Raw genomic sequence first — 40,888 nt, 5'->3', positions numbered from 1 at the left:
CCGAACCCGGAAGCTAAGCCCTCCAGCGCCGATGGTACTGCACTCGGGAGGGTGTGGGAGAGTAGGACACCGCCGGACAATCTTCCAGTTCAGGGCCACCCCTTTCGGGGTGGCCCTGAACTGCTTTCCGGCCAACAGCCTGCGAATCATGGCCTCTGGCACCTCTGCCGAGGCCCCGGGGCCGGTCGGATCCGTCCGGGATCCTCCCAGCCACCTGGTGACGGCACACACAGACCGCACGTCCCACCATGCCCGAACGATCCGGTGGGACAAAATCGACCCATGACGCATGATCCAGTTTCGGTGGTCCGGGAGTTTCTGCAGGTCGTCCGCTCGGGAGCCGATCCCGGACAAGCCGACCGGCTGATGGCGCCCGCAGTGATCGCGCACCAGGTGCAGGCTGAGGACGCGGCGACGATCACGCGGACTCCGCAGGAGTACGCCGAGCATGTCGAGGAGATACTCACGTCCTACGGGCCGTTCCGTCTGGAGATCGACGAGTTGTTCGGCGCCGGCGACAAGGTGTACGCGCGTTGGACCCAGAACGGAGTGCACGTCGGGAACGTCGACGGACTGCCGCCTACAGGCCGGCCGGTCATTCAGGTGACCAGCTGTGTGTACCGGGTCGCCGACGGCAAGATCGCGGAGTACTGGATCCAGATCGACCGGTGGGGACTGCGCGCGCAACTCGTTGCCTGACGCCTGGCGGCCGCACACCACAGCGACACCGCCGTGCCGCCGGGCGCCAGCATCTGACGACTATGCCGGGCCCCGGGCTTTCGGAGACACGGGCGGGCCCCGGGGCTTTGGAGACACCGGCCGAGGCCGAGCGGTGACAGCACCGTCGGGCGGCCCGTGGCCGGAGGCGGAACAGCTCCGAAGGGCCGGGTGAGCCGCAGACCGTGCTCAGTGCGGGGAGCGACGGGAACCGGCGAGCCGCAGCGCGTTGCAGACGTCGGCGACGCCCTTGACGTCCCAGGCGATCTCGCCGGCCACCCGCCGGGTGTCCGGGCCGGCCACGATGCCCGCGAGGATGACGACGCGATTCTGCACGGTCACCACGATCTGCTGGCGACGGGTGGACCAGTCGCTGCTCAACCGCTGGGCGACCAGCGCCGCCAGCCGGCCGTCCTCGTCGTCCGGCACGGGTCCCGGCGGCTCGGGGCGGAACCCGCCCTCGTCCGGGTACGGCCAGGGGATGAGCATGGTGCTTCCTTTCGATGCTCTGCGGGCCCCGAATACGCCCGGGCCCGGCGTCGGGTCAGCGGGACAGGGCGTCGGTCACTGTCGGAAGGCCGCACGGATCCGGCCCGGCGGCGACGGACGTCAGCCCAACGGACTCCCCGGCCTCGCCCGGGGACAACCGCCGGACGGCCTCCTCCGGGCTCGCGAAGATCGGGAACAGACCGTCGAGCCGCATGGTGTGCAACACGGTGCGGATGAAGCGGGACGGAGCGGCCAGGCAGAGCACCGCGCCACGGTCCCGGGCGTCGCGGTGGGCCCGGACGAGCAGCCCGAGCCCGTCGGCGTCGATGAGGTGGACGCGGGTCAGGTCGACCACCACGTGTCCGCAGACGTCCACGGTCTGCCGCAGGGCGGCCCGCAGTTCGTCGGCCGTGTCGACGTCGGTATCTCCGGCGGTCGTGACGACCGCGACGTCGTCGAGGTGGTCGACGCCCAGCGCCCCGCCGGCGGTCCGACCGTCCTGACTGGCGGTGCCGCCCCCGACGCCGGGGTCGAAGAGGCTGCACCGGGGACAGCGGTGCGGGCCCGTGGCGAACGGCGAGCCGCTCCAGCCGTGCTCGGCGACCAGGGTCCAGACGACCTCGGCGTCGGGCAGGACACACGCGGTTCCCGTGGTCGTGTCCCCACAGGTGTCGCAGATCAACGTCATGAGGTGCTCGTCCGGTACGACGGTCATGGTGTCTTCCTCCACGGAAGGTCGGGCCGTGCCACGCGCCGGCCCACGACCGGCGGCGTCGGGGTGGGGTCCGGGTCCGGCCGCGTCCCCCGCGGCGCTACGGCAGAGCGCCGGGGACCGGCCGTGGCCACCACGAGGGCGACGCCGAGGACGGCCGAGCCGGCCGGCACGCCGATGCTCCACGGGCCGGACGTACCGATGTCGAGGCCGGCGATGCGGGCCAGGATGACGCCGAGCAGGGCGGTGACGACCCCCGCCACCAGGACCAGCCAGACCGGCACCTCCCGGCGGCACGGGGCGACCCGCCAGCCGAGCGCGGCGACGAGGAGGCCGACGGCGAGTGCGGTGACGAGACCGGCGACGGTCATCTGCTCCCTCCTCCGGGACCGGTCGGCTGCTCCGCTCCGTGCTTGGGCCGGTCGGCCGACGGCAGCCGCCCGCTGGTGTCGCCCACCACCCTCGGTGTCGCCCGTGGCGCGGGCCACGCGGTTGTATGACAGTTGCGTGACAAAATCGCCGAACGCCGGACACGGTTGGGTGGCCGCCGTCGCCTTGGGGATGATGCCGGTATGACGGACGTGCTGGTGATCGAGGACGACGACCGGATCCGTCTGGCGTTGCTGCTCGCGCTGGAGGACGAGGGCTACCGCGTCCGGGGCGCGGCCACCGCCGAGGAGGGGCTGCTGATGCAGCGTCGGGAGCCGGCCGACAACGTGCTGGTCGACCTGATGCTGCCGGGCCTGGACGGATTCGAGTGCATCCGGCGGATGCGCCGCGAGGACGACGTGCCGATCGTGGTGGTCAGCGCCCGCGACGACACCCACGACATCGTCGCGGCACTGGAGGCCGGGGCAGACGACTACCTGGTCAAGCCGGTAGCGATCAAGGAACTGTCGGCGCGGCTGCGTGCCCTGCGTCGTCGGGCCCGGGCGGCGACCGACCCCGTGCCGGTGCTCACGTTCGGGCAGTTGGAGATCAGCCCGGACGCCGGGGAGGTGCGCCTCGCGGGCCGGCCGGTGCCGGTCACCCGCACCGAGTTCCGGTTGCTGTGCGAGCTGGCCGAGCACGCCGGTCGGGTGCTGTCGCGCCACCAGTTGCTGCAACGGGTCTGGGGCTACGACACCGGCGACGAGCGGCTCGTCGACGTGCACGTGGGGCGGCTGCGGCAGAAGATCGAGGACGATCCGGGCAGCCCCCGGCACCTGGTCACCCTGCGCGGCCTCGGCTACAAGCTGACCCGGTGAGGCGGCTCGGACTGCGGGCCCGGGTGTCCGCCGGGTTCGCCGTCGGCGCGTTGCTGCTGTCCGCGTCCATGGCGCTGGTCTCGTACGAGCTGACCAGGCGGTCCCTGCTCGAGGAGCGGGAGCGTACCGCCGTGCGGGCGGCGTACTTCGACGCGGCGGTGGTGCGTACCGGCCTGGACACGGAGGCGCCCGACGTGGTGGAGGTGCTGCGCTCCCTCGACACCGGCGGCAACCGCCGCCCGCTGCTGCACCGCGGGGACGACTGGTACGCCCGCACGGCCGACGCCGGCCTCACCGCCGCCATCCCGGCCGACCTGCAACAGCTCGTCCACGCCGGGAAACCGGCCGTGCAGCGGGTCCGGGTCAACGGCCAGCCCACCCTGCTCGTCGGCCTGCCGCTGGCCCCGTCCGCCAGCTACTACGAGCTGACCTCGCTGCGCGAACTCGACCAGACCCTGCGGGTCCTGGCGCTCGCGCTGACCGCCGTGGCCATCGTGGTCGCCGGATCGGGTGCCGCCCTGGGCTGGTACGCCACCCGGCACAGCCTGCGGCCGCTGACGGCGGTGGCCGACGCCGCGCAGGAGATCGCGGCGGGCAACTTCTCGGCCCGGCTCGCGGCGACCACCGATCCGGACCTGACCCGGCTCTCCACGTCCTTCAACCACATGGTCGACCAGCTCTCCCAGCGCATCGAACGGGACCGCCGCTTCGCCGCCGACGTCAGCCACGAGCTGCGCTCGCCGTTGCAGACCCTGTCGGCGGCGGCCAGCGTCCTGGCCCGACGCCGGGAACACATCGACGACCGTACGGCCACCGCCGCCGGGCTGGTGGCCGACGAGATCACCCGGTTCCAGCAGTTGGTCAACGATCTCCTCCAACTCGCCCGTAGCGACCGGCCGATCGACCGCGCGCCGGTCGACGTGGCGGCCCTGGCCCGCCGCACCTGCCAGGCGCGCGGGCTGGCGGACACGCTCGTACGCACCGACCGGGATGCCGCTCCGACCTGGCTGGTCGACGAACGCCGAGTCGAGCAGATCCTGGCCAACCTGGTCGACAACGCGCTGCGCCACGGCGGCGGACCGGTGGCCGTGCGGCTGTCGCAGCGCAGCGGGACGGGCGTCGTCGAGGTCGACGACGCGGGGCCGGGCGTGCCTTCCGACGACCGGGAGATCATCTTCGACCGCTTCGTCCGTGGCCGCGCCGCGCACTCGCGTGCCGACGGCGACGGCACCGGCCTCGGACTGGCCATCGTCGCGGAACACGCCGCCGCGCACCGGGGGCGTGCCAGCGCGGGCGACCGCCCCGGCGGCGGCGCCCGCTTCCGGGTCGAGCTGCCCGGGGCGCTGCCGTGACCGGCCACGGGTCCGCGCGTCCGCCATTCGGTGCGAGCGACCGTGCGCCCGCGTGTACCCCGCCCGCGGCACGGCGATTGGGTAGTAGGTGGCGCGGTGTGGGCGGCGCGCTCGTCGTCCTCGGGCTGCTCGGCGGCTGCGGCGTCCCGACCGAGGACGCCCCGCGCGCCGTGGCGCCCCCACCCGGGCCGTTCCCCTCGCCCGGGGCGGTCGTCGGAACGCCGACCCCCACGCTGACGGCGGGACGGACGACGGAGGTGCTCTGCTTCGTGCGGGACGACCGGCTGGTTCGCGTCGAGCGCCGCGTGGACGGCACGCCCACCGTCGACGCCCAGCTCCAGCACCTGCTGGCCGGGCCGACCCCCGCCGAGCGCGACACCGGCCTCACGACGGCCCTGCCCGGGGCCGTGCCGGTGGCCGCCGCCCGGCCGCGGGGCACCGACGTCGACGTGGATCTCGGCGGGGCCGGCGACGAGACAGGGCGCAGCGACGAGGTCCTCGCCTTCGGGCAGATCGTCTGCACCCTGACCGCCCGATCCGACGTCGACACCGTGGCCTTCTTCCGGGGTGGGGCCCCGCTGGGGGTGCCGCGCGCCGACGGGTCGCTGTCCCGGCGGCCCCTCGCCGCCGACGACTACGCCGGCCTCGTGGAACCCCGCTGACGGTCCGCCATGGGTGGCCCGGCCAGGGCGTCGGCGGCCAGCCCCGGCCAGCGGGACGGTCTGGACGATCAGCCCGACCGTCGGGACCGTTCGAACTGTGGGCATCGTGCCGCCGTGTCATGATCGATGCCTTCCGACAGGAACTACGGGTCATGCCGCTGTTCGGTTCGCCCCGGATGCGGGTGAGGGGGAGTCGGTGACCGGTGAGGCGCGCGCCTTCTGGCTTCGTACGCCCGGCGAGGGCGAGATCCGGTCGGTGCCGCTGGCCGTCCCCGGTCCGGGCGAGGTGCTCGTCCGCAGCCGGTACTCCGGCGTCAGTCGGGGCACGGAGACGCTGGTCTTCGCCGGCCGCGTCCCCGCCGACCAGCACGCGGCGATGCGCGCCCCGTTCCAGGAGGGTGACTTCCCGGGGCCGGTGAAGTACGGCTACCTCAACGTGGGAGTGGTCGAGCAGGGCCCGGCCGAGCTGCGCGGCCGGACCGTGTTCTGCCTGCACCCGCACCAGAGCGCGTACGTCGTCCCGGCCGGTGCGGTGGTGCCCGTGCCGGACGCGGTGCCGCCCGCCCGCGCGGTGCTCGCCGGGACCGTGGAGACGGCGGTGAACGCGCTCTGGGACGCCGCGCCCCTGGTCGGCGACCGGGTGAGCGTGGTCGGCGGCGGCATGGTCGGCTGCTGCGTGGCGGCGCTGCTCGCCCGCTTCCCGGGCGTACGCGTGGAACTGGTCGACACCGACCCGGCCCGGGCGGAGGTCGCCGCCGCGCTCGGGGTCGGCTTCGCCCCGCCGCAGGGGGCGGCCGGCGGGCGGGACCTCGTGGTGCACGCCAGCGCCACCGCCGCAGGCCTGCAACGCTCGCTGGAGCTGCTCCGGCCGGAGGGCACGGTGGTCGAGCTGAGCTGGTACGGCGACCGCACCGTCGCGCTGGCGCTGGGTGGGGCGTTCCACTCCGGCCGGTTGACCGTCCGCGCCAGCCAGGTGGGCACCGTCGCGCCGGCCCGACGGGGCAGCCGCGACTTCGCCGACCGGATGCGGCTGGCCCTGGAGCTGCTGGCCGATCCCGCCTTCGACGCGCTGCTCACCGGCGAGTCCCGCTTCGCGGAGCTGCCCGACGTGCTGGCCCGGCTGACCGCCGGCAGCCTCCCCGCACTGTGCCACCTCATCACCTACGAGGGAGAGTGATTCGTGTTCAGCGTGACCGTGCGCGACCACATGATGATCGCCCACAGCTTCCGGGGCGAGGTGTTCGGCCCGGCGCAGCGCCTGCACGGGGCGACCTTCGTCGTGGATGCCACCTTCCGCCGTCCCGACCTCGACGGCGACGGTGTGGTGGTCGACATCGGGCTCGCCGCCGCGCAGCTCAGGACGGTGCTCGGGGAGCTGACCTACCGCAACCTCGACGACGACCCGGCCTTCACCGGGGTGAACACCACCACCGAGGTGCTGGCCCGGGCCGTCGCCGACCGCCTTGCCGAGCGGGTGCGCGCCGGCGACCTCGGCGCGGGCGCCCACGCCCTGGCCGGCATCACCGTCACGCTGCACGAGTCGCACGTCGCCTGGGCCAGCTACGAACGGTCCCTCTGAAGCCGTGATGGCCGGAGACCTGGCGAGTCCGACACCCGCCCACGGCGGCCCGGCGACGGCGTACGTCGTGCTGCCGAACGACATCGACGACCCGGCCACGCCGAGCGGCGGCAACGGCTACGACCGCCGGCTCTGCCGGGGCCTGTCGGCGGCCGGCTGGACGATCCGCGAGCACGTCGTGCCCGGCGACTGGCCCCGCCCCGACCGGGCGGCCCGCGCCGCGCTCGCCGGGGTCCTCGCGGCGCTGCCCGACGGGGCGCCGGTCCTGCTCGACGGGCTGGTCGCCTCGCCCGTGCCGGAGGTGCTGACCCCGCACGCCCGGCGGCTGCGCCTCGTCGTCGTCGTGCACCTGCCGCTGGAGCACGACGACGAGGGCGCCGCCCTGGCCGCCGCCGTCGCGGTGGTCGCCACCAGCGAGTGGACCCGGCGGCGGCTGCTCGACCGGTACGCGCTGCCGCCCGGCCGGGTGCACGTCGCCCGGCCGGGCGTGGACCCGGCCCCGCCCGCACCCGGGTCGCCGGCCGGTGGGAACCTGCTGTGCGTCGCCGCCGTCGTCCCGCACAAGGGGCACGACGTGCTGGTGGAGGCCCTGGCGGCAGTCGCCGGCCTGCCCTGGAGCTGCGTCTGCGTGGGACCGTTGACCCGGGACCGGGGCTTCGTCGCGGGGCTGCGTCGGCAGTTGACCGGGCACGGCCTCGCCGACCGGGTGCGCCTGGTGGGCCCGTGCACCGGGGCGGCCCTGGACGCCGAGTACGCCGCCGCCGACCTGCTGGTGCTGGCCTCCCGCCGGGAGACGTACGGCATGGTGGTCACCGAGGCCCTCGCGCGGGGCGTGCCGGTGCTGGCCACGGCGGCCGGCGGGCTGCCCGAAGCCCTGGGCCGCGCCCCGGACGGCACGGCACCCGGGCTGCTCGTGCCGCCCGACGACCCGGCGGCGCTGGCCGGCGCGCTGCGGCGCTGGCTCGCCGAGCCCGACCTGCGCCGGTTCCTGCGGCGGGCGGCACGCGGGCGGCGGCGCACGCTCGACGACTGGACGGTCGCGGCGACCGTCGCGGGCGCGGTGCTGGCCGGGGCGGTGGCGGCGTGACCGGACACCCCTGCCGCCGCACCCTCGACCTCCCCTTCGTCCCGTGACCGAGCGCCCGTACGTGCTGCTCAGCTGTGCGACGTCGATCGACGGCTACCTCGACGACGCCAGCGGGCAGCGGCTGCTGCTGTCCAACGAGGCCGACCTGGACCGGGTCGACGAGGTCCGGGCGGGCTGCGACGCGATCCTGGTGGGCGCGGGCACGATCCGGCGGGACGACCCGCGCCTGGTGGTCCGCTCCGCGCGGCGTCGCGCCGAACGCGTCGCCCGGGGCCGGCCCGCCTCGCCGGCCAAGGTGACGGTGACCGGCTGCGGCGACCTGGATCCGACAGCCCGCTTCTTCACCACGGGCGACGCCGACCGGATCGTCTACTGTGCGACGTCGGCGGCGGCCAGGACCGGCGAGCGGCTGGCCGGCCGGGCCACCGTGGTGGACGCGGGCGAGCCCGTGGACCCGGCGTGGGCGCTGGCGGACCTCGCCGGCCGCGGGGTGGAGCGGCTGATGGTGGAGGGCGGGGCGAGCGTGCTCGGACAGTTCCTCACCGCCGGCCTCGCCGACGAGCTGCACCTGGTGGTGGCCCCGTTCTTCGTCGGTGACCGGCGGGCGCCCCGGTTCGTCGGCGACGGGACCTTTCCCTGGCACCCCGGCCGCCGGGCCCGGGTGGCGGAGAGCCGCCAGATCGGCGACGTCGTGCTGGTCCGCTACGCGCTGTCGGAGCGCTGCGACGCGGGCTGAGCGCGCGAGGCTCCCCGGGTGGTCGCCCGCCCGGGGAACGTCCCGCCCGAGTCAGGACCGGCGGGCCTCGAACGTCTCCCGGTCGAGGAAGAGCAGCCGGGCCCGCTTGCCGTCGAGGTCGATCAGCGGCCCGGCCACGAAGCCGGTGCGCAGGAGCCGGTTCACCGCCTTCTCGTTGCGGGCGTCCGGCTCCATCACGACGCGCCGGTGTCGCGGGTCGGCGAAGACGAAGGCGAGGAACACGCCCAACAGGGTGCCCGTGAAGCCCCGTTCGGCCACGTCGGGCGGGCCGATCAGCAGGTGGGCGCCGTGGTCGCCGGGTTGGACCTGGTAGCACTCGCCGACCGGGTCGGCGGACGGCTCGTACGTCTGGAACAGCGCGACCGGCGTGCCGTCGCGGTGCGTCAGCCAGGCGTGGTGGGTGGGCAGCGAGTCGAGGTAGCGGTAGATTTCCTCGACCCGCTCCCGGCCGGCGTCGCGCATGCCCCAGAACTGGGCGCGTTCCTGGCTGACCCAGGCGTGGATCAGGTCGATGTCGGTGTCGGGGTCGACGGGGCGGATCGTCACGTGGCCGAAGCCGTCGACGTCCTGTCGGTAGGTGCTGGCGAGATCACGCATCGCATGCCACGGTACTTGTGATGCCGGTCGATGCGCGAGTGGGTCGGCCTCCGGCGCGCGGCCGGCCGGCCGGCGGCGCCCGCGCCCGTCACCCGCCGGCGACGGCGACCGTCGGGGCGCTCGCGGTGGCCCGGCGGCGGGCGGCGGGAACCACCAGGGGAGTGCCGGTCTCCGGATCGTCGATCACGCGGCAGGGCAGCCCGAAGACCTTCTCGACCAACTCGGCGGTGACCACCTCCCGGGGCGGTCCGGCGGCGACCACCCGCCCCTCGCGCATCGCGATCAGGTGCGACGCGTAGCGGGCGGCGTGGTTGAGGTCGTGCAGCACCGCCACCAGCGTGCGGCCCTGCTCCTCGTGCAGCCGGGCGCAGAGGTCGAGGATCTCGATCTGGTGGGCGATGTCCAGGTAGGTGGTCGGCTCGTCGAGCAGCAGCAGGGGCGTCTGCTGGGCCAGGGCCATCGCGATCCACACCCGCTGCCGCTGCCCGCCGGAGAGCTCGTCGACGGGCCGGTCGGCCAGGTCGGCGACCCCGGTGGCGGCCATCGACTCGGTGACCACCCGCTCGTCCTCGCGCGACCACTGCCGCAGCAGCCCCTGGTGCGGGTACCGGCCGCGGGCGACGAGTTCGGCGACGCCGATGCCGTCCGGCGCGACGGACGACTGCGGCAGCAGGCCGAGGGTGCGCGCCACGCCCCGGGCCGGCAGCCGGTGGATGTCCTCCCCGTCGAGCAGCACCGCCCCGGCGGCCGGCTTCAGCAGCCGGGACAGGGCCCGCAGCAGGGTCGACTTGCCGCAGGCGTTGGGGCCGATGATGACCGTGAAGGAACGGTCGGGCACGGCGACGCTCAGGTCCTCCGCGATGGTCCGCCGCTCGTAGGCGAGGGTCATCGCGGTGCCACTCAGCCGGGACTGCATGCTCGGTGCTCCGTTCTCGTCGTGGGCGGCCCGCAGGCCGGGCCCGGTCACAGCCGGCCGGCCCGGCGCTCGGTGGCCAGCAGCCAGACCAGGTAGGCGCCGCCGAGCACGCCCGTCACCACGCCGACCGGCAGTTGGTGTCCGGGGAACGCCCGCAGCGCGAGCTGGTCGGCGGCGACGAGGAGCAGTGCCCCGACGGCCGCCGAGGGCAGCAGGTTCGGCCCCGGTGCCCGGGTCAGCCGCCGCGCCAGGTGCGGGGCGGTGAGGGCCACGAAGTTCACCGGCCCGGCGGCGGCCGCCGCGAGGGAGACCAGCAGGACCGCCGCCGCCAGCACGACCAGCCGCAGCCGCTCCACGCGTACGCCGAGGGCGGCGGCGGTGTCGTCGCCCATCTCGACCAGCCGCATCGCCGGCCCGTACCCGGCCAGCATGAGGGGCACCAGCACCGCCAGCGCGAGCAGCACCGGCAGGGCGTTCGACCAGCCGCGCCCGTCGAGGCTGCCGGTGAGCCAGAGCACGGCGCGGGCGGCGTCCATCAGCGGGGCCCGGGTGAGCAACCACCCGTTGACCCCGGTGAGGATCGCCATGGTGCCGATGCCGACCAGGATCAGCCGGTACCCGTGCACGCCACGCCGCCAGGACAGCGCGTAGACCAGCGCGCCGGTGACGAGCCCGCCGAGGACCGCGGACGAGGCCAGCGCCAGGCTGCTGCCGCCGACCACCACCACGACGAGCGCCCCGGTCGCCGCGCCCTGGGTGAAGCCGAGCATGTCGGGGCTGCCCAGCGGGTTGCGGACCAGCGACTGGAACACCGCGCCGGCCAGCGCCAGCGCGGCGCCGACGCAGAGCGCGGTGACCACCCGGGGCAGCCGCAGCTCGGTGACGATGAACTCCTCGGCCGGGGTGCCCCGGCCGGTGAGGGCGCGCAGCACGTCGGCGGGGCTCATCGGGTAGTCGCCGCTGCCGATGGCGAGCACGCTCAGCGCCAGGGCCAGCAGCGCGCAGGTGACGCCGACGGCGATGGCGCGGGGGCGCAGCCGCAGGGACAGGCCGCCGGGGGTACGTAGGGTGATCACGGGTGGGCCACCCGCCCGCGCAGCACCAGCCAGAGGAAGAGCGGCCCGCCCGCGACGGCGGTCACGAGCCCGACCTGGAGCTCGCCCGGCCGGCTCAGCACCCGCCCCAGCACGTCGGCGCCGAGCAGCAGCACCGGTGCCAGCACCGCGCAGTACGGCAGCAGCCAGCGCAGGTCGGGCCCGGTGAGCGCGCGCACCAGGTGCGGCACGAGCAGCCCGACGAAGACGATCGGCCCGCAGGCGGCCGTGGCGGCGCCGCAGAGCAGCGTGATCGCCAGGATCACCGCGCCCCGGACCAGGGCCGGGCGGGCGCCGAGCGCGCGTGCCGCGTCGTCGCCGAGCGCCAGGGCGTTGAGTGGGCGCGCGACGGCCAGGGCGACCAGCAGGCCCGCCGCCATGAACGGCGCGACCGTGCGTACGGTCGACGGTTCGGCGCTGGCCAGCGAGCCGACCGTCCAGAACCGCAGCCGTTCCAGCGACGCCGTGTCCATCAGCATCACCGCGCTGACGTACGAGTAGAGGGTGGCGTTGAGCGCGGCGCCGGCCAGCGCCAGCCGGGCGGGGGTGGCCCCACGCCCGCCGCCGACGGCGTACACGGCGGCGGTCACGATCGCCGCGCCGAGCAGCGCGAACCACACCTGCCCGCCGACGCCGCCGATGCCGAACAGGAGCGCACCGCTGGCCACCGCCGCCGAGGCTCCGGCGTTGATGCCGAGCAGGCCGGGATCGGCGAGCGGGTTGCGGGTGAGCGCCTGCATCACCGCGCCGGCGACGCCGAGCGCCGCCCCGGCGAGCAGGCCGAGCAGCGTACGCGGCAGCCGCATCCGGTGCACGACGGCGTACTCCGCGGCGTCGCGGTCCAGCAGGCCCTGCCACACGTCGGTGAGGGGGAGCTGTTTGGCGCCCACGGCGATGCTGAGCACCGCGACGGCCGCGAGCAGCAGCACCGACGCCGCGAGACCGGCGGCCCGCAGCGCGGCCCGGCTCCGCCGGCGCACGGCGGGCGGCGCCGGCGGAGCGCCGACGCGGCTGGAGAGGGTGGCGGACAGTGTGGGCTCCGATGTGGTGCGCGATTCCGAACGGGACTTGACAGCCGTTTAGGTTAGGTTAACCTAACCCCGCTGTCCATGGTCATTCGCCCGACCCTGATCGAAAGACACCGCCATGCCGCATTCCGCGTCCGCCCGCCGCCTCTCCCGCCGGGGCCTGCTCGCCGCCGGTGGCGCCGCCACCCTGGCCGCCCTGCTCGCCGGCTGCGGCGGGGACGAGGACTCCGCCGCCCCCACCGCCAAGAGCTCCGACGGGCCGTGGTCGTTCACCGACGACCGTAACGAGAAGGTGAGCGTCGCGACCCGCCCGACCCGGGTGGTCGCGTTCACGGGGGTCGCCGCCGCGCTTGTCGACTTCGGGATCGACAAGCAGATCGTCGGCGTGTTCGGCGAGACGAAGCGCGCCGACGGCAGCAAGGACCCGCAGGCCGGCGACCTCGACGTGGAGTCCGTGGAGATCCTCGGCAACGTGTGGGGCGAGTTCAACCTGGAGAAGTACGCCGGCCTGCGACCCCAGCTGCTCGTCACCCACATGTACGACCCGGGCGCCCTCTGGTACGTGCCCGACGAGAGCAAGGGCAAGATCCTCCCGCTCGCCCCCAGCGTCACGATCACCACCGCCCGGGTGCCGATGACCAAGCCGATCGAGCGGTACGCACAGCTCGCCGAGTCCCTCGGCGCCGACCTGTCCGCGAAGAAGGTCGCCGACGCCAAGGCCCGCTTCGAGGCCGCCGCCGAGTCGGTCCGGCAGGCGGTCAAGGCGAACCCGGGCATCAAGGTGATGGCCGCCTCCGGCAGCCCCGACCTGTTCTACGTCTCCAACCCGAAGGTCAGCACCGACCTGATGTACTTCGCCGAGCTGGGCGTCGACATCGTCGTGCCCACCAAGCTCGAGGCCGGCGACTACTTCGAGGCGCTGAGCTGGGAGAACGCGGGCAAGTTCCCGGCCGACCTGATCCTGCTGGACAACCGGAACACGGCGTTGCAGCCGAAGGACATGGCCAGCAAGCCCACCTGGCAGCAGCTCCCGGCGGTCAAGGCCAACCAGATCACCGGGTGGGACGCGGTGCCCCGCTTCTCGTACGCCGGCGCCGCGCCGCTGCTGGAGAACCTGGCCGCCGCCATCAAGGGTGCGAAGAAGGTCACCGCATGACCACCGCAGTCGCCGTCCAGTACCGCCTCTTCGCCGCGCAGGTCGTGGGGGCCCGCCGGGTGGGGGCCTCCCTGATCCGGGTCACGTTCGGCGGGCCGGAGTTGGTCGACTTTGCCGGCGGCGGCCGGGACCAGAGCGTCTCGCTCTTCCTGCCGCACCCCGGCCAGCCCGAGCCGGTGCTTCCCGTCGAGGCGGGGGAGGACTGGTTCGGCGCCTACCGGGCCATGGACCCCGACGTGCGCGCGGTGATGCGTTCGTACACCATCCGGGAGCAGCGTCCCGAGCTGGCCGAGGTGGACATCGACTTCGTCAGCCACGGCGACACCGGCCCCGCTTCCCGCTGGGCCCGGCACGCCCTGCCGGGCGACCGGGTGGTGCTGCTCGGCCCGGCCGTGCACGACAACCGCAGCGTCTGCTTCCGCCCGCCCGCCGGGACCGACTCGGTCCTGCTGGTGGCCGACGAGAGCGGGCTGCCCGCCGCCGCCGGCATCCTGGCCTGGCTGCCGGCCGACATCCCGGTCCATGCCTGGATCGAGGTTCCCGACGCGGCGGACATCCAGGAACTGCCCACTGCGGCGCGGGCCGAGGTGCGCTGGATCGTGCGGGGCGGCACCACCCCCGGCAGCACCCTGCTGGCCGACGCGGTGCGGGCCGCCCGGCTGCCGGCCGGCACCCCGTACGCCTGGATCGCCGGCGAGTCCTCGATGGTGCGGTCGGTGCGTCGGCATCTCGTCGGCGAGCGCGGCCTGGACCGCCGCCACGTCACCTTCTCCGGCTACTGGCGCCGGGGAGCCTCCGAGGAGGACCTGCGCGCCGAGGCCACCGCCAAGGCCACCGTCTGACGGTGACCGCCGCGGGCCGGCCGCCCCGCCCCGACGGGGCCGCCGGCACGCGGCGGACGCGGACCGGCAGCCGCGCCGGTCAGAACTCCCGGTACATGACGTGCAGGCCCACCCGGCCGAGGGCGGGATGCCGGAACGCGCCGGGCACGGTGCCCACCACGGCGAACCCCTCCCGCCCGTACAGCTGGACGGCGCCGGCGTTGCTCGCGACGACCGCGTTGAACTGCATCCCGGCGTATCCCCGCTCGCAGGCCCAGTCGACCGCGTGCCGGCACAGCGCGGTGCCCACGCCGCGCCCGCGCGCCGTGCGGGCCACCATGAAGCTCGCGGTGGCGACGTGCGAGCCCGGCCCGGGGCGGTTGGTGCCCATCTTCGCGGTGCCCAGCACCACGTCGCCGCCGACCGCGACCACCGTCCGGCCGGGCGCGACCTCCACCCACATGTCGTACGCCTCGTCGGCGGTCAGCCCCGGATCGTAGGGGAAGGTCTCCTGGCCCCGGACCACCTCGCTGACGATCGGCCACACCTGGGCCCAGTCGGGCTCGTGGAACTCGCGGATCAGCATCCGGCGGATGCTATGGACGGCACGGCGTGGCGGCAAAGCGTTTACGGGCGGGGAGGGCGCGGCCGTTGAGTGTCGTATGGGCTTCCTCCAGGTCAGCACGGACCTCAACGTCGTCGAGGAGTTCGTGTTGCAGCCTGACGCTGGGAGCCGCATGCCCGGCCGACACCGGGTCGGACCGGACACACGGTCAACACGCCTTCGTCACCAGGCCCATACGGTCGGCTCACCAAGCCGCTGGCTGAAGTCGGCGCCGAGGTTCGGTGTGGCCCCGGTCCGCAGGAGCCGGCGGTCCGTGTCGAAAACCTGCACCTCGACTACCTGGCGAGGATCGATGCGCACCGCGCCCGCCCCGGCGTCGAACCGGCCGCTGGCGATCTTTCGTCCCTTCCGGTCGAGTAGCTCGACGTGGACCGCCGACTCCGGCCCAAAGACCAGCACGCCGCCGGTCTCTCCCGGCACCTGGACGACGACCAGATCAGGACGCCCAGTGGCGGTCCAGTAGTCGGTCGGTGACCCCGACTCCGGTTGCGATGGCGGCCCAGCCTCGGTCTTGAGCAACGCGGCACAACCAGCGTCGGCCGAGCAGGAATTCACCAACACGGCCGCTGGCGCGCCGGAAACCCAGTCGGGCAACCGTCCGCCCCAGATCACCTGGGGCGTCGAGCCGATGAGTCCGTGACCATCGAGCTCCCTGCGCAGGTCGCGCACCGCGGTGGCGGCAAGCCTGGCGTTCACCGAGCCGCGCGCACCGGCGGTGGAAACCGGCGAGGCCGCCTCCGTCGGGCTGACCACACCCAGTCCACCACCTGCCGGTCCGGCATACCGCACCAGGCCGTGGCAGGTGAACCGCCACCGTTCGGTCGCGCGGCCCGCCCCCCGGACCACGAAGCCATCGGTGCTCACCACCTGCCAGCTCCGGCTAACCGATCCGTCCGGCTGAATCCGGCCGTCGGCGGAGGCCTCGACGAGACACCCGGCCGGTGCGAGCCCGACCGTGAGATCGGCGACGTGTCGGCCGTTCACCGGCGAGTATCGACCGTAGAAGACGTGCGGTTCCAGGGGCTGCGGCTCGTCTGGGGTGCCGGTCTTCCTCAGCAGCTCCGGCACGGATGCCCCTGCCTGCCCGCTTCCGTGGCGCAGCACGGCGTGTGAGTCGTCCAGGAAGGCCACTACCACGGTCCGCGCGCCCGGCGCGTCGTGCGCGAGCAGCACCTTCACCTCGTCGAGCGTCGGGTCGACCAGCAGTTCGGCGCGGGCCGTCCGGTACTGCCGCCCGATGTCCGCGATCAGCGCCTTGTCGCCGGCCAGGTTGCCCCGGGTTGGCGAGTCCAGCAACTGCCGCACCATCGGCTTGTCGATCCGGCTTGCCGGCTGGTACGTCCCGACTGCGGGCGGCGGCGACGATGCCACGCCGGTGACCGTCAGCCGGCCCGCCGCACCGAATACCGGCAGCGCCATCGCCACCGCCACCAGGCCGGCCACGCACGTCACTGCCATCCGCCGCTGCCGGCGCCGACCGACGCGGACCAGCAACCGCTGGTACGGGTCGGGGCGAGGCACCACCGGCTCGGCGAGCCGGGCCAACGCTTGCCTAATCTCATCGGCCATCGTTCACACCCTTCCGTCTCGTCGGACCGACGCCGCGTCCAACGGCGCCTGATTGTCGAGTGGCCGCGCCTGCTCATCCGATGTAGATGACCCGGCCGGCGAGGCCGGCAGCACCGCGCGTAGCCGGGCGATCCCACGGGACGCCTGGCTCTTCACCGTGCCGATCGAGCATCCAAGCGTCTGGGCGATCTGCGACTCGGGGAGGTCCTCCCAGTAGCGCAGCACCAGCACAGCCCGCATACGGGGCGGCAGGCTGTGCAACGCGGTGAGTACCTCGTCGCGTACCACGACTTCGTCCGCCACGTCTGAACTCCGGCCCCGCTCGGCGTGCAGCCGCCAGGCACCGGTCCCCCCGGCCAGGAACTCCCGGGAACCGAACCGGTGCCACAGGCTGACCCGCTCGTTGACCATGATTCGGCGGACGTAAGCCACCGGGTCATTCACCTGCCGCCAACGGCGCATCACCCGCATCAGCGCGCTCTGCACAAGATCTTCGGCAGCGTGCCGCGAACCGGTCAGCAGGTACGCAGTCCGCATCAGATCCGTGTACCGGATCTCGACGAACTCGCGGAAGCCGTCATCCGTCACCTGCACCCTCCAGTCCTAGCCAGGCGTCACCAACGAGAGGAAGACCCTGGGCCGGCGGGAAAGGTTGACCGACGTTCGCAACTCCTCCGAAACCGTGGGACCCTCACGTCTGGATTTGGCCGTCGATACGCGTCACCGACACCTCCATGTCACCCGCCGCTTCGTTATCCACAGGTTCGCAAGACCGCTGATGAAGATCCGCGACCTATTCACAACGCCAGAAGGTGCGGTGCGGTTTGCCGGACCTCGCAGGCGAGGGCCAATCCGGAAAATGTCCACCATGTCAGGGAAGAGGACCAGGCGGTGCACCAGCGGTCTCGTAATGACCGATCAGGGAGGTCGAGCCGTGGCTCACTGGTCTGAGACAGCACGCGTCGCCGAGGAGCGGGGCGACTGGGACCGAGCAATCGCGGTGGTCGAGGCTGTTGCGGAGTGCTACAGCTCCGACCATGAGCGCCATGATGCACACCTTTGGTACATGGATCTGCTTGCTCGCACCGGGCGTCATCTCGAGCTGGCGGCTCTCGGCCAACATGATGCGCACGCGCGCTGGCGGCTGAACCGGCTGCTCTACGAGGGAGGCCGGTTGGAGGATCTGCGACAGCGAGCGCGATCCGGAGATGGTGGAGCGCTGTACCTCCTCGGACGCCTGCTCCGAGATCGGAATGGTCCGGGTGCCGAGTAGGTGGGTGACGACCAGGGCGGCCGACGCCGGACACCCACGGACGATGGTGGACTGTTCCGGCAGCTCACCTCGGCTACTCGCCGCACTCATCGACGCCTGATCCTTCCTTCGGTACGAAGAGGTCGTCGGTTCGAATCCGGCCACCCCGACCAGGCTGCGCAGCGTCAGCGGGTGATGGCGAGTTCGGCCAGCTCGGTCTCGGCTGCGGTGAGCTGGTTGGTGAGTGAGGCGATCTGCTCGCGAAGCCGCTCGGCGGTGATGCCGGCGGCGGTCTCGCGTTCAGTGAGCAGGTTCAGCAGCGGCGGCTGGGGCAAGAACTTCCCATCGATCCCGTGCTTTGTAGGTCCGATGGCGACGGCCGTACGATCTGGGGAGTGGACGATTCGGATGGCGCAGATCATCGAACTCCGGCATCCGTGACCGACTGGGCGCGGCTGTTCGTCAGCCATTACCAATACGCGGTGCACACCGTGCCGGGCGTGCCCGGCGTGGAGATCTACACCCTCGGCGACGACTTGCTGCACGTCGGCGGGCCGAGTCAGTTCACCGGCTTCTGCGGCATACGCACCGGCCGGATTGAGGCACGCGTGCGCGTCTTGCCCGGGCCTCCGGTGGAGACCGACGTCGGCTGGCACGCGATCAGTGAGGCGACCCTCTGGAGCCCCAGCGGCCGGCTGTCGGTCGTCGGCCTGATGGGCGGCACCGCGGAGGCCCTCACCGACGTCGCCGTTCCGCGTGGGCTGATCCGGGTGCGGGTGCACGCGCGCGACCGACTGCACGAGACGGTACGCACCGACGACGACCCGCCGGAGCGGCACGAGCTGCACATCTGGGCGGTGTCCGAGGAAACGCCATGGCGCACCGTGCTGGCCGACCCGGCAGGCCGCGACTGGGAGCAGAAACCGGCGAAGGCCGCCGAAAGGGCGATGCTGTCACTGGTACCGCGCCCGTCCGCCCGCCCGGCCATCCTGCCGCCGCCACCTGACCCGTACGAGGACGACGCCGGCCTGTCCCGGGTGACGGTGGTCCGCTACCGGCCCGAGCCGGTCGAGGTCGCGGTGGGAGTGCTGCCCGCCGGTGACCTGGAGGTCCGGCTGGAGCGGGTCGACGGCGAGACTCTCACGTGGTTGTGGGCGACCGCCGCCGAGCCGATCTTTCCGCATCCGCTGGCCACGCTGCCGGACGACGAGCCGAGTACCGTACGGCTGACATCCGGGCCCGACGGCTTCACGCTGCGGCACGAGGCAGTACTGGGCCGGCACGCCGTCGCCCTCGGCCTGATCTGGGACCATCTGCTCGACACCGCCAGGTCGTATCCGTGGATGGAGACATTGCGTGGGCAAGCCGCCGAGGCGACCGCGCTGGCCGAGAAGACCCGCCGCGGGCAGGCCGAGGGCGACGCCGAATAGTGGGGAAGGCGCTCCGCCGTCTGATCGTGTCCGCGAGTTCCTCAGCCAGGCGCGGTCCCTGGCCCGGATCGACCGCCCGTTGCTCGACCGCATCGACGCGTTGCGCGCCGCCGCCTTCAACCGGCTCATGTCCGATCCCGAGGTACCGCGCACCACCGTTCCGCTGAACCTGGATCCAAAGGCGTTCGGCCATCCAGGCTGCTCTGGCGGCGGCCACCCACGGGGACAGGCACGACCACCACCGGAGGTTCGGGCCGACAACGGCGGGCCTGGCCCGGGTCGCCGTATTGGTCGAACTGGGTGACACCCGCGACGCTGTTGCCTGGTACCAGAAGACCACCCGGCGGGACGGTTGGCGATGGCTGCCCACCGAACACAGCGCCGCCCACCTGGTCGACGCCGCCCGGGCCTACTCCCACGCCGACGACGCGATCAACGCCGGTCGGTCCTCATCGGGGCGGAACGCACCGCACCGGCCGAGATCCGCCACCGACCCATCGCCCGACACGTGCTCGCCCAGGTAGCCCACGACCCGCACGCCCCGGCGACGATTACGCAACTCGCCATCACCCTTGGGCTGGGCTGAATGTGACCGCCCCGTTGCTGTCCCTGGCATAGATCCGAACCGACTCATCCTCACTGCCCGCACGGTCCTCCGTCAGCACCGACCCGGGTCGGACGGCCACTGCCGAGTGTGCCGGGTGCCGGATTGCCCGGCGGCGACCGCCGCCCGCAACGTCCTCCGCACCGCGGAGGAAGTACAGCGGCGAGGTACCGCAACCGTGCCAGCCGAACCGAACCGAGACGAGCATCAGCAGGCCAGATGACCTCGGATAACACCCACCCGACCGGCTTGCCGGCAGTTCACACCTACTGGCACTGGTTCCGGCAGGGTGCGCCTCGTCGGCGGTCGGCGGCTCAGCCGGGGCGTACCTGGGTCGGCCGTTCGGGTCGGGCGGCGCCGTCGAGCGTCGTGGCGAGCGGGGCGGCGGGCCGGGCCGGCACGACGGGCGCGTCCCGGCCGGTGCCCCGGTGGCCGTCCCCGTCGTGGCTCGACTCCTCGTGGTAGTCCTGTTCCACGTTGACCGACCACACGTCGTGACTGGTGCCGCAGGCGATGTTCTCGGCGGTGAGCATCGCCGTCAGCATCGAGTGGTCCTGGTTGTTGTAGCGGTGCATGCCGTTGCGGCCCACCGGGTGCACGTTGGGCACCTCGCGCGCCAGCCAGCCCCGGATCACGTCCACGTTACGCCGGTAGCGTTCGTCGTAGACCGGGTACGCCTTCGGCATCCGCACCACGTGTCCGGCCTCGACCACCCCCGGCCGGACCAGACCGAGCCGTTCCAGCTCGGCCGTCGCCGCGGCGATCAGCTCGGCGTCCGGCGTACGCCAGGTCTCGTCGTCCTCGAACACGAAGTACTCCAGGCCGAGGCAGGTGCGGCCGTCCTTCACCAGGTACGGCGACCAGGAGCCGAAGTTCTGGATCCGGCCGACCTTCACCGCCGGGTCGTGCACGTAGATCCAGTTGTCCGGGAACGAGAACTCCTCCGGCACCACCAGCGCGACGGTCAGGAAGTCCCGGTACCGCAGGTCGGCCGCGGCGGCCAGCACCTCCGGCGGGGCCGCCGGGCGCAGCGCGGCGACCAGCTCGGAGATCGGCATCGAGGAGACGACGTGCGCCGCCGGCTCGGTGTGCTGCCCGCCGCCCCCGTTGACGGTGACGGCAACGGCCCTGCGGCGCTCCGGGTCCCGGTGCACGGCGGTCACCCAGGTGCCGGTGTCCACCCGGCCACCGCGGCGGCGCACCTCCTCGGCGCAGCGTTCCCACATCATGCCCGGGCCGAGCTTCGGGTACTGGAACTCCTCGATCAGGCTGGTCACGTCCGTGCGGTTGCGCCTGGGCAGCACCGCGTTGCGGACCGCCTTGGCCAGCGACAGGTTCTTGATCCGCTGCGCGGCCCAGTCGGCCTGCAACCGGTCGGCGGGCATCCCCCAGACCTTCTCCGTGTACGTCTTGAAGAACATCGAGTACAGCCGCCAGCCGAACCGGGCCGAGACCCAGCCCTCGAAGTGCGACTGGTCCTTCGGCGGGCGCAGCCGGGCGCGCGCGTACGAACCCATGCACAGCACGGCCTCCCGCAGGCCGAGGTTGCGCAGGGCGTTCGTCGCGCTCAACGGGTAGTCGAACAGGGCTCCCCGGTAGTAGATCCGGCTCATCCGGGGCCGCAACAGGAAGTCCTCGTCGGGCAGGATCTCGTGCCAGAACTCCTCGACCCGGGCCACCTTCGTGAAGAACCGGTGCCCGCCGATGTCGAAGCGCCACCCGCCCCGCTCGACGGTGCGGCTGATCCCGCCCACCACCTCGTCGGCCTCGAACACCCGGACCGGGTTGTCCCGCCGGAGCAGCTCGTACGCCGCGGTGAGGCCCGCCGGCCCGGCGCCGATGACCACCGTGCCGCGATCTTCGCCCATGCTGTCGCCCCCTGGCTGCTTCCACCGTCCGGAGGCGCCCGCTTACCCGGCATCGACCCGAACTCACCCGCAGGCCCGTCCGCGCCCGGGACGCCCCCGACGAGCCGGACCGCCCGCCGCACTCCCGGCGCCCGGTTGCGCCGTGCGGGGGCGTGCCGCGACGTGTCAACGGACCCGGAACGGGGATGTGGCACCGTCCGGGCGGCGGGATTCGGGAGACGCGGGTGATGGACACAGGGCGCGCCGCCGCGGAACGGTGGTGGCGTGCCGTGCCCATCCGGCTGGCCGGGCGCGGCCACGACCTGCGGCGCGCGGCGTCGCGGGCCGCCGGCCGGGTGCCGACGCCGTGGCTGTTCGTCCTCGCGGTCTTCTTCGGTACGAAGATCGTGCTCAGCGCCGTCGGAGTGCTCGCGCTGAGCGCCTTCGACGACGTGCCGTGGGCGCCGCCGCCGGACGAGACGATGATGCGCGAGCAGCAGCGGGCGGTCTCGGGGCATCGCGCGGTCTCGTTGTGGTTCGCCTGGGATTCCTTCCTCTACGACCACCTGGCCCGGCTCCCGCTCGACGAGCCGTGGACCGATTTCGGCTTTCCCCTGCTCTATCCGTTCCTGGCCCGTCCGCTGGCCCCGTTGCTGGGCGGGGACACCGCGCTGGCGCTGCTGCTCGTCGCCAACGTCGCGTTCCTGCTGATGCTCTACTACGCCCACCGGCTCGGTGAGCGGCTGCTCGGCGACGACACCTCCGCCCGCCGGTTCGTCCGCTATCTGGTGCTGCTGCCGGCCGGGTTCCTCTTCCAGGCGGCGCTGACCGAGTCGCTGTTCCTCTGCCTCGCGCTCGCCGCCTTCCACTACGCCGAGCGGCGGCGCTGGCTGCTCGTCGGTGTCGTCGGCTTCTTCCTGGCGATGAGCCGTTCGGTCGGGTTCTTCGTCGTGCTCCCGCTGGCCCTGGTGCTGCTGCGGCAGCACGACTACCGGCTGGGTCCGCGTGCGTGGTGGGCGTACGTGCGCGTCGGCTGGCCGCTGGCGCTGGTGCCCGCCGGCTGGCTGACCTTCATGGCGTTCTGCCGGTGGCAGGGCGGCGACTGGTTCGCCTACAAGCACGCCCAGGAGAAGGGCTGGGGCATCAGCGTGCAGAACCCGCTGGCGGTGCTGTGGCACGGACTGACCGGCGCCCCACCCCGCGACGCCCTACGGGTGTGGATCGCCGTGGTGGTGCTGGTGGTCCTGGTCGCGGGCGCCCGCCGGCTCGGGCTGCCCTATCTCGTGTACGGGCTGACCATGGTCCTGGTGCCGCTGTCGATGGGCCCGCCGGTGTACAAGAGCCTGCTGCGCTACCTGCTCGCGGTCTTTCCGGTCGGCCTCGTGCTGGCCCGCTGGGCCCGCGCCGCGGGCACCGACGCCTGGCTGACCGCCGCCCTGGCCCTGCTCCAGGGCGCGATCTTCGTCACCTGGCTCGCCTACTGGACCCACTTCGTCATCTGACCCGCGTGGTGGGCGCCGGGGCCGGCCCGGTGCTGTCGCGGCGTACCACCTCGGCGGGCAGGATCTCGACGCGGGGCACCGCCGCACCCGGGTCGAGCGCCAGCGACATCGCGCGGGCACCCATGTCGACCAGGGGAAGCCGGACGGTGGTCAGGGCCGGGGTGACGTCCCGCGCGATCGGCATGTCGTCGAAGCCGATCACCGACACCTGCCGGGGCACCGCCACCGACCGGGAGCGCAGCAGCGCCAGCGCGCCGATCGCCATCGAGTCGTTGAGCGCGACGATGGCGGTCAGCTCGGGGTCGGCGTCGAGCAGGGCGGCGGTGGCGGCGACGCCGCTGTCGCGGTCGAACTCGGCGTGCCGGACGCGGTGCGCGGGCAGGCTCAGCCCGTGCGCGGCGAGGGACTCCCGGAGCCCGGTGAGGCGGTCGGTGGTGGTCGTGAGCACCGCCGGCCCGGCCACCACCCCGATCGCCCGGTGGCCGAGCTCGTACAGCTCCGCGCCGATCAGCCTTCCGCCGGCGCGGTTGTCCGGCATCACGGCGTCGCCGGAGTGCTCGTGCCGGCCGATGACGGCGACCCGGCCGCCGGTGGCCTCGTACGCGGCGAGCTTCTCGTTGAGCAGGCTGGTGAAGGTGGCGTCGTGGTAGCCCGAGCCGGCCAGGATGATCGCGGCGACCTGCTGGCCGCGGAGCAGCTCGACGTACTCCAGCTCGCGGTCCGGGTCGCGGTAGCTGTTGCAGATCGTCAGCAGCCGGCCCTGGTCGGTGGCGACCCGTTGCAGGCCCCGGGTGATCTCGGCGAAGTACGGGTCGGAGACGTCGTGCACGATGACGCCCACCGCCACGCGGTGCGAGCGGGCCAGCAGTTGGGCGTGCGCGTTGGGGACGTACTGCAGGTCGGCGACGGCGCGCAGCACACGCTCGCGGAGTTCCTCGGTGACGGGCTTGCTGCTGCCGTTGATCACCCGGGAGGCGGTCGCGGGCGAGACCCCCGCCCGCCGGGCCACGTCGGACAGGGTCGCCACTGCCGCCCCCTCGGTCGCTTCTCGACGGCCGCGCCCGGGTGCCGGCCACCCGCCACCGTACCGTAGTGAAAGCCCTTGTCCGGTCCCGCGCGCGACCTGCCGGCACGGCGCGTGGCGCGCGGTGCGGGCGGCCTCTTGCCGGAGGGGAGAGCGTTCCCTACGCTCCTCAGGAAAGCGCTTGCCTGATCTTTGCCGCCGGGGGACCTCCAGGTTGCGGCACAGGCATGGAACAGGTCGCCGCCGTCCCGGTCGGCGGTGCCCGCGGAGGGAAGGCACACCATGACCCGCAGGTCGATAGGCATCATCGTCAACGGCGTGACCGGCCGGATGGGTTACCGGCAGCATCTGGTGCGCTCCCTGCTCGCCATCCGCGAGCAGGGCGGCGTGCCCCTGGCCGACGGCACGTCGATCTGGCCCGAGCCCGTCCTGGTCGGGCGCAGCGAGACCAGGCTCCGCGAGATCGCCGAGCGGCACGGCCTGAGCGACTGGACCACCGACCTGAGCGCCGCGCTGGCCCGCGACGACGTCGAGGTCTACTTCGACTCCCAGGTCACCCAGCAGCGGGAGAAGGCGATCCGCCGGGCGCTGGATGCCGGCAAGCACGTCTACACCGAGAAGCCGCTGGCGGAGGAGACCGAGGCCGCCCTCGACCTGGCCCGGGTGGCGCGCGCCGCCGGCGTGCGTACCGGGGTGGTGCAGGACAAGCTCTTCCTGCCCGGGCTGCGCAAGCTCAAGCGGCTCGTCGACGGTGGCTTCTTCGGCCGGATCCTGTCGGTGCGCGGGGAGTTCGGCTACTGGGTCTTCGAGGGCGACTGGCAGCCGGCCCAGCGTCCGTCCTGGAACTACCGGAGCGAGGACGGCGGCGGCATCGTCGTGGACATGTTCCCGCACTGGCAGTACGTGCTGGCGGAGCTCTTCGGCCGGGTGCGTACGGTCTCCTGCGTCACCGCCACGCACGTGCCGCAGCGCGTCGACGAGGCGGGCGGCACCTACCCGGCGACCGCCGACGACGCCGCGTACGGCATCTTCGAGCTCGACGGCGGCGTGGTCGCGCAGCTCAACTCCTCGTGGTGCGTCCGGGTGCACCGCGACGAACTGGTCGAGTTCCAGGTCGACGGCACCGAGGGCAGCGCCGTGGCCGGGCTGCGCAGCTGCCGCGTGCAGCACCGCGCGGTCACCCCGAAGCCGGTGTGGAACCCCGACCTGCCGGTCACCGAGCCCTTCCGGTCACAGTGGACGGAAGTGCCGGACAACGAGGAGTTCGACAACGGCTTCAAGGTGCAGTGGGAGGCGTTCCTGCGGCACGTCGTCGCCGACGAGCCGTTCCCGTGGGACTTCCTGGCCGGCGCACGCGGCGTGCAGCTCGCCGAGCTGGGCCTGCGCTCGGCGCGGGAGGGCGCCCGGCTGGACATCCCGGAGCTGGAGCTGTGAGCGCAAGGAGTGAGCCGGGTCTGCGAGCCCCGCAGTCGCGAACGGGAGGCGGACCCGAGGTGGTGCTGCCCGGCGGGCGGCGGTACCGGCTGACCGGGGGAGCCGGCTTCCCTCGCCCCGCCGGGCCGCCGACCAGCCGGATCGCGTACGCCGCCGCGCACGTGGTGGCAGATCCGACGGCCGAGAACATCCCGGGCGCCCCGGCCGTGCTCGACTGGGACCGCACCCTGGCCTTCCGGCACCATCTGTGGTCGTACGGCTTCGGGGTGGCCGAGGCGATGGACACCGCGCAGCGCGGCATGGGCCTGGACTACCCGGCCACCCGCGAGCTGATCCGGCGCAGCGCCGCCGAGGCGCGCGCCGTCGGCGGGCGGATCGTCGCCGGGGTCGGCACCGACCAGCTTCCGCCCGGCCCGGCGACCCTGGCCGAGGTCACCCGCGCCTACCGCGAGCAACTCGAGGACGTCCGGGCCGCCGGGGCCCGTCCGGTGCTGATGTGCAGCCGTCACCTGGCCGCCGCCGCCCGCGGTCGGGAGGACTACCTGCGGGTGTACGACGAGCTGCTGACCGCCGTCGACGAGCCGGTGGTGCTGCACTGGCTCGGCCCGATGTTCGACCCGGCGCTCACGGGCTACTGGGGGTCGGCCGACCTGGACGAGGCCGCCGACGCCGTCATCTCGCTGATCAAGGCCCACGACGCCCGGGTGGACGGGATCAAGGTCTCCCTGCTGGACGCCGACCGCGAGGTGGCGCTGCGCCGCCGGCTGCCCGCCGGGGTACGCCTCTACACCGGCGACGACTTCCACTACCCGGAGCTGATCCGGGGCGACGCGAGCGGCCACTCCGACGCGCTGCTCGGGGTGTTCGCCGCGATCGCGCCGGCCGCCGCCGCCGCGCTGGCCGCGCTCGACCGGGGGGAGTCGGAGGCGTACGACGGGATCTTCGCGCCGACCGTGCCCCTGGCCCGGCACATCTTCGCCGCACCCACCTGGCACTACAAGACCGGCATCGTCTTCCTGGCCTGGCTGGCCGGGCACCAGGACCACTTCACGATGGTCGGCGGGGCGCAGTCGGGCCGGTCGGCGGCGCACCTGGCCACCCTGCTCACCCTCGCCGACGCCGCCGGGCTGCTGCCCGACGCGGAGCTGGCCGCCGCCCGCGCGCGGGCGCTGTTCACGGTGGCGGGGGTGACCCGGTGAGTGGGCTGGAACGGTTCTCGTTCAACCAGGCCACGGCGCGGCACTGGGCGCTGCCCGAGGCCGTCGCCGGTTGCGTCGCCGCCGGCGTGCCGGGGATCGGGCTGTGGCGGGAACCGGTCGCCGGGTACGGGCTGACCCGCGCCGCGAAGCTCATCCGCGACGCCGGCCTCGACGTCACGTCGCTCTGCCGGGGCGGCTTCTTCACGGCCGACGGCTGGCGGGAGAAGAACCTGCGCGCGATCGAGGAGGCCGCCACTCTCGGCACCTCGGTCCTGGTGCTGGTCTCGGGCGGGCTGCCGCCGGGCAGCCGGGACATCGACGGCGCCCGCCGGCAGGTCGCCGACGCCATCGCCGAGTTGGCCCCGTACGCCGCCGGGGCCGGGGTGACGCTGGCGATCGAGCCGTTGCACCCGATGTTCTCCGCCGACCGCTGCGTGCTGTCCACCCTCGGGCAGGCGCTCGACATCGCCGAGCGGTTCGACCCGGGCGTGGTCGGGGTGGTCGTCGACGCGTACCACGTGTGGTGGGACGACACGGTCTACGCGCAGATCGCCCGGGCGGGTGAGCGGATCGCCGCGTTCCAGGTGTGCGACTGGGTCACCCCGCTGCCCGAGGGGGTGCTGCTCGGCCGGGCACTGCCCGGTGACGGCTGCATCGAGCTGCGCCGGCTGCGGGAGGCCGTCGACGCGGCCGGCTACACCGGGCCTGTCGAGGTGGAGGTCTTCTCGGCCGACGTGTGGGCCCGGCCCGGCCGGGAGGTCCTCGACGCGTCCGTCGCGGGATACCTGCACCACGTCGCCTGACCGAAGGTCCCGGCCGGCTGTCGAGCCCGGCGACCGGCCGGGACCGGGCGGGGACGAGGCGGCCACGGATCGGCCGGCAGGAGGCGTCGTCTTCACCTGACCGGCCCGGCTCTCTATGATCGGATGAAAACTGTCGCCGACCATCCGGCGGATCGTCGGCAAAAATCTACAGGCGCGGGTCAGCGCCGGGAAGGGTGGGCATGGCGCTGTCCACGACCGTCCTCGCCGAGCTGCGCGGCATCGTCGGCCCGTCGCACGTGCACGACGCGGCCGGCGACCTCGTGGCATACGCGCGGGACGCGACGCCCCTCTTCTCGCACCGGCCCGACGCGGTGGTCTTCCCGGCCGACACCGCCGAGGTCGCCGCGGTGCTGGCGCTGGCCACCCGGCAAGGGGTGCCCGTGGTGCCCCGTGGCGCGGGCTCCAACCTGTGCGCCGCGACCGTGCCGCTGCGCGGTGGGATCGTGCTGGTGCTGACCCGGCTCAAGAGCATCCTTGAGGTCAGCGCGGACGAGCTGCTCGCCCGGGTGCAGCCGGGCGTGACCAGCGCCGCGCTCGCCGACGCGGCCGCCGCGCAGGGACTGCTGTGGGCGCCCGACCCGGGCAGCCGCACCGTTGCCACCGTCGGCGGCACCATCGCCACCTGCGCCGGCGGGCTGCGGGGCCTGAAGTACGGGGTGACCCGCAACTACGTGCTGGGCCTGGAGGCGGTGCTGCCCACCGGTGAGGTCATCCGCACGGGTGGCCGGCTGTGGAAGGACGTCGCCGGCTACGACCTGACCCGGCTGCTCACCGGCTCCGAGGGCACCCTCGCCGTGATCACCGAGGCGACGGTGGCGCTGCTGCCCGCCCCGGCGTCGACGAACACCGGGGTCGCGTACTTCCCGACGTTGGCCGACGCGGGGGAGGCGGTCGCCCGGGTGATCCGGGCCGGGGTGGTGCCGGCGACGCTGGAGTTCCTCGACCGGGCCTGCATCGGGGCCGTGGAGGACTTCGCCCACCTGGGGCTGCGCGCCGACGCCGGCGCTCTGCTGCTCTTCGGCGACGACGGCCCGCCGGACCTGGTCGCCGCCCACCTGGACCGGATCGGCACGGCCTGCCTCGAGGCCGGCGCGGTGGAGGTCACCACCGCCCGCGAGGTCGCCCAGGCCGAGGCGCTGCTGGCCGCCCGCCGCTGCGCGCTGCCGGCGCTGTCCCGGCGGGGCGGGGTGACCATCCTGGAGGACGCCACCGTGCCCCGGCCCCGGATCGCCGAGATGGTCGACCGGATCGACGCCATCGCCGCCCGGCACGACGTCGCCATCGCCACCTTCGGCCACGCCGGTGACGGCAACCTGCACCCCACCTGCGTGCTCGACTCGGCCGAGGACCACGACGCGGTACGCCGGGCCGAGTCGGCCTTCGCCGACGTCTTCGCCGCCGCCCTCGACCTCGGCGGCACGATCACCGGAGAGCACGGGGTCGGCGCGGCGAAGCTGCCGTTCCTCGCCGCCCGTCTCGGCGACGACCAACTCGCCCTGCTACGGCGGATCAAGACCGCCTTCGACCCGGCGGGCATCCTCAACCCCGGAAAGCTGGGCTCGTGACCGGCGACGTGTTCAACCCGGAGCAGCTGTCCCGCTGCATCTCCTGCGGGTTCTGCCTGCCGGCCTGCCCCACGTACGCGATGACCGGCGACGAGGCGTCCTCGCCGCGTGGGCGGATCACGCTGATGCGGGCGTTGCAGGACGGCACCCTGCCCCCGGACGACGGCACCCTCGCCGAGCAGTCCTCGTTCTGCCTGGGCTGCCGGGCCTGCGAGCCGGTCTGCCCGGCCGGCGTCGAGTACGGCAGCCTGCTGGAGCAGTGGCGGGTGCACCAGTGGCGTGGCTGGCGGCGGCCGCTGGTGGCCCGGGCACTGATGCTGCTCGTCGAGCAGCGCTGGCTGCTGCGGCTGTCCGGCCTCGCCCGCCGCGCCGCCCGCGGCCGGGCCGCCACCCCACCGCAGACCGCGCCCACGTCGACCACACAGGCTCCGACCACACCGGCCCCGGGCGCCGTTTCGTCGGCCGCCCCCGGGCCCGCTGCCGGCGGCCCCGGTGCGCCGGACGCGCAGCTCATGCTGGGCTGCGTCGAGCGTGGGCTCTTCCCGGCGGTCAGCCGGGCGGCGCACGCGCTCGCCCCCGAGCTGGCCGCCCCCACCGCGCAGGGCTGCTGCGGCGCACTGCACGCGCACAACGGCGACCTGGCCGGGGGCGAGCGGCTGGCCGAGCGGCTCGGCGAGGACCTGCCCGGCACGATCGTCACCACCTCCGGCGGCTGCGCCGCGCACCTGGCCTCCGTGCTCGGCCGGGACCGGGTGCGCGAGCTGTCCACCTGGATCGCCGGCCGGCCCGCCGGAGCCGAGCTGCGGGTGGCCGGGCGGCGGGCCAGGGTCGCCCTCCAGGACTCCTGTCACCTGCGCAACGGCCTCGGCGTCTTCGCCGAGCCCCGGACGCTGCTGCGTCAGGTCGCCGACTACGTGGAGCTGCCCTCGGCGGCCACCTGCTGCGGGGCCGCCGGTACGTACTCGCTGCTGCGGCCGAAGGAGTCACGGCGGATCCTGGACGCGAAGATCGACGAGATCGAGGCCGCCGGGGTGGACCTGGTCGTGGTGGTCAACCCGGGGTGCCTGCGTCAGCTGCGTACGGGACTGCGCCGCCGCCGGTCCGCCGTGCGGGCCGTCCACCTGGCCGAGCTGCTCACCCGCGTCGAGCCGCCGGCACGACCGGCCTGAGGCGGACCGCCCCGGGCCAGCCGTCCCGGTCGGAGGACTCACTCGGTACGGATCCCGTCCGGGCGGGTCAGCCGCCACAGCACCGGCAGGCTGAGCCCGGTGACCAGCAGCACGACCGCCGCCCCGAGGCCGGTGGAGATGCCCAGCACCGGCCAGGCGATCGCGACGGGCGTCTGCACCATCCGCAGCAGCACCGCGCCGAGCCCGATCCCGAAGACCACCGCCAGGGCGAGCCCGATGGACACCGGCACGGCGCTCTGCCACATCACCGACCAGCTCAGCGTGGAGCGGCGGGTGCCCACCGCGACCAGCATCGCCAGCAGCCGACGGCGCTCCCGGAGCTGCTCCAGCACGCCGACCAGCATGCTGGCCCCGATCAGCAGCAGGGTGACCACCGCGCCGACGTAGAGGCCGCGTTGGACGTTGACGAACTGGGTGGCCTGCCGGCTCCCGGTCAGCGTGAGCACGGGGGCGGACAGGTCGACTCCGGCGGCGGCGTTGCGGACGTGCTCCACCGCGTCCGGCTGGTCGGGCGCGAGCCGCAGGTACGCGTCCGTGCGCAGCGGACCCAGCCGGGCGGTGTCGACCGCGCCGGGTGTGACCAACAGGCCGGCCTGCTGGTAGCCGGACGGGTCGGCGCGCCCCGGCGCCTCCCGAGCGGTGCGGGGGACCTGCCAGGTCGTCGTCGGGGCGTCGGCCACCGCGACGGTGTCGCCCGGCTCGACGCCGGCCGGCCGGCCCTCCGAGTCCGGGACCAGGAAGACGTCGCCGTCGACACACCGGTCCAGCCGGGCGAACTCGGCCAGCGCCGCGCAGTCGCCGATCCGCAGCACGCCGTGCGCCCCGTCGGCCGTGACGACGGTGGTCAGGGTGGCGTTGCTGGCGGTCACCCCGGGGGCGGCGGCCAGCCGGTCCAGTGCCGCTGCCGCGTCCGATCGGGCCGGGAGCTGCACGCTCACCTGGGCCCGGGACGGGTCCTGCCCGGTGTCGAAGGTGAACCGGCCGGCGACGCCGGCGAAGAGCATCTGCAACCCGATGGTGCCCGCCACCGCGACCGCGATGCCGTTGACCAGCCGCGCCGAGGCGGCGCTGTCGACCTGGAGGCGACGCACCGCGAGCTGCCACGCGACCGGGCCGCCGCGCAGCCGGCGTACCAGCAGGTCGGTCAGCCAGGGCAGCAGGGTGACCACGCCGACCAGCAGCAGCACGGCGCCGGCCGCGGTCTGTTGTTCGCTGCCGAGCGGGGCGACGTCGGCCGTGCCGGCCAGCAGCAGCCCGAGCCCGGCTGCGGGCAGCAGCAGCCGCCAGGCCAGCCGGCGGCGCACCGGCGTCGCGCGCCGGGCCACCCCGAGCGGCTCGACCAGCACGGCCCGCATCGACACCAGGGTCACCAGGACGGCGAGCGCCGGTACCGCCACCGCGACGGCGGCCACCAGCGGCAACGGCGGGCGCACGTCGGCGGCGTACACGCTGAGGTCCATCAGGGTGACCAGCGGCACCACCTGCCGGCCGAGCGCGAAGAGCACCCCGCCGACCGCGACCCCGAGCAGCGCGGCGGCGGCGGCCTCCCCGGCGGCGATCCGGCGGACCATCGCGGTGTCGGCGCCGACCAGCCGCAGCGCGGCCAGCCGTCGGTCGCGGCGCTCTCCGCCGAACCGCACGGCCGCGCCGAGGAAGACCGCGATGGGCAGCAGCAGGACCACGAAGATGACCACCACCAGCACCATCAGCGCCGGGGCGAACGCCTCGCCGGGCAACCCGCCGCCGAACGCGTCCAGCCGGGTCGTGCCGCCGTCGGCGGCGAGGGTGTCGCTGCCGAGGTAGTAGGCCAGTTCGTGTGGGCCGGCCAGGCCCTCGTCGGCGATGACGCCGGTGACCGTGGCCCCGCCCAGCCGGGGTGCGAACAGCGCGCCGTCGGCGGAGTCGAGCAGGTCCCGCAGCGCGGGGGAGACCACCACCTCGCCGGCGCCGGGCAGCGCGGACACCCCCGGCGGCACGGGCGCCGCCGGCCCCTCGGCCCGCAGCACCCGGCCCCGCACCGGCTGCTCCCGGAACTCCGTGTGGATCTGGCGGATCAGCAGCGTGTTCGCGGCGGCCGGGATCTTCGCGCCCATCCGCAGGTCGTCGCGGGCGTCGCCGCGCGCCTGCCGGGCGTCCAGCGCGCCGGGCACCGCGGCGGCGAGCAGCAGCATCGACACGCCCACCCCGACGCCGACCGCGGTCAGCACCGCCCGCAGCCAGCCGTCCCGGCCGCCGGCGAACGCCATCCGGGCGCCCATGGCCAGGTCGGCCGCGCGGTCGCGCAGCCGCCTCACGCCGCGACCTCCAGGTCCCGGGTGCGGCCGTCGCGCACCACCACCTCCCGATCGGAGTACGCGGCGACCCGCGCCTCGTGGGTCACCAGCACCACGGCGGCCCCGGTGTCCCGGGCTGCGGCGGTGAGCAGCCGCATCACCCGCTCGCCGTTCAGCGAGTCCAGCGCGCCGGTCGGCTCGTCGGCGAAGACCACCCGCGGCCGGGTGACCAGGGCCCGGGCGACCGCCACCCGCTGTCCCTGCCCGCCCGAGACCTCGCCGGGCCGCTTGCCGGCCACCTCGGCGACCTCCAGGCGGTCCAGCCACTCGGCGGCCCGGCGCTCCGCCTCGCGGCGGCGGACCCGGGCCAGCCGCAGCGGCAGCGCGACGTTCTCCAGGCAGGTCAGCTCGGGCACGAGCTGGCCGAACTGGAAGACGAAGCCGAACTCCTCCCGGCGCAGCGCGCTGCGCTCGGCGTCGCCGAGCGCAGCCAGGTCGCGGCCGGCATAGCACACCCGGCCGGAGTCGGGCCGGACGATGCCGGCGAGGCAGTGCAGCAGGGTGGACTTGCCGGAGCCCGACGAGCCCATCACGGCCAGCACCTCGCCCGGATCGACGCGCAGGCTCGCGCCGTCGAGCGCCCGGGTGGGGCCGAACGAGCGGTGCAGGTCCTCGGCGAGAAGCAGCGGCGCGCTCACGACCGGACCGTCGCGGCGAGTTCGTCGAGGCGGGCGGCGGTCAGCTCCAGCCAGCGCAGGTCGGCCTCCAGGTGGAACAGGGCGTGGTCGCAGACCAACTGCTCGGCGAGGTCGCCGTCGCGCTTGCGGCGGGTCAGCTCGCGCATCATCCGCAGGTGCTCGGCGCGCTGCACGTCGAGCACGTCGGCGGCCGGACGGTCGGTCAGCAGGGCCAGCACCACCTTGGTGTAGAGGGTGCTCTGCAGGTACGGCTCGGGCTTCTCGGCCCGCGCCAGCCACTGGGCCACGTCCGTGACGCCGGCCTCGGTGATCGCGTACCGCTTGCGCTCCGGACCCTCGCCCGGTTCGACCGACTCCACCTCGACCAGGCCGCCGCGCAGCAGCCGGGAGAGGGTGGCGTAGACCTGCCCGTACGCGACCGGGCGGGCGTGACCGAAGCGCTCGTCGTAGAGGCGCTTGATGTCGTAGCCGTGGCGAGGAGTGGCCTCCAGGAGGCCGAGGAAGGTCTGTCCGATTGACATGCCCGGACTATACACACCGAGTATACGCGGCATGTATAGCCGGGTGGCCGGCAGGTGTGCCGACCACGGACCAGGGGGCCGGGGGTTCGAGTCCCGTCGGGGGCGCAGGCTCGCAGGAGCCTTACCTGCGGAAACGCCGATCAGGCTCCTGCCGCCATTTGTCCCTTGTGGACGCCCGGTTATCACAGGCAAAAGCGTGCGAATCCCATCGATGGGATTTTACAATCGTGGCATTGACGCGTTTCCTTGGCCGATGTTAGCGTGTCGAAACCAACCGATCTCCCGAAGGGACTGGCATGCTTCCTCAGGTGGTCCGAGACATCGAAGCCAAAGTGGCTCCCGACGAGTGGTACAACGCGGTTCAGGCGCTGACCGTTGCTGACATCGAGGAAATCAGCATCAGCGACATCAGCAGCCTGGAGAACAACTCCCTGAAGGACCTCATCAACCACGCGGTGACCAACCGGTTGGCCAGCCACCTCGGTGGCACCTACACCTCGCCGCCGAAGGGCTCGATCGCCGAGCACACGATGTCCGCGTAACGCTGACTCGGTCGTCGTATCTCAGGGTGGATGGATCGTCAACGACCCCATCCACCCTGAGATCTTCTTTGTTGGAGCATTTTCGGCTAGGGGGTGTCCGCTCATGCCAATTGGTAACATCGTGCTTCTCGGATGTGGCGGATATATAGGCAGTCATCTGCTGGATCGACTTCTGAGAGAGCCGGGCAACAAAGTCTTCGGGTGGGATCTCGAACACCGAAAGATCGAGCAGTACCTGAACAATCCGGCGCTGGACTTCGAAGAGTCGAACATCGGCTCGGCGTACGCCCGTCAGCGACTCGAGGAACAGGTCGCTTCCGCTGACGTGGTAATCAATCTCGCGGCGATCTGCAACCCAGCCGAATACAACACCGAGCCGCTTCGCGTCCTCGACGCCAACCTCTTCGACCTCCAGCCGGTCCTGCGGATGTGCGCCGAGCAGCGGAAGTGGTTGATCCACTTCTCGACCAGCGAGGTCTACGGGCGGACGATCTCGAGCTACCTGCCCGACGAGTCCTTCGACGACCCGGACCTGTACGTCCTGAAGGAGGACGAGACTCCCCTGATCATGGGGCCGATCCGGAACCAACGGTGGACGTACGCGGCCGCCAAGCAGGTGGTGGAGCGGCTGGTCTACGCGTATCACCGGGAGCGCGGGATGCCGTTCACCGTCATCCGCCCGCTCAACTTCTTCGGACCCAGGATGGACTACCTCCCCGGCCACGACGGCGACGGCGTGCCGCGGGTGCTGGCCTCCTTCATGGCGGCCCTGATCGACCGTAAGCCGCTGCAACTCGTCGACGGCGGCTGGGCACGCCGCACGATCGTCTCCATCGACGACGCCATGGACGCCGTCATGGCCGTCCTGCAGCAGCCGGAACGCTCCCAGAACCAGTTCTTCAACGTGGGGAATCCGGACAACGAGGTGACGGTTCGCGAGCTGGCGGAGCTCATGCGGGCGGTGTACGCCGAGATTACCGACGACCCGACGTATCTCGAACACCCCATCCACGACGTCTCCGCGGCCGACTTCTACGGGGCGGGTTACGAGGACTGCGACCGTCGTATGCCCAGCATCGAGAAGGCCAAGGCGCTGCTCGGCTGGACCCCGCGCAAGAGCCTGCGTACGACGCTGCTGGAGACCATGCGGGCCTACCACGAGACCTACGTGGTCAATGCCGCCGCGCCCCCGGCGGAGGCGACCGGTCCGGCGGTGGGTTCCGAGGGGGCCCGGTGACGTCGCTTCCCTCCGACCAGGACACCAGCGGTCGGACCGTCGGCGCCGAGGAACTGGCGCTGCTCGGCGAGGTCATCGCGAGTGGCGTGCTCAACTCCACGCGCGGCACCCAGACCGCCCGGTTCGAGAAGGCCTTCGGCGCGCTGCTCGGCCACGGCCGCAGCGCGATCGCCTGCAACTCGGGCAGCGCCGCGGTGCACACGGCGGTGGCGGCCCTCGATCTCGAACCGGGAGACGAGGTCATCGTCTCGCCGTTGACGGATGTCGGCGGGGTGGCGCCGGTGCTGTGGCAGGGCTGCATCCCGGTCTTCGCCGACGTCGACCCGTACACCCTCAACGTGACCGCCGACTCGGTGGCGGCGCGGATCACCCCGCTGACCAGAGCGGTGATCGTGACCCACCTCTTCGGGAACCCGGCCGATGTGACCGGCATCCTCGAGGTGGCCCGGCGGCACAACCTGTACGTGCTGGAGGACTGCGCCCAGGCCTTCGGCGCCGAAACGGCGGGCCAGCCGGTGGGCACCCTCGGCGACCTCGCCTGCTTCAGCCTGCAGCAGACCAAGCACATCACCACCGGTGAGGGTGGTCTGGTGTGCGGCGCCGACGCACAGCTCGTCGCCCGAGCCCACCAGTTCGTGAACAAGGCGCGGATCTACTCCGACCCGGAGCCCGAACACCACTTCCTCGCGATGAACTACCGGATGACGGAGCTACAGGGTGCCGTCGGGGTCGCGCAGCTCGAGAAGCTGCCCGAGGTGGTCCGGGCGCGCCGGGAGGGCGCCGCCCGCCTGGTCGCGGCCCTGGACGGGGTCGCCGGTGTCTCGGTACCCGGACCGCTGCCCGGGGCGCAGCACTCGTACTGGAAGATCCCGCTCCAGGTGGACCCGGCGGTGCTCGACGGAGGCGGCGCGGCGTTCGGCGCGGGACTCGCCGAGCGGGGTGTCGGCTCGGCACCCGGCTACCAGCGGCCGGCCTGGACCTGGAGTGTGATCGCCCACCAGCGGACGTTCGGCACCAGCCGGTACCCGTTCACCCTGGCCCGACCGGAGGCGCTGGACTACTCGCCGCAGCGGTACCCGGGCACCCTGGCCGGGCGGGCCAGCGTCGTGGTGCTGCCCTGGAACGAGCGGTACACCACGTCCGACATCGACCGGATCGCCACGGCGATCGCCGACGTCGCGGCCACCCTCCGGCGGCAGTGATGCCGGAGAACCGCGAGGTGCCGATCGTCGACGTGGCGGCCGACCGCCACGACATCGAGACCTTCCAGGCCGGTGGGACGGTGCCCGCGAACTACCGGCGGGCCGAGCGCGAGGGGCTCGCGGCCCTGGACCGGGCACCGTTCGGCTTCGTGCTGCGGGGCACCGGCTTCGAAACCCTCGACGGTCCGCAGCGGGGCGCCTACATCCGCCGGCTCACCGGCCTGTTCGGCCAGATCTCGGACAGCAACCGGTTCAGCGAGACCAGCAACGTGTTCGTCGACATGGTCGCGCCCACCGAACCGGGCAGCGCGGATCCGACCTTCTCGCTCGGCGAGTGTGAGGCACACTCCGACGAGAGCTCGAAGCCGAGGCCCGAGGACGTCGTCCTGTTGTGGTGTGTGCGTCCGGCCGAGAAGGGTGGGGAAAGCCTGTTCTGGCCGGCGGCCGAGCTGCGACGGGCGATCGGCGCCACCGCCGGCGGCGCCGCCCTAATCGAGGAGCTCGACCGCGACCAGTTCCTCTTCGGCGGCAAACTGCGCAATCCGCCGAGGGTGCTCCGGGCGCCGATCTTCTTCCCGGGCGACGGAATCCGGTTCCGGCTCGGCTCGCTACAGGATGCCGGCGAGGTTTCCGGCAGGCCGCCGACGAAGGAACAGCGGGCAGCCATCGAAGCGCTGTCCGACGCGGTCGCCGGCACCGCCCCGTACCGCTACCGGCTGGAGGCCGGGGAAGCGCTCGTGCTGATGAACCGGAAGATGCTGCACGCGCGGACCGATTTCGTGGACGACCGCCGGCTGCTGTTGCGGACCCGCTGCTTCAACGACGAGTTGTCGAACAGCCGCCACGACCAGGCCGCGTGGCTCTCGTGACAGCCGTCATCTTCGACCTCGACGGTGTCCTGGTGGACAGCTTCGCATTCTGGCTGGTGCTGATGAACGACTGTGCCCGGGCGTCCGGGCACCGGGAGATCGACGCCGACGCCCTGGCCCGCAGCTGGGGGCAGAGCGGGCGCGAGGACCAGGCGGAGTTCTTTCCCGACTGGACCGTCGAGCAGGTGACCCGGCACTACGACGCGCGGATGACGGCGTACGCCGGATCACTCGCACCGCGTACGGAGACGGTTGACCGGGCCCGTTCCATCCAACGCCAGGGGGGTCGGATCGGGGTGCTGACCAACTCCTCGCGGGCGTTCACCGATCTCGCACTGCTGCGGTGCGCGCTGACGCCCGACGTCGTGGTCACCGTCGACGACGTCCAGCAGCCCAAGCCACACCCCGAAGGGTTGCTGGTGGCCTGCCGGCTGCTGGACACCCCGGCCCCCGCCGCGCTGTTCGTCGGTGACTCCGCGTGCGACGCCGAGGCGGCTCGGGCTGCCGGCGTGCCGTTCCAACTGGTCGGCTCGCCGTTGCCCGGGGCCTGCCGATGACCGAGGTGGACGACGCGGCCGACGGCCCGCTCCACTGGGACCTGAGGGACCTGACCCTGGTGGGTGGGCACCGGATGGGACCGGACGACCTGCTGGACCGGGCCAGCGGGCACGCGGCGGAGCTGGTATCCAGGCCGGAGCAGGACTGGACGGTCGACGCGGCGCGGATAGCCCGGTTCATGGCCGACCGGGCGACGGTGGACGATCTGATCGGGCGGGCCCGCGCTCTGGTCGAGCTACCGCTGATGGTGGCCCCGGCGGATGCCGGTTCGCAGGCCCGGTGCGCCGCCGTCCAGGACCGGGCGCGGGAGATCGAGTCCCGGTTGGCGTTCTTCGACCATCAGTGGTGCGGGCTGCCGGCGGACCGGGCCGAGTCGTTGTTGGCGGAGCCGGAGCTGGCCGGCTGCCGGGAACCGCTGCGTAGGCTGCGGGTCGAGGCGGGTGCCCGGCTCGGGGAGGAGGCCGAGCGGGTCCTGGCCGAACTGGCCTCGTCCGGGATCGACGCCATGCGCCAACTGCACCACCAGCTCGTGTCCGCGCTGCGCGTCGAGGTCGGCGGAGTGGAGCTACCGATCGACGCGGCGCAGAACCAGCTCGCGTCCGACCTCAGGTCCCGGCGGCACGCCGCCGGCACGGCCATCTCCGCTGCCCTGTCCGACACCACCGAGGTGCGGGCCGTGGTACTCACGGCGGTGGTGCGGCACGCGGCGGCCAGCGACCGGTTGCGCCGGCGCGGACACTGGTTGAGTGCCCGGAACAGCGCCAACGACCTGCCGGACAGCGCCGTCGACGCCCTGGGCCGGGCGGTCGACGCGCGCTACGACGTGGCTCGGCGCTGGTACCGGCACAAGGCGCGGCTGATCGGCGTCGACCGGCTCACCGAGTACGACCGGTCGGCGCCGGTCGGTCCGTCCGCCGGGGCACCGCTGAGCTGGGCCACCGGGCGGGACCTGGTCGTCGCCGCCTTCGGGGAACTCGACCCCCTCCTGGGGCGTGCCGCTGCCAGCTTCTTCGAGCAGGGCTGGATCGACGTGGGCGCCGAGGACGGCCGGCGCTCCGGCGGCCACTGCGACTTCACCGTGCCGTCCGTGCACCCGTACGTGATGCTGAGCTGGCACGGCGGTGTCGAGGATCTGGTCACCCTGGCGCATGAACTCGGTCACGGGGTGCACGGCATGCTCGCCCGGGTGGCCGGAATCCATCACTACCAGGTGCCGGAACTCTTCGCCGAGACGATCGCCCTGCTGGCGGAAACCGTCGTCGTCCGGTACGCGGTGCGCAGCGGTGCGGTGCCGGGCCAGTCGGCGTCGATCACCAACTGGCTGCTCGACCGGGCGGTCTCGACGATCTTCCGGCTACGGGCGCTCTGGCGGTTCGAGCAGCAGGTGCACGAGGTGGTGCGGGCGAACGGCCGACTCGACGCGGACCGCCTCGATCGGATGTGGTCGGCATGCCTCTCCGAGCTGTACGCGGACGCGGTCGACCTGCCCGAGACGTACCGGCACGGATGGGCGCTGATCCCACACTTCGTCGATGCGCCCGGCTATCTGTACAGCTACGTCGGAGGGCAGTTGCTCGCGCTCGCGGCCGCTCGGCACCTCTCGGAGGCGGGGCACGCCGGTGAGCTGATCGACGCGCTGCGGGCCGGCGGCTCGGCTCCGGTGCCCGAACTCCTACGCAAGCTCGGTGTGGATGTCCATTCGCTACAGTGCTGGACGGCTGGACTGGATGAACTGACCGACTGGTTGCGCCGGGTCGAGGACGACGGCGTGCCGTCGGCGTTGACCGCGGGGGTTGATCGAGGATGAACGCGCGCCCACTGGTCGGGGTGGTGAGCCCGATGGGGCAGGCTCAGCGGGAGTACCTGCTCAGGTCGTTGGCGGGGGAGTTCGACGTCTGGGCGTTCGACGACCAGCGGCGCAACTGGGTGGACCGCCATGTGGTGGGTCAGTCGACCGTCGATCCGTACGACGAGGAGCAGCTGACCCGGGCCGCCGGCGCGGCCGGGGTGGATGCGTTGATCAGCTGGGACGAGCTGAGCGCGTACGCCACCGCCCGGGCTGCCCGAACGCTGGGCCTGCCGGGTCCCGCCCCGGAGGCGGTGAGGGTGTGCCGCGACAAGTACCTGACCCGGCGGGCGCTGTCCGAGTACGGGATGTCGATGCCGGCGTCGGTGCCGGTGTCCGACATCGACCAGGCGCTGGCGGCGGCGTCGCGGACCGGGTATCCGGCGGTGCTCAAGCCGCGGGCACTGGCCGGCAGCGTCGGTCCCATGCTGGTCCGATCTCCCGGCGAGTTGGTTCGCGTCTTTCCGGACGTGCTCGGCGCACGGCTGCCGGGGGTTCGGGTCGACCTGGCCGAGCCGCTGGTCCTGGAGACCTACCTGGACGGTCCCGAGATCAGCGTGGACAGCGTGTGCTTCGACGGTGTCGTGCATCCGTTGTTCGTCGCGCGCAAGGAGCTGGGGTCGCCGCCCTTCTTCGAGGAGACCGGGCACTGGGTGGAGGCAGGGGACGCCCTGCTTCACGACGAACAGCTGTTGAGCCGGCTGCGCGACGTGCACGCCGGGGTGGGCTTCGATCAGGGGTGGACCCACACCGAGTGGCGGCTGACCCGGAACGGCCCAGAACTGGTAGAGATCAACTCGCGGCTGGGTGGCGACCTGATTCCCCAGTTGGGTGGGCTCGCCACCGGCCTGCGACCGGCGGTG

At 73.2% G+C, this 40,888-nt stretch carries 41 protein-coding genes (1 of these 41 running past the window's edge); 24 read left to right on the top strand and 17 right to left on the bottom strand.

The window, feature by feature from the left end:
• Positions 1-282 precede the first annotated feature (282 nt).
• Positions 283-699, top strand: coding sequence for an ester cyclase (locus AB0D32_RS26185; RefSeq protein WP_357095555.1), 417 nt, complete (start codon positions 283-285; stop codon positions 697-699).
• Between the two features lie 207 nt (positions 700-906).
• On the opposite strand, the gene AB0D32_RS26180 is transcribed toward AB0D32_RS26185, so the two are convergent.
• From AB0D32_RS26180 to AB0D32_RS26170, 3 genes are read right to left on the bottom strand one after another with little or no spacing between them, the layout of a single operon-like run.
• On the bottom strand, positions 907-1,206 hold the full coding sequence (locus AB0D32_RS26180; protein WP_357095552.1) for a BON domain-containing protein: 300 nt from the start codon (positions 1,204-1,206) through the stop codon (positions 907-909).
• Positions 1,207-1,261: 55 nt separating this feature from the next.
• Positions 1,262-1,921, bottom strand: coding sequence for an STAS domain-containing protein (locus tag AB0D32_RS26175; RefSeq protein ID WP_357095549.1), 660 nt, complete (start codon positions 1,919-1,921; stop codon positions 1,262-1,264).
• Positions 1,918-2,289 carry a GlsB/YeaQ/YmgE family stress response membrane protein gene (locus AB0D32_RS26170; protein WP_357095545.1) on the bottom strand — a complete coding sequence of 124 codons (372 nt, stop codon included), beginning with the start codon at positions 2,287-2,289 and terminating at the stop codon, positions 1,918-1,920. The genes AB0D32_RS26175 and AB0D32_RS26170 overlap by 4 nt, the downstream gene beginning before the upstream one ends.
• A 201-nt stretch (positions 2,290-2,490) precedes the next feature.
• Here AB0D32_RS26170 and AB0D32_RS26165 point away from each other — a divergent pair, with 201 nt between their 5' ends.
• From AB0D32_RS26165 to AB0D32_RS26135, 7 genes are all read left to right on the top strand, one after another.
• Complete coding sequence (locus AB0D32_RS26165; protein WP_357095542.1) at positions 2,491-3,165, top strand: response regulator transcription factor; 675 nt, start codon at positions 2,491-2,493, stop codon at positions 3,163-3,165.
• Positions 3,162-4,517, top strand: coding sequence for a HAMP domain-containing sensor histidine kinase (locus AB0D32_RS26160; protein ID WP_357095540.1), 1,356 nt, complete (start codon positions 3,162-3,164; stop codon positions 4,515-4,517). Before AB0D32_RS26165 ends, AB0D32_RS26160 begins: the two co-directional genes overlap by 4 nt.
• 98 nt (positions 4,518-4,615) lie before the next feature.
• On the top strand, positions 4,616-5,179 hold the full coding sequence (locus AB0D32_RS26155) for a GerMN domain-containing protein (protein ID WP_357095538.1): 564 nt from the start codon (positions 4,616-4,618) through the stop codon (positions 5,177-5,179).
• 196 nt (positions 5,180-5,375) lie between these two features.
• Entirely contained in the window at positions 5,376-6,356 is a 981-nt protein-coding gene (locus AB0D32_RS26150) for a dehydrogenase (RefSeq protein ID WP_357095535.1), read from the top strand.
• 3 nt (positions 6,357-6,359) lie between these two features.
• Complete coding sequence (locus AB0D32_RS26145; RefSeq protein WP_357095532.1) at positions 6,360-6,758, top strand: 6-carboxytetrahydropterin synthase; 399 nt, start codon at positions 6,360-6,362, stop codon at positions 6,756-6,758.
• Between the two features lie 7 nt (positions 6,759-6,765).
• Positions 6,766-7,845: a glycosyltransferase family 4 protein gene (locus AB0D32_RS26140; RefSeq protein ID WP_357095529.1), complete on the top strand. Its 1,080-nt coding sequence runs from the start codon at positions 6,766-6,768 to the stop codon at positions 7,843-7,845.
• Positions 7,846-7,888: 43 nt separating this feature from the next.
• The gene (locus AB0D32_RS26135) at positions 7,889-8,581 is read left to right on the top strand and encodes a dihydrofolate reductase family protein (RefSeq protein ID WP_357095526.1); all 693 of its coding nucleotides are present in this window, start codon (positions 7,889-7,891) and stop codon (positions 8,579-8,581) included.
• A 51-nt stretch (positions 8,582-8,632) separates the two neighbouring features.
• Here the strand turns inward: AB0D32_RS26135 and AB0D32_RS26130 are convergent, their stop codons facing one another.
• The 4 genes from AB0D32_RS26130 to AB0D32_RS26115 form a co-directional block, all read right to left on the bottom strand.
• The gene (locus tag AB0D32_RS26130) at positions 8,633-9,199 is read right to left on the bottom strand and encodes a GNAT family N-acetyltransferase (protein ID WP_357095523.1); all 567 of its coding nucleotides are present in this window, start codon (positions 9,197-9,199) and stop codon (positions 8,633-8,635) included.
• An 88-nt stretch (positions 9,200-9,287) separates the two neighbouring features.
• Positions 9,288-10,115, bottom strand: coding sequence for an ABC transporter ATP-binding protein (locus AB0D32_RS26125; RefSeq protein WP_357095520.1), 828 nt, complete (start codon positions 10,113-10,115; stop codon positions 9,288-9,290).
• Positions 10,116-10,162: 47 nt separating this feature from the next.
• Positions 10,163-11,191 (bottom strand): iron chelate uptake ABC transporter family permease subunit, encoded by a 1,029-nt coding sequence (locus AB0D32_RS26120; protein ID WP_357095517.1) that lies wholly within the window; start codon positions 11,189-11,191, stop codon positions 10,163-10,165.
• Positions 11,188-12,240, bottom strand: coding sequence for an iron chelate uptake ABC transporter family permease subunit (locus tag AB0D32_RS26115; RefSeq protein ID WP_357095580.1), 1,053 nt, complete (start codon positions 12,238-12,240; stop codon positions 11,188-11,190). Before AB0D32_RS26115 ends, AB0D32_RS26120 begins: the two co-directional genes overlap by 4 nt.
• 115 nt (positions 12,241-12,355) lie before the next feature.
• Between AB0D32_RS26115 and AB0D32_RS26110 the strand changes: the two genes are divergently transcribed.
• The gene (locus AB0D32_RS26110; protein ID WP_357095512.1) at positions 12,356-13,393 is read left to right on the top strand and encodes an ABC transporter substrate-binding protein; all 1,038 of its coding nucleotides are present in this window, start codon (positions 12,356-12,358) and stop codon (positions 13,391-13,393) included.
• Positions 13,390-14,235, top strand: a complete 846-nt coding sequence (locus AB0D32_RS26105) for a siderophore-interacting protein (RefSeq protein WP_357095510.1) — start codon at positions 13,390-13,392, stop codon at positions 14,233-14,235. Before AB0D32_RS26110 ends, AB0D32_RS26105 begins: the two co-directional genes overlap by 4 nt.
• A 79-nt stretch (positions 14,236-14,314) precedes the next feature.
• Here the strand turns inward: AB0D32_RS26105 and AB0D32_RS26100 are convergent, their stop codons facing one another.
• The 5 genes from AB0D32_RS26100 to AB0D32_RS26080 form a co-directional block, all read right to left on the bottom strand.
• Positions 14,315-14,800 carry a GNAT family N-acetyltransferase gene (locus AB0D32_RS26100; RefSeq protein WP_357095507.1) on the bottom strand — a complete coding sequence of 162 codons (486 nt, stop codon included), beginning with the start codon at positions 14,798-14,800 and terminating at the stop codon, positions 14,315-14,317.
• 201 nt (positions 14,801-15,001) lie between these two features.
• On the bottom strand, positions 15,002-16,408 hold the full coding sequence (locus AB0D32_RS26095; RefSeq protein WP_357095505.1) for a hypothetical protein: 1,407 nt from the start codon (positions 16,406-16,408) through the stop codon (positions 15,002-15,004).
• A gap of 3 nt (positions 16,409-16,411) precedes the next feature.
• Positions 16,412-16,996, bottom strand: coding sequence for a SigE family RNA polymerase sigma factor (locus AB0D32_RS26090; protein WP_357095502.1), 585 nt, complete (start codon positions 16,994-16,996; stop codon positions 16,412-16,414).
• A 283-nt stretch (positions 16,997-17,279) separates the two neighbouring features.
• Positions 17,280-17,825 carry a hypothetical protein gene (locus AB0D32_RS26085; protein WP_357095499.1) on the bottom strand — a complete coding sequence of 182 codons (546 nt, stop codon included), beginning with the start codon at positions 17,823-17,825 and terminating at the stop codon, positions 17,280-17,282.
• Between the two features lie 20 nt (positions 17,826-17,845).
• Positions 17,846-17,995, bottom strand: a complete 150-nt coding sequence (locus AB0D32_RS26080; RefSeq protein WP_357095497.1) for a hypothetical protein — start codon at positions 17,993-17,995, stop codon at positions 17,846-17,848.
• Positions 17,996-18,097: 102 nt separating this feature from the next.
• Here AB0D32_RS26080 and AB0D32_RS26075 point away from each other — a divergent pair, with 102 nt between their 5' ends.
• Positions 18,098-19,090, top strand: a complete 993-nt coding sequence (locus AB0D32_RS26075; protein WP_357095494.1) for a hypothetical protein — start codon at positions 18,098-18,100, stop codon at positions 19,088-19,090.
• Positions 19,091-20,008: 918 nt separating this feature from the next.
• On the opposite strand, the gene AB0D32_RS26070 is transcribed toward AB0D32_RS26075, so the two are convergent.
• Complete coding sequence (locus tag AB0D32_RS26070; RefSeq protein WP_357095492.1) at positions 20,009-21,562, bottom strand: NAD(P)/FAD-dependent oxidoreductase; 1,554 nt, start codon at positions 21,560-21,562, stop codon at positions 20,009-20,011.
• A 227-nt stretch (positions 21,563-21,789) separates the two neighbouring features.
• On the opposite strand from AB0D32_RS26070, the gene AB0D32_RS26065 reads away from it, so the two are divergent.
• Positions 21,790-23,043 (top strand): hypothetical protein, encoded by a 1,254-nt coding sequence (locus tag AB0D32_RS26065; protein ID WP_357095577.1) that lies wholly within the window; start codon positions 21,790-21,792, stop codon positions 23,041-23,043.
• Here AB0D32_RS26065 and AB0D32_RS26060 read toward each other — a convergent pair.
• On the bottom strand, positions 23,036-24,070 hold the full coding sequence (locus AB0D32_RS26060) for a LacI family DNA-binding transcriptional regulator (protein ID WP_357095489.1): 1,035 nt from the start codon (positions 24,068-24,070) through the stop codon (positions 23,036-23,038). The two genes, AB0D32_RS26065 and AB0D32_RS26060, sit on opposite strands and share 8 nt — an antisense overlap.
• Before the next feature lie 279 nt (positions 24,071-24,349).
• Between AB0D32_RS26060 and AB0D32_RS26055 the strand changes: the two genes are divergently transcribed.
• From AB0D32_RS26055 to AB0D32_RS26035, 5 genes are all read left to right on the top strand, one after another.
• Positions 24,350-25,501 (top strand): Gfo/Idh/MocA family oxidoreductase, encoded by a 1,152-nt coding sequence (locus tag AB0D32_RS26055; RefSeq protein WP_357095486.1) that lies wholly within the window; start codon positions 24,350-24,352, stop codon positions 25,499-25,501.
• Positions 25,502-25,560: 59 nt separating this feature from the next.
• On the top strand, positions 25,561-26,700 hold the full coding sequence (locus AB0D32_RS26050) for a dihydrodipicolinate synthase family protein (RefSeq protein ID WP_357095483.1): 1,140 nt from the start codon (positions 25,561-25,563) through the stop codon (positions 26,698-26,700).
• 5 nt (positions 26,701-26,705) lie between these two features.
• Entirely contained in the window at positions 26,706-27,503 is a 798-nt protein-coding gene (locus tag AB0D32_RS26045; RefSeq protein WP_357095574.1) for a sugar phosphate isomerase/epimerase, read from the top strand.
• Between the two features lie 200 nt (positions 27,504-27,703).
• On the top strand, positions 27,704-29,089 hold the full coding sequence (locus tag AB0D32_RS26040; protein ID WP_357095480.1) for an FAD-linked oxidase C-terminal domain-containing protein: 1,386 nt from the start codon (positions 27,704-27,706) through the stop codon (positions 29,087-29,089).
• Positions 29,086-30,258: a (Fe-S)-binding protein gene (locus AB0D32_RS26035; RefSeq protein ID WP_357095476.1), complete on the top strand. Its 1,173-nt coding sequence runs from the start codon at positions 29,086-29,088 to the stop codon at positions 30,256-30,258. Before AB0D32_RS26040 ends, AB0D32_RS26035 begins: the two co-directional genes overlap by 4 nt.
• Before the next feature lie 38 nt (positions 30,259-30,296).
• Here AB0D32_RS26035 and AB0D32_RS26030 read toward each other — a convergent pair whose 3' ends face one another.
• From AB0D32_RS26030 to AB0D32_RS26020, 3 genes are read right to left on the bottom strand one after another with little or no spacing between them, the layout of a single operon-like run.
• Positions 30,297-32,573, bottom strand: coding sequence for an ABC transporter permease (locus tag AB0D32_RS26030; protein ID WP_357095472.1), 2,277 nt, complete (start codon positions 32,571-32,573; stop codon positions 30,297-30,299).
• The gene (locus AB0D32_RS26025; RefSeq protein WP_357095468.1) at positions 32,570-33,250 is read right to left on the bottom strand and encodes an ABC transporter ATP-binding protein; all 681 of its coding nucleotides are present in this window, start codon (positions 33,248-33,250) and stop codon (positions 32,570-32,572) included. The genes AB0D32_RS26030 and AB0D32_RS26025 overlap by 4 nt, the downstream gene beginning before the upstream one ends.
• On the bottom strand, positions 33,247-33,771 hold the full coding sequence (locus AB0D32_RS26020) for a PadR family transcriptional regulator (protein ID WP_357095465.1): 525 nt from the start codon (positions 33,769-33,771) through the stop codon (positions 33,247-33,249). Before AB0D32_RS26020 ends, AB0D32_RS26025 begins: the two co-directional genes overlap by 4 nt.
• A gap of 308 nt (positions 33,772-34,079) precedes the next feature.
• Here AB0D32_RS26020 and AB0D32_RS26015 point away from each other — a divergent pair, with 308 nt between their 5' ends.
• From AB0D32_RS26015 to AB0D32_RS25985, 7 genes are all read left to right on the top strand, one after another.
• Entirely contained in the window at positions 34,080-34,313 is a 234-nt protein-coding gene (locus AB0D32_RS26015) for a hypothetical protein (RefSeq protein ID WP_357095463.1), read from the top strand.
• Positions 34,314-34,416: 103 nt separating this feature from the next.
• Positions 34,417-35,550, top strand: coding sequence for an NAD-dependent epimerase/dehydratase family protein (locus tag AB0D32_RS26010; RefSeq protein ID WP_357095460.1), 1,134 nt, complete (start codon positions 34,417-34,419; stop codon positions 35,548-35,550).
• A complete protein-coding gene (locus AB0D32_RS26005) occupies positions 35,547-36,752 on the top strand; it encodes a DegT/DnrJ/EryC1/StrS family aminotransferase (RefSeq protein ID WP_357095457.1) in 1,206 nt (401 codons plus the stop codon). Before AB0D32_RS26010 ends, AB0D32_RS26005 begins: the two co-directional genes overlap by 4 nt.
• Positions 36,752-37,621 carry a TauD/TfdA family dioxygenase gene (locus AB0D32_RS26000; protein ID WP_357095454.1) on the top strand — a complete coding sequence of 290 codons (870 nt, stop codon included), beginning with the start codon at positions 36,752-36,754 and terminating at the stop codon, positions 37,619-37,621. The genes AB0D32_RS26005 and AB0D32_RS26000 overlap by 1 nt, the downstream gene beginning before the upstream one ends.
• Positions 37,618-38,178 carry an HAD-IA family hydrolase gene (locus tag AB0D32_RS25995; protein WP_357095572.1) on the top strand — a complete coding sequence of 187 codons (561 nt, stop codon included), beginning with the start codon at positions 37,618-37,620 and terminating at the stop codon, positions 38,176-38,178. The genes AB0D32_RS26000 and AB0D32_RS25995 overlap by 4 nt, the downstream gene beginning before the upstream one ends.
• Positions 38,175-39,986 (top strand): M3 family metallopeptidase, encoded by a 1,812-nt coding sequence (locus tag AB0D32_RS25990; protein WP_357095451.1) that lies wholly within the window; start codon positions 38,175-38,177, stop codon positions 39,984-39,986. The genes AB0D32_RS25995 and AB0D32_RS25990 overlap by 4 nt, the downstream gene beginning before the upstream one ends.
• Positions 39,983-40,888: the 5' portion of an ATP-grasp domain-containing protein gene (locus tag AB0D32_RS25985; protein WP_357095448.1), read on the top strand. Its footprint extends 429 nt past the window's final position; the window shows 906 of its 1,335 coding nt (coding positions 1-906); the start codon lies at positions 39,983-39,985; its stop codon lies beyond the right edge, outside the window. The genes AB0D32_RS25990 and AB0D32_RS25985 overlap by 4 nt, the downstream gene beginning before the upstream one ends.

Source organism: Micromonospora sp. NPDC048170, assembly GCF_040652795.1.
In the GTDB taxonomy this organism is placed as follows: domain Bacteria; phylum Actinomycetota; class Actinomycetes; order Mycobacteriales; family Micromonosporaceae; genus Micromonospora.
The sequence above is the reverse complement of the archived record's forward strand: the minus strand, read 5'-3'. Positions and strand labels throughout refer to the sequence as shown.

Bases quoted from the DNA above. Each gene is read 5' to 3' on its own strand.
- AB0D32_RS26185 (WP_357095555.1), top strand. From the start codon at position 283: ATGACGCATGATCCAGTTTCGGTGGTCCGGGAGTTTCTGCAGGTCGTC.
- AB0D32_RS26180 (WP_357095552.1), bottom strand. From the start codon at position 1,206: ATGCTCATCCCCTGGCCGTACCCGGACGAGGGCGGGTTCCGCCCCGAG.
- AB0D32_RS26175 (WP_357095549.1), bottom strand. From the start codon at position 1,921: ATGACCGTCGTACCGGACGAGCACCTCATGACGTTGATCTGCGACACC.
- AB0D32_RS26170 (WP_357095545.1), bottom strand. From the start codon at position 2,289: ATGACCGTCGCCGGTCTCGTCACCGCACTCGCCGTCGGCCTCCTCGTC.
- AB0D32_RS26165 (WP_357095542.1), top strand. From the start codon at position 2,491: ATGACGGACGTGCTGGTGATCGAGGACGACGACCGGATCCGTCTGGCG.
- AB0D32_RS26140 (WP_357095529.1), top strand. From the start codon at position 6,766: ATGGCCGGAGACCTGGCGAGTCCGACACCCGCCCACGGCGGCCCGGCG.
- AB0D32_RS26130 (WP_357095523.1), bottom strand. From the start codon at position 9,199: ATGCGTGATCTCGCCAGCACCTACCGACAGGACGTCGACGGCTTCGGC.
- AB0D32_RS26125 (WP_357095520.1), bottom strand. From the start codon at position 10,115: ATGCAGTCCCGGCTGAGTGGCACCGCGATGACCCTCGCCTACGAGCGG.
- AB0D32_RS26110 (WP_357095512.1), top strand. From the start codon at position 12,356: ATGCCGCATTCCGCGTCCGCCCGCCGCCTCTCCCGCCGGGGCCTGCTC.
- AB0D32_RS26105 (WP_357095510.1), top strand. From the start codon at position 13,390: ATGACCACCGCAGTCGCCGTCCAGTACCGCCTCTTCGCCGCGCAGGTC.
- AB0D32_RS26100 (WP_357095507.1), bottom strand. From the start codon at position 14,800: ATGCTGATCCGCGAGTTCCACGAGCCCGACTGGGCCCAGGTGTGGCCG.
- AB0D32_RS26095 (WP_357095505.1), bottom strand. From the start codon at position 16,408: ATGGCCGATGAGATTAGGCAAGCGTTGGCCCGGCTCGCCGAGCCGGTG.
- AB0D32_RS26070 (WP_357095492.1), bottom strand. From the start codon at position 21,562: ATGGGCGAAGATCGCGGCACGGTGGTCATCGGCGCCGGGCCGGCGGGC.
- AB0D32_RS26065 (WP_357095577.1), top strand. From the start codon at position 21,790: ATGGACACAGGGCGCGCCGCCGCGGAACGGTGGTGGCGTGCCGTGCCC.
- AB0D32_RS26055 (WP_357095486.1), top strand. From the start codon at position 24,350: ATGACCCGCAGGTCGATAGGCATCATCGTCAACGGCGTGACCGGCCGG.
- AB0D32_RS26040 (WP_357095480.1), top strand. From the start codon at position 27,704: ATGGCGCTGTCCACGACCGTCCTCGCCGAGCTGCGCGGCATCGTCGGC.
- AB0D32_RS26020 (WP_357095465.1), bottom strand. From the start codon at position 33,771: ATGTCAATCGGACAGACCTTCCTCGGCCTCCTGGAGGCCACTCCTCGC.
- AB0D32_RS26010 (WP_357095460.1), top strand. From the start codon at position 34,417: ATGCCAATTGGTAACATCGTGCTTCTCGGATGTGGCGGATATATAGGC.
- AB0D32_RS26000 (WP_357095454.1), top strand. From the start codon at position 36,752: ATGCCGGAGAACCGCGAGGTGCCGATCGTCGACGTGGCGGCCGACCGC.
- AB0D32_RS25990 (WP_357095451.1), top strand. From the start codon at position 38,175: ATGACCGAGGTGGACGACGCGGCCGACGGCCCGCTCCACTGGGACCTG.